This is a genomic window from Citrobacter sp. CFNIH10, from assembly GCF_002934585.1.
Taxonomy (GTDB): domain Bacteria; phylum Pseudomonadota; class Gammaproteobacteria; order Enterobacterales; family Enterobacteriaceae; genus Citrobacter_A; species Citrobacter_A amalonaticus.
Genome location: NZ_CP026216.1, coordinates 4,640,267 through 4,697,937, shown reverse-complemented (window position 1 = coordinate 4,697,937; position 57,671 = coordinate 4,640,267). Strand labels below are relative to the sequence as shown.

Sequence of the window (57,671 nt, the reverse complement as noted above, 5' to 3'; positions counted from 1 at the left end):
AGTCGATCCCGTTAACCGATCCGCTCATCACCCTGCAAAGCCTGGCGAGCGGTCATCTGCCTGTGGCGGTGGCGCTAACAGGTGCGGCGATTATTACCGTGCTTTACGCCCTGGCAGGAAAGCGATTGTTTTGCGGTTGGGTTTGCCCGTTGAACCCGATTACCGATTTTGCGGCCTGGCTACGCAGAAGGTTTGACCTGAATCAGTCCGCAACTATTCCACGTCATATACGGTACGTACTTCTGGTTGTCGTGCTGGTGGGTTCAGCACTGACCGGGACGCTACTGTGGGAATGGATTAACCCTGTTTCACTGCTGGGGCGTAGCCTGGTGATGGGATTCGGTAGCGGCGCACTGCTGATTATCGCTCTGTTTTTATTTGATTTGCTGGTCGTTGAACACGGCTGGTGCGGGCATCTTTGTCCTTTAGGCGCACTGTATGGCGTGCTGGGTAGCCAGGGCGTATTAACCGTTGCGGCGCAAGACCGACAGAAATGTAACCGCTGTATGGACTGTTTTCATGTTTGCCCGGAACCGCATGTATTACGTGCCCCGGTGCTGGATGAGCAAAGCCCGGTGCAGGTCACCAGCCGCGATTGCATGGCCTGCGGTCGCTGCGTGGATGTCTGTTCTGAGGACGTATTTACAATAACTACACGATGGAGTTCGGGAGCGAAATCATGAAAAGCCATGACCTGAAGAAAGCGCTGTGTCAATGGACAGCCCTGCTGGCCCTGGTGGTGAGCGGTGCGGTTTGGGCGGCAAACGGAGTGGATCTTAGCCAGTCTCCGGAAGTGTCGGGGACACAGGAAGGGGCGATTCGCATGCACAAAGAGCAAGAGCGTATGCCGCTGAACTATGTGAATCAGCCGCCGATGATTCCCCATAGCGTCGATGGTTACCAGGTGACCACTAACACCAACCGCTGCCTGCAATGCCACGGCGTTGAAAGCTATCGTACCACCGGCGCGCCGCGTATTAGTCCGACGCACTTTATGGACAGCGACGGCAAAGTGCTGGCCGAAGTGGCGCCGCGTCGTTACTTCTGTCTGCAGTGTCACGTGCCGCAGACTGACGCCCCGCCGATTGTGGGTAACACCTTTACCCCATCGAAAGGTTACGGGAAATAAGAGGTTATTATGGAAAATGCTAACCGTAAACCAGGCCGGATTAAGCGCCTCTGGCAGTGGTGGCGTCGCCCCAGTCGCCTGGCGCTGGGTACGCTGCTGTTAATCGGGTTCGTCGGCGGGATTATTTTCTGGGGTGGATTTAACACCGGGATGGAAAAGGCCAACACCGAAGAGTTCTGCATTAGCTGCCACGAAATGCGCAATACCGTGTATCAGGAATACATGGAAACCGTACACTACAACAACCGTAGCGGTGTGCGTGCGACCTGTCCTGACTGCCACGTACCACACGAGTTTGTGCCGAAAATGATCCGTAAGATCAAGGCCAGTAAAGAACTGTACGCAAAAGCGTTGGGACTGATTGATACCCCGCAAAAGTTCGAAGCGCATCGTCTGACGATGGCACAGAATGAATGGCGACGAATGAAAGATAACAATTCTCAGGAGTGTCGTAACTGTCACAACTTTGACTTCATGGACTTAACGGCCCAGAAGAGTGTCGCCGCAAAAATGCACGATCAGGCGGTGAAAGACGGGCAAACCTGTATTGACTGCCATAAGGGGATTGCGCATAAGCTCCCCGATATGCGCGACGTCAAACCGGGCTTCTGACGGGATGGTAATGAGTGGGTAGTATGCTTGAAGCCAGAAAGCTCCTCTGTGAGCGGGATGAACGAGTCCTGTTTAGCGATTTGTCGTTCCAGGTCAACGCCGGGGAGTGGATACAGGTCACCGGCGGCAACGGCGCAGGGAAAACTACCCTGTTGCGGTTGCTGACAGGACTTTCTCGTCCTGATGCCGGTGAGGTGTGCTGGCAGGAGCAACCGCTACATCGTGTGCGGGACAGCTACCATCAAAATTTGTTGTGGATTGGCCATCAGCCGGGGATCAAAACCCGGCTGACGGCGTTGGAGAACCTGCGTTTTTTCCATCAGGACGGCGATATCGCGAAATGTCTCGCGGCGCTGGCGCAGGCCGGTCTTGCCGGTTACGAAGATATCCCTGTTAACCAGCTTTCTGCCGGACAGCAGCGCCGGGTGGCGTTAGCGCGTCTCTGGCTGACCTGCGCCACGCTCTGGATCCTCGACGAACCCTTTACCGCCATTGATGTGAACGGCGTTGAACGCCTGACGCAGCGGATGGCGCAGCATACCGATGAAGGTGGGATCGTTATCCTCACCACCCACCAGCCAATGAACGTTGCTACAGACCGCATTCGCCGGATTGCGCTGACTCACGAGAGGGCAGGGCAATGATGTGGCGTATCTTCCGTCTCGAACTGCGCGTTGCCTTTCGCCATAGCGCGGAAATTGCCAACCCGCTGTGGTTCTTCCTGATTGTTATTACGTTGTTCCCGCTGAGCATTGGGCCGGAACCGCAGCTGCTGGCGCGCATTGCGCCGGGGATTATTTGGGTTGCTGCACTGCTGGCCTCGCTGCTGGCGCTGGAGCGACTGTTTCGCGATGACCTGCAGGACGGCAGCCTTGAGCAACTGATGCTGCTGCCAATCCCATTACCGATGGTGGTGCTGGCAAAAGTGATGGCCCACTGGATGGTCACCGGTCTGCCGCTGTTGATCCTCTCTCCGCTGGTGGCATTGCTGCTGGGGATGGACCTCTACGGCTGGAAAATTATGGCGCTGACTCTACTGCTGGGGACGCCGACGCTGAGCTTTCTCGGCGCACCGGGGGTGGGGTTAACGGTCGGGTTAAAGCGCGGCGGTGTATTGCTGAGCGTACTGGTACTGCCGTTGACCATTCCCTTGTTGATTTTTGCGACTGCCGCGATGGATGCGGCATCCATGCATCTTCCAGTGGATGGATACATGGCGATTTTGGGCGCGTTACTGGCAGGTAGCGCGACGTTAAGTCCTTTTGCAACGGCGGCGGCGTTACGCATTAGTTTGCAGTAATGAGTTGCCTGATGGCGCTGCGCTTTTCAGGCCGACAAGAGCCGGGTTTTTAGGTCGGATAAGGCATCAGCCGCTATCCGGCATGACGGTAACTTTATTCGTTTGAGTCTGGTGACTGAACTATGTGGAAAACACTTCATCAACTGGCTATGCCCCCACGGCTGTATCAGCTTTGTGGCTATTTTGTGCCGTGGCTGGCCGTCGCCTGCGTCCTGGTTCTGGCGACGGGCTGGATCTGGGGATTCGGTTTTGCGCCGGCGGATTACCAGCAGGGGCAGAGCTACCGCATTATTTATCTGCACGTTCCGGCGGCGATCTGGTCAATGGGGATTTATGCCTCGATGGCGGTAGCCGCGTTTATCGGTCTGGTCTGGCAGATGAAGATGGCGAACCTGGCGCTGGCTGCAATGGCGCCGGTTGGCGCGGTGTTTACGTTTATTGCGCTGGTCACCGGCTCGGCCTGGGGTAAACCGATGTGGGGTACCTGGTGGGTGTGGGATGCGCGGCTGACGTCGGAACTGGTGCTGCTGTTTCTCTACGTCGGCGCAATTGCTCTGTGGCACGCCTTTGATGACCGTAAGATGGCGGGGCGCGCGGCGGGGATCCTGGTGCTGATTGGCGTGGTGAACCTGCCGATCATTCACTATTCGGTGGAGTGGTGGAACACGCTGCATCAGGGCTCGACCCGTATGCAACAAAGCATCGATCCGGCCATGCGCACGCCGCTGCGGCTGGCGATTGTCGGCTATCTGCTGCTGTTTATCACGCTGTCGCTGATGCGGATGCGTAACCTGATTCTGATAATGGAAAAACGTCGCCCGTGGGTGAGTGAACTGATCTTAAAAAGAGGCCGCCAATGACCACTGCATTTGCATCCTGGAGTGATTTTTTTGCGATGGGCGGCTACGCCTTTTACGTCTGGCTGGCTGTGGCGCTGAGCGTCATCCCGCTGGCAGTGCTGGTCATTCATACCGTGACGCAGCATCGCGCAATTTTGCGTGATGTCTCCCGTCAGCGGGCGCGTGAAGCCCGCCTGCGTGCAGCGCAGACACAACGGGAGGCGGCGTGAATATTCGACGTAAGAACCGTTTATGGATTGCCTGCGGCGTGCTTGTCGGGTTAGCGCTGACGATTACGCTGGTGCTGTATGCGCTGCGCGCCAACATCGACCTGTTCTACACGCCAGGCGAGATTCTCTACGGCAAGCGCGAAACACAGCAAATGCCGGAAGTGGGCCAGCGGCTGCGAGTAGGTGGTATGGTTATGCCCGGCAGCGTCAAGCGCGACCCCAACTCGCTGAAGGTGAATTTCAGCATCTATGATGCCGAAGGCGTGGTGGATGTGACCTACGAAGGCATTCTGCCGGACCTGTTCCGTGAAGGACAAGGCGTGGTGGTGCAGGGGGAACTTGGCGAGAAAAACCATATTCAGGCGAAAGAAGTCCTCGCCAAGCACGATGAAAACTACACGCCGCCGGAAGTTGAAAAAGCGATGCAGGATAACCACCGCCGTCCGGAGAGCGTCTATAAGGATAAAACATCATGATGCCTGAAATTGGCAATGCGCTGTTATGCCTGGCACTGGGCGTTGCGTTGTTACTCTCAGTCTATCCGCTGTGGGGCGTGGCGCGAGGCGATGCGCGGATGATGGCGTCGGCAAGACCGTTTTCCTGGCTGTTGTTTATCCTCGTGATGGGCGCCTTTCTGGTGCTGGTCAACGCCTTTGTAGTGAATGATTTCACCGTCGTTTACGTCGCCAGTAACTCCAACACGCAGCTGCCGGTCTGGTACCGCGTCGCCGCCACCTGGGGGGCGCATGAAGGCTCGCTGCTGCTGTGGGTGTTGCTGATGAGCGGCTGGACCTTTGCCGTCGCGCTGTTTTCCCAGCGGATGCCGTTGGATATCGTCGCCCGCGTACTTGCGGTGATGGGGATGGTTAGCGTCGGTTTTCTGCTGTTCATCCTGTTTACCTCCAACCCGTTCACCCGCACGCTGCCGAATTTCCCGATAGAAGGGCGCGATCTCAACCCGTTGTTGCAAGATCCTGGGCTTATCTTCCATCCGCCGCTGCTATATATGGGCTACGTCGGTTTCTCGGTCGCCTTCGCGTTCGCTATCGCGGCGTTGATGAGCGGTCGCCTGGACAGCACTTTCGCCCGTTTTTCCCGTCCATGGACGCTGGCCGCGTGGGTTTTCCTGACGCTGGGGATTGTGCTGGGTTCAGCATGGGCGTATTACGAACTGGGCTGGGGAGGCTGGTGGTTCTGGGATCCGGTGGAAAATGCCTCGTTTATGCCATGGTTAGTGGGAACCGCACTGATGCACTCGCTGGCGGTCACTGAACAGCGCGGCAGTTTCAAGGCGTGGACGCTACTGCTCTCCATCTGCGCGTTTTCGCTCTGTCTGTTGGGGACGTTCCTCGTGCGTTCGGGCGTGCTGGTGTCGGTGCATGCGTTTGCTTCCGACCCGTCTCGCGGGATGTTCATTCTGGCCTTCATGGTGCTGGTCATCGGCGGCTCGCTGCTGCTGTTTGCCACGCGAGGACATAAGGTTCGCTCCCGGGTCAATAACGCCCTCTGGTCGCGTGAATCGCTGCTGCTCGGTAATAACGTGCTGCTGATTGCCGCCATGCTGGTCGTGCTGCTCGGCACGCTGCTGCCGCTGGTGCATAAGCAACTCGGTCTGGGCAGTATCTCTATTGGCGAACCGTTTTTTAATACCATGTTTACCTGGCTGATGGCGCCGTTTGCCCTGCTGTTGGGTGTTGGCCCGCTGGTCCGCTGGGGACGCGATCGACCGCGTAAACTGCAACGACTGCTGGTTATCGCGCTGGTCAGCACCCTCGTACTCTCTCTGCTGCTGCCGTGGCTGTTTGAGAACAAGATTGTCGCCATGACCGTAGTCGGGCTGGCAATGGCCTGCTGGGTGTTTGTGCTGGCGATGGCGGAGCTTGCGCAGCGAATTTCACGTGGCGCGAAAATGACGCTGAGCTACTGGGGAATGGTGGCCGGGCACGTCGGCCTGGCGGTGACAATTGTCGGCATCGCCTTCAGCCAGAACTACAGCGTCGAGCGCGATGTTCGCATGAAAGCCGGTGACAGCGTCGATATTCATGAATATCGCTTCACCTTCCGTGAAGTGAAGGATATCACCGGACCAAACTATCGCGGTGGTGTGGCGATTATCAGCGTGACCCGTGATGGCAAGGCAGAAGCAACGTTGCACGCTGAAAAACGGTTCTACAACAGCACCAGTTCGATGATGACGGAAGCGGCGATTGATGGTGGCATCACCCGCGATCTGTACGCCGCGCTCGGTGAAGAGCTGGATAACGGCGCGTGGGCTGTTCGTCTGTATTACAAACCGTTTATTCGCTGGATCTGGGCGGGTGGGATATTGATGGCGCTGGGAGGGCTGTTATGCCTGTTTGACCCGCGTTATCGCAAACGCGTACAACCGCAAAAATCGGCGTCGGAGGCGGTATGAAGCGCAACGTACTTTTGATTCCCTTTGTGATTTTTCTCGTGATTGCCGCAGCGCTGCTGTGGCAACTGGCGCGTAACGCAGAAGGCGACACGCCGACGAATCTGGAGTCGGCGCTGATTGGTAAACCGGTACCGACTTTCCGGCTTGAGTCGCTGGAGAACCCCGGTAAGCATTATGAGGCAGACGTGCTGACTCAGGGTAAACCGGTCTTACTCAACGTCTGGGCAACGTGGTGTCCGACCTGCCGCGCTGAGCATCAGTACCTGAACCAGCTGTCGGCACAGGGGATTCGCGTAGTGGGGCTGAATTATAAAGACGATCGCCAGAAGGCCATCGTCTGGCTGAAAGAGTTGGGTAATCCTTACGCGCTGAGCCTGTTTGACGGCGACGGTATGCTGGGCCTGGATCTTGGAGTCTATGGCGCGCCGGAAACCTTCCTGATCGACGGTAAAGGCATTATTCGCTATCGGCATGCCGGGGATTTGAACGCCCGCGTCTGGGAGAGTGAAATCAAGCCGCTGTGGGAGAAATACAGTAAGGAGGCCGGGCAATGAGAATTTTGCTGAGTGTGCTGATGCTGCTGTTTTCTGCTAACGCGCTGGCCACCATTGATGTGATGCAGTTTAAGGATGAGACCCAGGAGCAACAATTCCGCCAGTTGACTGAACAACTGCGCTGTCCAAAATGCCAGAACAACAGCATCGCGGATTCCAATTCGATGATTGCGACCGACCTGCGGCAGAAAGTCTATGAGCTGATGCAGGAAGGGAAAAGTCAGAAAGAGATCGTCGACTATATGGTGGCGCGCTACGGTAACTTCGTCACCTATGATCCGCCGCTGACACCACTGACTGTTCTGCTGTGGGTGCTTCCCGTGGCGGCAATTGGCGCAGGTGGCTGGATTATCGTTGCCCGTTCGCGTCGGCGGGTACGCCTGAAACAGGAGGTGTTCCCGGATGAGATATCGTTACCGGAGGGTAAACGAGCCGGGCTGGCGGTTTATCTGCCAGGGATAGTGATTGCCGTCATCGTGGGGGCCGTCAGTTATTACCATACCGGGAGCTATAAGCAGGTGGAAATCTGGCAACTGGCGACGGCACAAAGCCCGGCACTGCTGGAACGTGCGCTGGATCCAAAAGCGCAGCCGCTGGATGAGGAAGAAATGACGCGTCTGGCGCTGGGGCTACGTACTCGTCTGCAAAGTGATGCGACAAACGTAGAAGGCTGGATCATGCTGGGGCGGATCGGAATGGTGCTTGGCAATGCCAGTACCGCTACCGAAGCGTATGCCAACGCCTATCGACTCGATCCGAAGAACAGCGATGCTGCGCTGGGCTATGCCGAGGCGCTGACCCGTTCTTCCGATCCTGATGATAACCGTCGTGGAGGGGAGCTGCTGCGAGAACTGGTGCGTAGCGATCACGCCAATGTGCGGGTTCTGAGCATGTATGCCTTCAACGCCTTTGAGCAGGAGCGTTTTGGCGAGGCGGTTGCCGCCTGGGAGATGATGTTGAAGATGCTGCCAGCGAACGATACGCGTCGTGCGGTGATTGAGCGCAGTATCGCGCAGGCGATGCAGCACTTATCGCCAAAGAGCGAGTAACCACCCGGCCAGATGGCGAGGCACAGGCCCGATAAGCGTAGCGCCATCGGGCATTTGCTGGGCTATTGCATACCGCGGGTTTGTAAAAACAGGATGGTCGCGGCAACGCGTGAGCGTACGTTGAGCTTGCGCAGCAGGTTGCGAATATGCACTTTTACGGTTTGTTCGGAAATATTGAGGACCGAGGCAATCTGCTTGTTAGACAGCCCCTGTGCCAGCTCGTGCAACACATCCAGCTCTCGCTCGGTCAGCATGCTGAACGGATCGTCCTCTTCACCAAACATTTCGCGCTCGCGCAGATAATCGCTGACGCGTTCGCTGAAAACTTTGCCGCCATTGGCGCCTGTGCGAATGGCATCCAGCAGAACTTCCGGATCGCTGTCTTTCAGCAGGTAGCCATCTGCGCCGGCGTCAATCAGGGCGTAGATGTCGTTGGCCGAATCCGAAACGGTGAGAATGATGATCTGCGCCGTGATCCCATCGCGGCGCAGGGCGTTCAACGTATCCAGACCGCTCAGCCCTTTCATATTCAGATCAAGCAGGATTAAATCCAGATCGAGACGGTTTGCCAGATCAATCGCCGTTGCACCATCGCCCGCTTCGGCAACCACCTCAAATGTCGGATCCAGTTCCAGTAATTGACGGATACCACGACGCATAAGAGGGTGGTCATCTACCACCAGCACCTGAAAAGGCGTTGCTTCAGGCATAGTTATCTCCCGAGATTTTATTAGAATCATTATTGTTATTCGATCGCGAATCGTCCAGATTCACCGCATCGATAAGAGGGAGAAATATTACCCCAGATTACGCATGGGTAAGAAGTAAAACCTGAAAGATGAAAGGATATTCAGGAGCATAAAAAAACCAGCCCATCAGGGCTGGTTCTTAAGGAGTATTTTGGTCGGCACGAGAGGATTTGAACCTCCGACCCCCGACACCCCATGACGGTGCGCTACCAGGCTGCGCTACGTGCCGACTCGTGGGAGCTAATACTACCGCTTTCCGTACCGAATGCAAGGGGACATCCAGCTAACTGATTAATAATAAATCAGTTAGCGATAAAACGCTTCTCGTCTGTCAGCACCTGTAATAACAGACTCAACTGTGGCTTCTGATCTTTAATCTTCTCGCCGCGTAAATCGTATGTCTGGTACTTGCCGTTGTTGTTCAGCACCAGCGTCATTTCCGGCGTGGTGATCGCCAGCGTACTGAGATCGGCCGCCGTTACCCAGTAGTGACGACGATTGGCATTGAACAGATCCTGTCCCTGCGAATATTCATTAGCCGGCGTGCTGACGTGGAGCAGACGCTGCATCAATGTGGTCATGACGTCTGTGTGATCGGTCAGGCTGTTGATCCGCTGTGCGGGAGTCCCCGGCCAGTGAATAATGAGCGGAACCTGCAGGTGACCGCGCGACCAGGCGAAGTTTTTCTCTTCATCGCTCAACGCGACGCCGCGACCGGCGGTGATTATCACCACCGTGTTATCCAATTTACCGGACTCACGCAGTGCGCCGAGCACACGGTTGATCTGCTTATCAACATCTCCCGCCGCGCGAGCGTAGCGGCGAACGAAGTTAGACTGGTTGCTGTCGTCAACGTTGGTGCCGTTAAACGAAACCCACGAGAACCAGCGGTTGTCTTCCTGCGCGTAACGCCCCAGCCAGTTGATCCACTGGCTGGCGGTCTGTTCGTCAGACTGCGTCTGTACGCTTGGCATCGAGAAATCAGACAGTAACGCCTGGCGGTAGAGCGGGCTGGTAAAGCCGTCGGAAGAGAACAGTCCCAGCTGATAGCCTTGCTGATTCAGAGCCGAAATCAGCGCAGCCGGCGTTCGGGTGGACAGAATACCGTCCATATAGCTCGGCGACACGCCGTAAAACAGGCCAAAAATACCGTTATCGGTGGTGTTGCCGGAACTCATGTGGCGCGTGAAGGCAATGTTTTGCCCGGCAAATTCGGCAAGTGCCGGCATCTGCTTTTCATAGCGCGAATAGTTCAGGCCATCGACCGTGATCAGCAGGACATTTTGCCCGGTTCCCATATCGCGATAGCGTAATTCGCTTAGTGGGTACTGCACGGACACCGCTTCCGGATTCCCCTGTTCGACCAGACGGCGCTGATACTCCTGCGCATCCAGCAGGCCATGTTTTTCCAGAAACCGGCGCGCGGTCATCGGATAGGAGAGCGGCAGGTTGGCGCGCTGCATGGTGATCGGACGATAGAAATTGGCATCCGCCCAGATATAGACCACATGTGAAGCAATAAATGACACAAAGAAGAAGGCGGCCAGCGGCTTGGCGAAGTGACGACGACGCGTCAGGCTGCGCAGTTTTTGCCAGCTCCAGGTCGCAAACAGCATTTCAATCAACAAGATAACCGGTACGCTGATAAACATCAGCTGCCAGTCGCGCGCCATTTCATTCTGGTCGGGGTTAATCACCAGTTCCCAGACGATGGGATTAAGATGCAGGTGGAAACGGGTAAACACTTCGCTGTCGATCAGCAGAAGCGTCATTCCGGCCGTAGCCAGAATGGCTGACAGGAAACGCATCAGCCTCTGGGACATCACAATGAACGTCAGCGGGAACAGAATCAGCAGATAGGTGGCAAACACCAGAAAGCTGAAATGGCCGACGATACTCAGATAAGAGTAAACGCGACCGGCCAGCGTTGTCGGCCAGTCGGCGACAAACAGGTAACGGCTGCCGAGCACGATAGCCAGCAGAATGTTGAACAGTGCAAACCAGTGCCCCCAACTAACCATCTGGGAGACTTTTTCACGGTAGCGCTGACGATGAGTTACCATAACGTGTCGTTCGTTTCCCCGAAATCGGCTTTTAGTGCGCTTTGTCGTCGTTAACCGAGGACTGCAATGCGCGGGCAAAAGAGTTCGCAATCGCCTGGCGCTGAGCCGGGGCAATGCTGGTATTAATAAGGTTGGTGACCATGTTTCCCAGCACCATCAGGGAAAGATCAGTCGGTGCCTTATGTTTTTCCAGTACGTTGAGCATCTCGGTGAGCAGTTGTTCAACGTGTTCGTCACTATAGCGGGAGATTTGTGGCATAAATCGACATCAGTTTATTCATGAAAGGGCAACATATTACCGTAGCAACAGTTTTTTTTCCGCTTTTTTATCCTCAATAATTCGCGTTACCGTGCGACAGGCAAAACGGCGCTGCATCTTCTGTTGCGTCGCCTCGCCGGTGGTGGTTGAATACCGCCCGGTCTTTAAGGAGAGTTTATCATGAGTCTGGATATCAACCAGATTGCCCTGCACCAGCTTATCAAGCGTGATGAGCAAAACCTTGAGCTGGTCCTGCGCGATTCATTACTGGAACCGACAAACACCGTTGTCGATATGATGGCTGAACTGCATCGGGTCTATAGCGCGAAAAACAAAGCGTATGGTCTGTTCAGCGAAGAGAGCGAACTGGCGCAAGCGCTGCGCTTACAGCGCCAGGGTGAGGAAGATTTTCTCGCCTTTAGCCGTGCGGCGACCGGACGTTTACGTGACGAGCTCGCCAAATACCCGTTTGCTGACGGCGGCATTGTGCTGTTCTGTCATTATCGCTATCTGGCGGTAGAGTATTTACTGGTGGCGGTGCTGAACAACTTAAGCAGCATGCGCGTCAATGAGAATCTGGATATCAACCCGACGCACTATCTGGATATCAACCATGCGGATATCGTCGCGCGTATCGATCTGACCGAGTGGGAAACCAATCCGGAATCCACCCGCTATCTGACCTTCCTGAAGGGGCGGGTAGGGCGAAAAGTGGCTGACTTCTTTATGGATTTCCTCGGAGCCAGCGAAGGTCTCAACGCCAAGGCGCAAAACCGTGGACTGCTGCAGGCGGTCGATGACTTCACCGCTGAAGCGCAACTGGATAAAGCTGAGCGCCAAAACGTGCGCCAGCAGGTGTACAGCTACTGCAACGAGCAGCTTCAGGCCGGTGAAGAAATTGAGCTGGAGTCGCTGTCAAAAGAACTTTCTGGCGTCAGTGAAGTGAGTTTTAGCGAGTTTACGGCAGAGAAGGGCTATGGGCTGGAAGAGAGCTTCCCGGCCGATCGCAGCACGCTGCGCCAACTGACCAAATATGCCGGCAGCGGCGGTGGGTTAACCATTAACTTTGACGCGATGCTACTGGGCGAGCGTATTTTCTGGGATCCGGCAACGGATACGTTGACCATTAAAGGCACGCCGCCGAACCTGCGCGATCAGCTTCAGCGCCGTACGTCTGGCGGTAATTAAAAGCCATAAAAAAACCCCGCCGGAGCGGGGTTTTCTTCAACTTGTTGGCGATTACGCGCGAACGAAGTCGATGTGAGTCAGCTTCGGCTTGAACGCGTGACGCTGTACAGCCTGAGCTTTAACTTTTACTTCTTTACCGTCAACAACGATGGTCAGAACGTCGCTATAGAAACCTTCTTTAGCTTGCATGTTCATGATGGAATCGTGGTCCAGTTCGATAGCAATCGGGGCTTCTTTGCCACCGTAGATGATTGCCGGGAACTTGTTAGCGGCACGCAGGCGGCGGCTCGCACCCTTACCCTGCTCTTTACGTACTTCAGCGTTGATAGTAAACATTTAAATCTCTCTTTAATAATTCCTGCTACAGGCGACCCAGCAACAGGTAAGTGATCTGCTTTGCGTATGCAAAAGCGGGCGAGATTCTATCCTCAAACGCCCGTTACATCAATCAAAAGTACGATTAACCGCGTAATTCATGTGCCCGACGGAAACGCCCCTCGTAATCGAATACCTTTTCCCGCACCTGCCAGTACAGGCCTTTCATCCGCGCCACCACAAAGTCGGGATGGCGTAACAAGGGTTGTTGCGCGAGGATATCCGCCGCGGTGATCCAGCGTAGCGGCACACCTGGCGTGCGGGTATGCGGGCGGATAAACAGTTGTTCAAATGCCGTACGTTGGGCAGGGGTTTGCAGGCGAAAGCGCTCGCTAACGTCCGCGCCATCTTCGTCATAGTAGGTGATTTTCAGCCATTCGCCTTTCTCGTCATGGCCGTGCTGCAACGTCATGCCGCTACAGCGGAGCACCAGCGCGTCTTTCAGTTTCAACGCTGCTTTCAGCATGTCGTCGGGATCGACAAGGATCGTATCGCATTCCCGACAGCGGCGAGCGGCAATGTCGTTTTCGGCGTTGCACTGCGGGCAATTTTTAAAGCGGAAGCGAAAATCGCACTGCTCGCGATGTCCTTCATCATCTTCAAACCAACCCTGACAGCGGCGGCCAAAATGTTCGAGCAGCGTACCGTCAGCGGTGGTTTTGCCCCAGAAGGTATTTGCGAAACCGCAGGCCGGGCAGAAGACCTGGACCGGCACGTTATCACTTTTGCCTTTCGGGCTCCCCACCTCCGGAGAATAGAGATCGTGCGGATTACCGGCGTAATCCAGAATCAAACAGTCCGTTTTTCCCGGTGCGAGACGCAGGCCGCGACCCACAATTTGTTGGTACAGACTGACTGACTCGGTGGGGCGCAGAATGGCAATGAGATCGACGTGCGGGGCATCGAAGCCCGTGGTTAAGACGGAGACGTTGACCAGATAACGAAAACGCTGAGCCTTAAACGCGTCTATCAGCTCATCACGTTCAGGACCCGGCGTGTCGCCGGTAATCAGCGCGGAATCCGCTTTCGGCAGCAGTCCGGCAATCTCTTTGGCATGCTCGACGGTGGCGGCAAAAATCATCACCCCTTTGCGGGTCTGGGCGAATTCAATAATCTGGCTGATGATATGCGGTGTGAGACGCTGCTGCTTTTTCAGCTCACGATTCAGATCGGCTTCGCTAAACAGACCGTTGCTTTGCGCCTGCAGGCGGCTGAAATCGTACTGCACCACCGGCATGTCGAGGCGTTCCGGCGGCGTAAGATAGCCGTGCTTAATCATGTAGCGCAGCGGCAGTTCGTAAATGCAGTCGCGAAACAGCGCCTTGTCGTCGCCGCGCACCATACCGTGGTAGTGAAAATGATAGATCCAGCCTTTGCCCAGACGAAAAGGGGTGGCGGTCAGCCCCAGCAGGCGAATGTGGGGATTGGCGTTGCTCAGATGGGTGAGTATCTGTTGATACTGGCTCTCTTCGTCATCGCCGATACGATGGCATTCATCAACAATCAGCAGCGAAAACTCGCTCTGGAAGGCGTCCAGATTGCGAGCCACGGACTGAACGCTGCCGAACACCACTTTACCGTGGCTCTCTTTACGTTTAAGTCCGGCGGCAAAAATATCGGCTTCCAGCCCCAGTGCGCAGTATTTGGCATGGTTTTGCGCCACCAGCTCTTTCACATGCGCCAGAACCAGCACGCGGCCTCTGGCGACGCGCGCCAGTTCAGCAATCACCAGGCTTTTACCGGCGCCAGTGGGCAGAACAATCACCGCAGGCGTGCGATGGCGACGGAAATGGTTGAGCGTGGCATCCACGGCTTCTTGCTGGTAGGGGCGAAGTGTAAAAATCATGGTCTCACAATACGTAACGAACTCGGGTATAGTATGCCACGAATCGTTTTCCCTTGAGGGATGTTGTTAGCCCGCTATACTGGGCAGATAACGGCTCCACTTTTCGGGCGACGCGCCCGACTCCCGTATTTTTACAGGCAAAATCACACTCATGCGACTTGATAAATTTATCGCTCAGCAACTCGGCGTCAGCCGCGCTATTGCCGGGCGTGAAATCCGCGGTAGCCGTGTTACCGTGGATGGTGAAATCATCCGGAATACTGCGTTCAAACTGCTGCCAGAACACGACGTAGCATATGACGGCAACACGCTGGTTCAGCAAAACGGCCCACGTTACTTTATGCTTAATAAACCCCAGGGCTATGTGTGTTCGACGGATGACCCGGATCATCCGACAATCCTGTATTTCCTGGATGAGCCGGTCGCGCATAAATTACACGCTGCGGGTCGCCTGGATATCGACACCACCGGTCTGGTGCTGATGACCGACGACGGGCAGTGGTCGCACCGCATCACCTCTCCGCGTCACCACTGCGAGAAAACGTATCTGGTCACGCTGGAGTCGCCCGTCGCCGAAGATACCGCCGCGCAGTTTGCAAAAGGCGTGCAGTTACATAATGAAAAAGATCTCACCAAACCGGCTGTGCTTGAGGTTATTACCCCGACGCAGGTGCGTCTGACCATCAGCGAAGGACGCTATCATCAGGTGAAACGGATGTTTGCCGCCGTGGGTAACCACGTGGTCGAACTGCACCGTGAGCGGATAGGCGCCATTACCCTTGATGCTGACCTTGAACCCGGTGAGTATCGCCCTTTGACCGAAGCCGAAATTGCCAGCGTCGGCATGTCATCCAGCTAAATTCAGGAGTTTTTTGTGACCACCCGGCAGCACTCGTCCTTTGCCATTGTTTTTATTCTCGGTCTGCTGGCGATGTTAATGCCGCTGTCGATCGATATGTACCTTCCGGCGCTACCGGTGATCTCCGAGCAGTTTGGCGTGCCGGCGGGCAGCGCGCAGATGACGCTTAGCACCTATATTCTGGGCTTCGCAGTCGGGCAGCTACTGTATGGGCCGATGGCGGATAGCCTTGGGCGAAAACCGGTGATCCTCGGTGGCACGCTGGTGTTCGCTGCCGCCGCCGTAGCCTGTGCGCTGGCGCAGACCATCGATCAGCTGATTGTGATGCGATTCTTCCACGGTCTGGCTGCAGCCGCTGCCAGCGTGGTGATCAATGCGCTGATGCGCGATATGTATCCTAAAGAAGAGTTCTCCCGCATGATGTCGTTCGTCATGCTGGTGACCACGATTGCACCGCTGATGGCACCAATCATCGGCGGCTGGGTGCTAGTGTGGTTGAGCTGGCACTCTATCTTCTGGATCCTGGCGATCGCCGCGGTTCTGGCCTCTGTCATGATCGCAACGCTCATTAAAGAGACGTTACCGGTTGAAAAGCGCCAGCCGTTCCATATCCGCACGACAATAGGTAACTTTGCCTCGCTGTTTCGCCATAAGCGGGTGCTGAGCTATATGCTGGCAAGCGGCTTTAGCTTTGCCGGGATGTTCTCTTTTCTCAGCGCCGGGCCGTTCGTGTATATCGAAATCAACCACGTATCGCCGCAGGATTTTGGCTACTACTTCGCGCTAAACATCGTCTTTTTATTCATTATGACGATTTTTAACAGTCGCTTCGTACGCCGGATCGGCGCGCTGAACATGTTCCGTACCGGATTGTGGATCCAACTGGCGATGGCGGTGTGGATGGTGCTGAGTGCGCTGTTTGGCATCGGTTTCTGGGCGCTGGTGCTGGGGGTGGCAGTCTTTGTCGGTTGCGTGTCGATGATCTCTTCCAATGCGATGGCGGTGATCCTCGATGAGTTCCCACACATGGCGGGAACGGCCTCATCGCTGGCGGGCACTTTCCGCTTTGGCATTGGCGCGCTTGTTGGCGCGTTACTCTCTCTGGCAACGTTTAACTCAGCCTGGCCGATGATTTGGTCTATTGCCTTCTGTGCAAGCTGTTCAATTTTGTTCTATCTCTATGCGAGCCGCCCGAAAAAACGGTGATCAAATACACAATATGGAAGCCGTTCGGCTTCCTTTGTTGATGTATGTCAACGACAATCCTATCATTCCCCCGATATATGTTTATTTTATGTAAAATCAATTTATGTAAAAAGTCACATCATTGTAGTTAAAAAGGTTGAGTTAGATCGCAGAAACGGGTACATATAGCCCGCGCTCCTGTCCCGACTGGAAATCTCTATTTTAATAAAGGCCATACCCAACATACTGGCCACGCGGGAGAAGGATTGCCACGTTATGCATCCGTTTAAGGACGGATTGTCAATGATGTGTTAATATAGATGTAAATAAATTGTGAAGTGATTGTGCTTCCGGGGAAAGAAAGTGACAACATTACAGCTCTCAATCGTTCATCGCTTACCACAGAACTATCGTTGGTCTGCGGGTTTCGCAGGTTCGAAAGTTGAACCGATTCCGCAAAATGGCCAAAGCGTCGAAAACAGTCTGGTGGCGCTTAAACTGCTGAGTCCGGATGGCGATAGCGCCTGGCCGGTGATGCATAAACTCAGTCAGGCGCTCAGTGATATCGAAGTGCCATGTTCCGTACTGGAATGTGAAGGCGAACCGTGTCTGTTTGTGAATCGCCAGGACGAATTTGCCGCGACCTGTCGTCTGAAAAACTTTGGCGTGGCCATTGCCGAACCGTTTTCTAACAACAATCCATTTTGAGCGTCAGCTTAGCGTGAGAAGTTGACGCGTATACGCCTGTTGCGGTGCGCTAAAGACGCGCTCGCATTGCCCCTGCTCAATAACCTCTCCCTGTTTCAGCACAATCACCTGATGGCATAGCGCACGTACCACGTGCAGATCGTGACTTATGAAGATATAGGCCAGGCGATGCTTTTGCTGTAGCGATTTCAACAGCGCGAGAATTTGCGCCTGCACGGTCCGGTCGAGAGATGATGTTGGTTCATCAAGAACAATCAATGACGGCTTCAGGATCAGCGCTCTGGCAATCGCAATCCGCTGGCGCTGACCGCCGGAAAACTCCGCCGGATAGCGGTGGCGCGTGTCGGCATCCAGTCCCACTTCCGCCATCACCGCCATGACCTGCTGCTCGCGCTGTTCGGCTGAGAGCGATGGTTGATGAACGCGCAGTCCCTCTTCAATGATTTGTAACACGCTCAGACGCGGATTCAGCGAGGAGTTGGGATCCTGGAAGACCACCTGAATACGATGACGTACGGGCAACAACTGTCGGCGGTTAAGATGTTGTAACTGTTGGCCGTCAAATTCTATGCTGCCCTGAGAGGTGATAAGCCGCAGGAGCGCCAGCCCGGTGGTACTTTTCCCTGACCCTGACTCACCAACCAGCCCCAGCGTTTCACCCGGTTGCAGACTGAAACTGATGCCTTTCACCACCTCATTGTTTGCCACCACGCGCTTGAGAATCCCTTTGCGAATGGGGAAGGCGACGCGCAAATCCTCGACCTTTAGCAGAGGTGAATGTCCGGCTGGTAGCGGTACGGGGTCGCCTGTCGGCTCGCTGTTGAGCAATTTCTGCGTATAGGGATGCGTGGGCGCGTGGAGAAGGGGAGCGGCCCGGTTTTGCTCAACGCATTGCCCGTTTTGCATCACCGCTATGCTGTCGGCGAGCTTCCTGACAATACTGAGATTATGGGTGATAAACAGCATCCCCATGTTCAGCTCGCGCTGGAGTTCGCGCAACAGTTGCAGGATCTGCGCCTGTACCGAGACATCCAGCGCGGTAGTCGGCTCGTCGGCGATGAGTAATTCGGGTCGCGTTAACAGCGCCATCGCAATCATCACCCTCTGACGCTCGCCGCCGGAAAGCTGGTGCGGATAATCGCCCAGCCGGGTTGCAGCCTGCCGAATACCGACCCGATCGAGGCAGCTTATTATCTCTGCGCGTGCCGCCTCCCGGCGCATACCGCGGTGCAGGGAAAGGACTTCATAGAGCTGTTTTTCGAGGTTATGGAGCGGGTTCAGCGACACCATCGGCTCCTGAAAAATCATGGCGATCTTGTTGCCGCGCACGCCGCGTAGCGTCTGCTCGCTGGCGTGGAGTAATGACTCGCCGTGAAAACGGATATCGCCGCCAACATATACGGCGGGCGGCGTGGGCAACAGGCGCAGAATCGACAGTGCGGTAACACTCTTGCCGGAACCGGATTCTCCTACCAGCGCCAGCGTTTCGCCGGCCTCCACGCGCAACGACACCGCGTTAACTACCGTACGAACCGTTTCCTGCTTACGAAATCCCAGCGTCAGATTGTCAATGGCGAGCAAAGGTTGCGTCATGTTACACCGCCTTGTTGGGATCGAATGCGTCACGGACGGCCTCGCCAATAAAGATCAGAAGCGAGAGGAGAATGGCGACAGACAAAAACGCAGTAATACCCAGCCACGGCGCCTGCAGGTTATTTTTGCCTTGCAGGAGTAACTCGCCGAGCGAAGGAGAACCTAACGGTAAACCAAAGCCAAGAAAATCGAGCGACGTCAGAGTGGTAATGGAACTGCATAAAATGAACGGTAAGAAGGTCAGGGTGGCAACCATCGCGTTGGGCAGCATGTGACGAAAAATGATACTGCGGTCGCTGACGCCGAGCGCCTGGGCGGCCCGGATATAGTCGAAGTTTCGCGTGCGTAAGAACTCCGCACGCACCACGCCGACCAGACTCATCCAGCCAAACAGCACCGTAATCGCCAGCAGCCACCAGAAGTTAGGCTGCACGACGCTGGAGAGCAAAATAATCAGGAACAGCGTCGGCATACCCGACCAGACCTCGATAAACCGTTGGCCCCATAAATCCACTTTGCCACCGTAGTAGCCCTGTAGCGCCCCGGCCAGTACACCCATGACGCTTGAACACAAGGTCAGCATCAGGCCGAAAAGAATGGAGATCCGCGTGCCGTAAAGCACTCGCGCCAGCACGTCGCCGCCGTTGGCATCGGTACCCAGCCAGTTCTGCGCCGAAGGGGGCGAGGGGAAGGGTTTGTCAGTCGCAAAGTTGATGCTGTTCGCCCCAAAGCGCACCGGAGCCCAGAGGACCCACCCGCGGCTTTCCAGTTGTTGCTTCAGCCACGGGTCCTGGTAATCCGCCCTTGTTGCCAGCGGCCCGCCAAAATCGCTCTCACTGTAGTTCTTGACCAGCGGGAAATACCAGCTTCCGTCGTAGCGCACTAACAGCGGTTTATCGTTAGCAATCAATTCAGAACACAGACTCAGACCAAACAGGACGAGAAAAATCCACAGCGACCAGAAGCCACGACGATGATGGCGAAAACGCGCCCAGCGGGCCTGATTGACGGGGCTTAAATGGGCCATTAACGTCCCTCAAAATCAATGCGCGGATCGACCAGCGTATAGCTGATATCACTGAGAATATTCAGCAGCAGGCCGATCAAGGTGAAGATGTACAGCGTGCCAAACATCACCGGGTAGTCGCGTGACACTGTTGCCTCATAACCCAACAGACCCAGACCGTTGAGGGAAAACATCACTTCGATCAGCAGCGAACCGGTAAAAAACATGCTGATGAAGGTGGCCGGAAAACCGGCGATCACCAGCAGCATGGCGTTGCGAAAAACGTGCTTCCACAGAATATTCCCTTCACTGACTCCTTTGGCACGGGCAGTGACGACATACTGCTTACGCACTTCATCGAGAAAGGAATTTTTAGTCAGCATCGTTAATGCGGCAAACCCGCCAATGACTGTCGCCAGAACAGGTAAGGTGATGTGCCACAGATAGTCGGTTACCTTCTGATACCAGGGCAGCGTGTCGAAATTCGCCGAGACCAGACCACGCAGCGGGAAGAGGTCGTAATAGCTGCCGCCGGCAAAGAAGACAATCAGCAGTATGGCGAACAGAAACGCCGGGATAGCGTAGCCGATGATAATAAACGCGCTGCTCCAGACGTCAAACCGGCTGCCGTTATGTACGGCCTTGCGGATCCCCAACGGAATCGACACCAGATAGATGATGAGCGTACTCCACAGCCCCAGGGTGATCGACACCGGCAGGCTCTCTTTGATGAGCGTCAGTACCGAGGCGCTACGAAACAGGCTGTCGCCGAAATCGAAGCGGATATAGTTCCACAGCATGGTGAAATAGCGCTCGTGCAGTGGCTTATCGAAACCGTAGCGTTGGGTGATTTCGGCAATCACTTCTGGATCAAGGCCGCGTCCCCCGCGATAGTTGCTGTCGCTGATATTACCCACCCCGGTTCGGGCATGACTGGCGCGAACGCCTTCGCTCCCGGCGCCGGGCAGCGCGCTCGTTTGACCAAATTCGATGGCGGCAATCGCCTGATCGACCGGGCCGCCGGGGGCAATTTGCACGATAAAAAAGTTGATGGTGATGATTGCCCAGAGCGTCGGGATAACCAGCAACAAACGACGAATCAGGTACGCGCCCATTTATTCACCCTGCCGTCTGGCGGCAGGTAACTTCGCTGCCCGGTTTACGTCATACCACCAGTTATCCAGGCCAATGGTATACATTGGACGAATGCCCGGGCGGGAAAATTTATCCCACCAGGCCAGTCGATCTTCCGCCATGTACCACATCGGCAACATGTAGTAATTCCAGGTCAGCACGCGGTCCAGCGCACGCCCGAGCGGCAGCAGTTTGTTTTTATCACCCTGTGCGGCGATGATTTGGGCGATCAGTTTGTCGACCACCGGACTTTTCACACCTGGAGAATTATAACTTGAGTCGATATACTCGGACGCCCAGGAGATTTGCAGATCGGAACTGGGCCACGGCATCGCCCGCCACAGGGTCGGCATCATGTCGTAGTCCCGGCTGCGCAGGCGATTGGTGAGCTGTGAGTTATCCACCTGACGAATAGTCATCGTAATCCCCAGACGCTGGAGATTATGCTGGAAGGGCAAGACCCACTGGCTGTTACTGGCGGCGGAAATGAGCAGTTCAAAATTCAGCGGTTTGCCAGTGACCGTGTTAATCCGTTGCTGACCTTTCAGTTCCCAGCCCGCGTCTTTCAGTAATTTATCCGCTTTTAACAGGTTTTCCCGATCGTAACCGTCACCTTTGGATACGGGAGGCTGATAAATCTGGCTGAAGACTTCCGGCGGCAGATCCTTTTTCATCGGCGCAAGCAGGACCAGTTCAGCCGCATCGGGGTAGTTTCTGGCCGCATACTCGGTGTTCTGGAAATAGCTGTTTGCCCGGCTCCAGGCGTTGTAGAACAGCGCTTTATTCATCCATTCAAAATCAAACGCCAGCGTAACGGCTTCACGGACGCGTCGATCATTGAAAACGGGGCGCTGAATGTTGAACGTCAGCCAGCGCGTATCCTGCGCCGATTCATTTTTCTGCTCATCTTTGATGATGTACTGATTATCAAAGTTTTTGCCAACATAGCGCGTCGCCCAGTTTTTGGCATCGCTCTCCAGGCGCAAATCAAACGCGCCGGCCTTAAAGGCCTCAAAGGCTACGTTGTCGTCGAGATAATAGTCATAACGAATGACATCGAAGTTCCAACGGCCACGATTGACCGGCAGATTGGCCGCCCAGTAATCCTTCACGCGCGTATAGACAATATATTGCCCCATCTTCCACTGACTAATGCGATAAGGACCACCACCCAGCGGCGGTCTGGACAACGGGTCGCTGAGCTTATGATCTTTCCAGTACGCTTGTGGCATTACGGGTAATGAGAACAGACTGAGCATATCCTCTTTACCCGGCTTCGCGAGCTCCATGCGTACGGTGAGTGGGGCAATGGCTTTAACCGTTGTGCCTTTGTAGACCAGACGAAACTGTGGCACGCCTTCAGTCATAAATTTGTTGAAAGTGAAGGCGACATCTTTGGCTATGACGGGCGAGCCATCATGAAAACGAGCGCGGGGGTTGATCGTGATTTCCACCCACGAATAATCCTCTGCATAGCGTGCGCTCTCGGCGATCAGCGGATAATAGCTGCCGGGCTCGTCATCAGAGGTGGTAAACAGGGTGTCGTAAAGCTGTTCGGTCCGGGCGCCGGGGTTACCTCGCAGGGCGTAGCGGTTGAAGTTGTCGAAGGTGCCGAGCGCGGAAAGGGTAATCTGACCGCCTTTGGGGGCGGCGGGATTGGCGTAATCAAAATGATCAAAGTTGAACGCGTATTTAGGCTCTCCCAGTACCGCGAAGGCATAACTCTCTTTGATCGCCTGCGCCTGGACACTCGCGCTTATCAACATGACAAACAGCAGCAATATGCGAACGATTATCTGCAAAGGGATTCCTTGTCTTGCTTAACTGCCCGCGCAGGTCACTCTGATGCCTGAATAATAGGGCAGGTGGCGTCTGTTGTGAATCCACGCGTTGGGACTTTACCATTTCAGCGCGTGTGGCTGTGAAACCCAATCAACAAATTCGTCGAGCGGCAGCGGGCGGCTAATCCAGTAGCCCTGAAGGAAGCGAACCCCGCGTTCATGCAGCCATTTTGCCTGCTCAGGCGTTTCCACCCCTTCAGCTACCGTCATCATATCGAGGCGTTTAGCGAGCGTCAGCACTGCATCCAGCACCGGCGAAGTGACGGTTTCTGTTCCAATGGCGTTAATAAAACCGCGATCGATTTTCAGATAATCCAGGGTGTAGCGTTCCAGATAAATCAGCGCACTGTGGCCGGTACCGAAGTCGTCTATCGCAATTTCGAAGCCCGCGGCGTGCAGCCACTCAAATAACTGTGACGCTTCATGTTGCTTGAGCATGTCGCGTTCAGTAATTTCCAGCACGATCTGGAAGTGGTTGGGCGGCATCGCGGCGACTAACTGCCGAACGTCATCTTTAAAACTGCTGCTGTGCAGGTGATCAGGCGCAATATTGATACCGTACTTCGCGCCGACCGGGAGGACTTTTTGCAGCGTAGGGGCGTCCCGCGCCACCAGCTTAAACAGATGTTGGGTCAGCGGCACAATCATGTGCTGGGCCTCAGCGTAATGAATAAACGCATCAGGTGGGATTTCTCCTGCCGTTGGGTGTCTCCAGCGCAGCAACACTTCCAGCCCGGTGACCTTCAGCGACTGCGTATCCACGACAGGCTGATAGACGACGTAGAACTGATCGCGTTTGATCCCGGTGAGGATCTCTTTTCCGGGCCGCAAGCGAATGCTCATGACGTAGTAGCAGAGTAAACCCGCAATGATCCCACCCATCCCGCCGAGAAGCAGGGCATACCATAAGTCGGTCCAGGTCCAGTTGGTTGCGTATAGCCTGATCGTCACCGGAACACCGGCAATTTTTGCTTCGCGCTCCGGTGAACCGTCGAGTTCATCAACGGTGAGCAGATGGTCTGAAAAGGTCGACAACACGGTGTTGCCGACGATGATGGCAATCCCGTCAAAGTCTTCCTGGCGGGCGGTATAGAGCAAATACGGCGTAAGGTTGATATTCAGGGAGGTGAAAACGCCGCTATTCATCATCAGGGGATTACGATACCAAATCACCATCGCGGGTTTATTGGGCATCATCGGCGTTCCCGGGATAATCGCCATATCGATATCTTTACCAATATCGAGGCTGGGGACCAGTTCAGTCAGCAGCGTATCCATGCCTCCGGTTGCCGATGAGCAAAATGCTTTCTTATCCTTGACCAGCAAAAAGGCACGAACGTTCAGGCTAAAGGCGGCACGGGAAGTGAGTTCTGCGCTGACTTGTTTACAGGTCTTTAAAGTCAACGGTTGAAGAATGTCGGTAGTACTTTTGAGATCGGCAAAATAGCTAACCAGGTAATGCTGAATGTCAGAAACCAGCGTGTCGTATTTAACTTCCCGCTTATGCCACGCCATCACGAATTGTAAGCTACTGATAACAATAGCAACGACAACCCCGGTAATCAGGCAGGTAAGCACGATTTTTCGACCAGTCGTTAAGGCGTGAGTGAACATGATGCCTGGCTTTATCCTGAGATTGCGATGATGATAAATGTGATGGAATAACAAGACTATAGCCTGGATTGCTTCGGCGAGTCATGCTTTTCCACAGGGAGAAAAAGGGAATCAAAAAAAAAGCACCGCCGAAGCGATGCTTTTCGTCTGTCTCGTCAGGGGCGCCAAGGGATAGCAACCAAACGATTAACTGCGGCTCAGAACCCGACGCGCTTCGTTATAGCGCTTCTTCCAGTATGGCTCGTTCATGCTGGAGATGATGACACCGCTGCTGGTAGAGGCATGAACAAACTGGTTGTTGCCAATGTAAATACCAACATGACGGCCCGTCGAACCTGCGCGGAACAGAACCAGATCGCCAGTACGCAGATTAGTGCGCGAAACGGATTTACCGGTTTCCTGTTGCTCGTAGGTGGAGCGTGGGAGTTCTAAACCAAACTGTTCACGGAATGTACGCTGTACAAAGCTGGAACAATCAATACCTTTTTTGGAGTTGCCGCCGAGACGATAGCGCACGCCTTTCCAGTCAGCGTACTGATCCATAATCCGCGATTTAACATCGAGGTTACGTACCATACTCTCAAATTCATCCTGAGAAGCTTGCAGTGAGGAAGCTTCTTGATTCACACCAAGCGTCTCAGAATGCGTGTTCTTTGCGGTGTTTGTGGTAGTGCTACATGCAGAAAGCAGTACCGCGACTGCTATCGCGGGGATCCCGCGCAAGATATATCTCAAGATCGGTTGAGATTTGACCATTTTGTTTGTTTTCCCTTGAAGTCCTTAACGATAAATATCGTTATAAAAAAATGCCAAACGTGACGAGACTAATTACCTGCGCACAATGAGACAATTCTTTAAGCGCAAAACTGTGGCAGAACGCACAAATTTATTCGCGAAGAGAATAATAACCCAGCGAGGCAAAACGAGTTCGAGGTTACCCGATCGTTTCAGGCTTGGCGAGTGATTTTATCTGAATTTTAATAAGAAAATGTGATACAGAAAGTGAATAAACGGGATTGGTCAATTTAAACGCAAAATGACGGAAAAACAGGCAACTCATTCATTCTCAAAGGTAATGTCATGACAAAATAATGACGATGAGATGAATAATTTATCTTAACACATCATCAGGGCGTAAGAATAAACCCTGATGATGTTAATAATTGTGGGTTATTTGTTTAAGATTTGTGTGTTTTTGCCGGGAAGATAATTGTCGAAAAGCGCGATAAGGCGATCGCTTAACGGGGTCAGGAGACACCAGGGCAGGCCAATTAGAACCACGGTTAATGATCCTACGGCGATATCGGTGAACCAGTGGGCGCCGATCATGACACGTGGGAAAGCAAAAACCACAACAATAATAAGGCCGATAAATCCTGCGGCTTTTCCGAAATAGCGCAACATAAATGCGGCGAAAATAAGCAGCATCATCCCGTGATCGCCAGGGAAACTGTCTTTGGAGGCATCCTTCGTCGAAATATGCAGCAATTCGCTGACGCGATAAATATTAGCAAAACTGAGCGTAGGACTGGCGCGTTTTACAGGCAGCAGCGCCTGACCTGCCTGGTTCAGAACCACGGCGGTAAGCAGCATCACCAGACCGATGATGACAATACGGCGGCGGCCTGCAGGCGTCTCTTTCAGCCAGAAATTCAGCATCAGACAACCCATCGCCAGCAGGGAACAGGCGTCAAACGCCCGATTATTGGTGATGGCGACCAGCCACAGGAAGGCCGGGCTCTCTACCAGTTTCTGGTTAAAGAAGTGGAAAATGCCGGCGTCAACCGGGAACCAGAATCCATGATTCACGGGCATATACCAGCTCATGAATAACGCCAGACCGGCAACATTCAGCAGAAGTATCAGTGGTAACCGGATTTTCATATTTAACATGTTCGCTGTTCAATAAATCGCAGGCAACCTTACGCGTGTTCAGCTAAACGAAGCTTCAACAATGCGCTCTGCAACGTATTCCAGTCTGCCTCGGTGCTGGATATCAGTTCAATACGACTGTCCGGCGGCGCGACATTCTGCGTTTCAATGTGCAGATCTTCGCCCTGGCGATTAATGCGCACGAGGCCTTCCGGAATACGCATGACTCCCTTCACCCGGCCAACCGGCGCCAGTCGTGCCCATTCCAGCAGTCCGATGGTGTCAAAGACCGTATCGGCATCAAAAATCCAGCCGCAGGCCTGATGCCCCTGACCGCTGTTCAGGCTACGACGCCAGCGTTGTTGAGTTGGCAGGCTCAGCGCCGCCAATCCTCGCGGTTCTGGATGGCTGTGCGAATGCGCGGCGCTGGTGGGCAATTCAGCCAGATTCAGACGCGGTAAATCGAGCAACTGTCTGTCAATCTGACCATGCGTGACCTGCACTAACTGACGGTTGCCGCCAAACTGTTGCCACCAGGTTTGCAGCGCACGTTCACTTTCCGCAGTCGCACGATCGGTTTTATTCGCCACAATGATATCTGCTGCCGCTAACTGATCGCGGAAGTTCTCATTGGTAACGCTTTTTTCATCCAGCAATCCGCGAGGATCAAGAATGCACAACGTGGCGCGCAGGTCGATCCAGGGTTCATACACCGGTGCTGTGAGGAGGGAGAGGATCTGTTTCGGATGCCCCAGTCCAGTTGGTTCGATCAGCAGGCGGTCTGGTTTTCCCTGACGCAGCAGGGTATTCAGTCCAACCTGCATGGGCAGGCCGTTCACGCAGCACATACAGCCGCCGGGGATCTCTTTGAGCAACGCGCCGCTATCAGCAAGCAGAGCGCCGTCAATGCCGACCTCACCGAACTCATTGACCAGTACCGCCCATTTTTCGGTGGGGTCTTTGTGCGCTAACAGATGGAGGATAGAAGTGGTTTTTCCGCTGCCGAGGAAACCGGTGATGAGGTTAGTTTTGGTCACGCCTGCTCCAGAATAATGTACCGTAACGGTTTCCATTAATCCTGGCGAAAAAAAGTGAAAAAGAGAAGGGCGGGGCGAACGAAGACGGCCTCTGTTCGCCTTAATGGCAGAAATTGTTAATTTTTTAACGTATCAATCACCGCCTGATGTGCACCGTGTTGCGCGATACGCTGCCAGGCCGTTTCAATCGCCTGGACAAAAACCGGATTGTGCGGGAGGTCGTTGCCAAAAATTTCCGATAAAGAGAGCAGTGCCGACACGCGCTGATCCTCCGTACTGGCCGCGACCCTTGCGCGGATTTTATCATTCAGCGGGTCGCGAACGTCGATGGTCGTGCCGGCATCATCGACGCCGCTGACATAGCGCATCCACCCCGCCACGCCCAGCGCTAAGAGTGGCCATGCGCTTTCGCGTGCCAGATGGAGACGAATGCCCGCCAGCATCCGCTGCGGCAGTTTCTGACTGCCGTCCATCGCGATTTGCCAGGTTTTATGCTTCAGCGCCGGATTCGCAAAGCGTTCAATCAGGCTTTGCGCGTAACCGGTCAAATCCACGTCAGTAATAGTGAGCGTCGGCGCCTGTTCGTCCACCATCAGTCGGTACGCGGCTTCGCGGAATGCGCTGTCCTGCATGCACTCATTAATATGCTGAAATCCGGAAAGATAACCGAGATACGCGAGAAACGAGTGGCTGCCATTAAGCATCCGTAATTTCATCTCTTCCCAGGGACGCACATCGCTGACCATCTGCACGCCAGCCGCTTCCCATGCGGGACGACCGGCGACAAAGTGGTCTTCAACCACCCATTGAATGAACGGTTCACAGCTGATGGCGCAAGGATCGGTCACGCCCAGTTCGCGAGTGATCTCCGCCAGCGACTCTTCCGTCGCGGCCGGAACAATGCGGTCAACCATCGTGGCAGGGAAGCTGACGTGCTCGCGGATCCAGTCCGCCAGCGCGGGGGATCGTTTTTCCGCCATCCCCAGCACGGCGTTCTTCACGACGTGGCCGTTATCAGGAATGTTATCGCAGGAGAGTACAGAAAAAGCTGCCAGGCCGCGTGCCTGCCGACGTGACAGCGCTTCCACCAGAATACCCGGTGCTGAATGGGGTTCATCAGGCGATTGCAGGTCGTGAACAATGCGCGGATTTGTCAGGTCCAGCGCGCCAGTAGCCGGATCGATGCAATACCCTTTTTCGGTGATGGTCAGTGAGACAATCGCCACCTGAGGTTCGCAGAATTTTTCGATTATAGCGGCGAGCGAATCGAGTTTCGCATTCAGACATTCGTTGACGGCACCGACAATAATCGCCTGATTGCCGTCTGCGCCTTTTTCCAGCACGGTGTATAAATGATCCTGCTCGCGGAGTTGACGCATCAGCGTGTCGCCGCTGAACAGGCTGATTTCACAAATTCCCCAATCTCCGCCCTGGGCGTTCAGCACCCGATCGGTCAGTAATGCCTGATGCGCACGATGAAAGGCACCAAAACCGAAATGCACCATGCGGGTTTTCAGTTGCTGGCGGTCATAGCGTGGCGTTTGTACGCCATCCGGCAATATTGCTGAGGCAATTGTAGTCATTTATTACACACCTGATTAACCATAAATTAACAACGCCAGTGTAAAGTTATATGACAACAAATGAAATTGGTAAGCCTGATTTATCCGGGTAATGTGAGCTGGATCAATCAATCACGCCCCTTTTATTGATCACCTCGTAGAAGCCTGTATGGTAGTCGTCATTCAGGTAAGCTAATTTGGTATAACAACTTTGTGAGGTAAAGCAATGGAACAAACCTGGCGTTGGTACGGGCCTAACGATCCGGTATCGCTTGATGATGTGCGTCAGGCTGGTGCAACGGGTGTTGTGACAGCATTGCACCACATTCCGAACGGTGAAGTGTGGCCGGTCGATGAGATTAAAAAACGTCAGGCGATTCTGGCGGAAAAAGGGTTAACCTGGTCGGTGGTCGAAAGTATTCCGGTTCATGAAGAGATCAAGACCCGCTCCGGTCAGTATCAGACATGGATCGCAAATTATCAGCAGAGCATCCGTAATCTGGCAGCCTGCGGCATTGACACCGTCTGCTATAACTTTATGCCGATTCTGGACTGGACGCGTACCGACCTTGAGTACGAATTGCCAGACGGTTCGAAAGCGCTGCGTTTCGATCAAATAGCCTTCGCCGCTTTTGAGTTGCATATCCTCAAGCGTGCGGGTGCGGAAGCGGACTATAGCGAAGAAGAACAGCGTCAGGCGTTGGCCTATTTCAATGCCATGAGCGACGCGGATATCGAAAAACTGACCCGTAATATCATTGCCGGTCTGCCTGGTGCGGAAGAGGGTTATACGCTCGATCAGTTCCGCGCGCGTCTGGCCGAGTATGACGGCATCAGCAAAGACGATCTGCGTGACAATATGGCCGTGTTCCTGCGTGCGATTGTCCCGGTGGCTGAAGAAGTGGGCGTGCGTCTGGCAGTGCATCCTGACGATCCGCCGCGTCCGATTCTCGGGTTACCACGCATTGTCTCCACCATTGAAGATATGCAGTGGCTGAAAGAGACCGTCGACAGCATCTACAACGGTTTCACCATGTGCACAGGCTCTTACGGCGTTCGTGCGGATAACGATCTGGTGAAAATGATTGAAACCTTTGGCGATCGTATCCACTTTACCCATCTGCGCTCGACGTGCCGCGAAGCGAACCCGAAAACCTTCCATGAAGGCGCACATTTGCAGGGTGATGTGAATATGGTCGCGGTGGTGACGGCGATTCTGACCGAAGAGCAGCGCCGCAAGAAGGCGGGGGATTTGCGTCCCATTCCGATGCGCCCCGATCACGGTCATCAAATGCTGGACGATCTGCATAAGAAAACCAACCCGGGTTATTCCGCGATTGGCCGTCTGAAAGGGCTGGCGGAAGTACGCGGTGTTGAACTGGCGCTGAAAATGACCCAGTTCCGCGACCTGCTGTAAAACAGCAAACGACAAAAAAAGGACAGCTCAGGCTGTCCTTTTTTACATCCATTCAAAAATTAATCCGCACGGCCCATATAGCGGCGCTCTTCGATATGAATGCGGATTTTCTCACCGGCGCTCAGGTATTCTGGCACCTGAATAACCAGACCGGTGCTCAGCGTCGCGGGTTTGTTACGCGCACTGGCGGAAGCGCCTTTGATGCCTGGAGCGGTTTCCACGATTTCCAGATCCACCGTCTGCGGCAGTTCGAGCGCCAGCAGTTGACCGTCCCAGGTTAGCACCTGCATATCCGGCATTCCACCTTCCGGGATAAACAGCAGCTCTTCTTCGATCTGATCTTTGGTGAAGGTATAAGGCGTGTAGTCTTCTTTATCCATGAACACGTATTCGTTGCCATCGATATAGGAGAAGTCGACTCCACGGCGGCTCAGGGTCACGGTATCGACAATGTCATCGCCCTTGAAACGCTCTTCCACTTTCAGACCTGTGCGGACATCGGAGAACCGCATTTTGTACAGCGTTGCCGCGCCACGGGCTGTCGGGGACTGAATATCGATATCTTTCACAATCAGCAGTTTGCCGTTGTAATTCAGTACCATACCTTTTTTGATTTCGTTCGCTCTTGGCATCGAAAAGATCCTGTTATAGAGATTAGCTAAATTATCGCGTCAAACTACTCGCGCCGGGTCATTCAGGCAAGTGGAATTCACCTTTTGCTGGTGCAAAAAAGGTGGTACTGTGCGCGCCTGTCCGGTGGTCACAATAAAGAGAGTCAGATTATGGAATGCCGTCCGGATTGTGGGGCGTGTTGTATTGCCCCTTCTATTTCCAGCCCCATCCCCGGCATGCCGCAGGGAAAGCCCGCAAACGTCAGGTGCGTCCAGCTCTCAGATGACAACCTGTGCCGTATCTTTGGCTCCAGCCTCCGCCCCAACGTCTGTCGCAGCCTCAAACCGTCCCAGGAAATGTGCTTAACGAACCGCGACGAGGCGATGACCTGGCTTATTGATCTTGAAGCGCTGACCGCGCCCTAAACATCCTTAATGCGCGACAGGCAGGCCATGGTGGCGACAATCATCACCAGCGCAAACCAGAAAACGGCATGGTAGTTCCAGATTTCAGCGGCAATGCCCGCCAGCGATCCGGCGATAATCCAGCCGACGCGGATGGTATTGGTGTAGAGCGTGGTGGCGGACCCTGCCTGACCAGGCATCAGATCCTGAAAATAGAGCATACCGATGCCGCCGAGAATACCGATATAGATGGCGTTCAGCAATTGTAAACCCAGCAGCACAACAGGGGAGTGCGCGACCAGCATTCCTGCGTAAAAGCAAAAACCGGCAGCGACCGCAATGCACATTAGCAGACGTTTACCCAGACGTTTTGCGAAGTAGCCAGCAATCAACATGGTCGGGATTTCCAGACCGGCCGCTGTCCCCATCATCACACCCGCCAGTTTCTCCGGCAGATGCAGCTCATTAATAATAAACAGCGGCATATTAATAATATACAGGCTGTTGGTACCCCACATTAAGGTACAAATGGCAAACAGCAGCAGGGTATCGCGACGGTTACGACGCGGCGCTTCCAGCGTACCGATCGCCAGTGCGGTCTCTTTGCGCATGGATGGTAAGAAAAACCATACCATTGCCCCGCAAACTACAAACGCCACCGCGGCACTGAGGTACATCACCGTAAAGCTGAAGCCCATTGCCAGCGCGTAAGCCAGCGGCGGGCCGATCACCCACGCGAGGGAAACCTGGGCGCGCAATATGGAGCTGAACATCACCGCTTCACGGCCTGTGCGGTCAGCATGTTCGCGGGCCAGGGCAAACATTTGCGGGTTGGCGGTCGAACCAAAACTGCTGAGAAACACCCCAACAAACAGCAAAATAAAGTAGTTACGATTCCAGGCAAATAACACGCACGCCAGCATGCCCAGCGCACAGCAGAAGACGATCAGCTTTTTGCGATCGCCTTTTTTATCTGAACGTCCCGCCAGAAACTGGCTCACCAGGATGCCGATCACCGCACTGCCGGTAAAAAAGAAGCCGACCATTGCTGGGCGCGCATGGACTTCATCAGTCAGAAAAAGGCTTAGCGTGGGGGTCTGTAGCGCACCGGCGATACCGGTGAGAAAGGCGACAATAAGGAAAGCCGTAGACGTCAGGTCAAACGTTTTTGGCGAGGCGGCAGCGGGGGTATTGTGCATGTTTGGATATCAGTAGTGTGACGAGACGCGGAGTTTACGCCGCTTAGTGAGAAATAAACAGATGACTAAATCAAAATCGCCACGAAAAATCAAAATGGCATTTCACTCTGACAATGCTGTTAGCTGACGCTGCTGAACCTTAAGTGAAATGACGCTGTATTGACTTCAGCAACCTACCGCCAGTGAGGCAAAAATGTGCATTGCTTCTAAATTTTGCGATCAAAAATGCAACTTTACTTGCGTGCTGAAGCAGAAAGCGCAAGACTTCTTGAAACGTTTCAGCGCTGTCGAGTTTCAGTTGAGGGAACCGTATAGCGTCTTTTTTCTCATGCAAGCTGAATCGTTTCAATTCAGCAGGAGAGGAGAACCATGTTTCAGTTATCCGTTCAGGACATTCATCCGGGCGAGCAGGCCGGAGATAAACAGGAAGCCATCCGTCAGGTTGCCGCTGCGTTAGTGCAGGCTGGCAACGTTGCGGACGGCTACGTAGACGGCATGCTTGCTCGCGAGCAGCAGACGTCCACTTTTCTCGGCAACGGGATTGCGATTCCGCATGGCACAACCGACACCCGCGATCAGGTGCTGAAAACCGGCGTTCAGGTTTTTCAGTTCCCACAGGGCGTAACCTGGGGTGACGGTCAGGTGGCATATGTGGCGATTGGCATTGCCGCCAGCTCCGATGAGCACCTTGGTCTGCTGCGTCAGCTGACGCACGTGCTGAGCGATGACTCCGTAGCTGAACAGCTTAAGTCAGCGACCACGGCTGAAGAACTGCGTGCGTTGTTGATGGGCGAAAAGCAGAGTGAGCAGCTGAAGCTCGACAACGACACGCTGATGCTGGATGTCGTCGCGACCGATTTAGTGACGTTGCAGGCGCTGAATGCGGCACGTTTGAAAGAGGCTGGCGTCGTAGATGCGGCGTTTGTCGCGAAAGTGATTAACGAACAGCCGATGAACCTGGGTCAGGGGATCTGGCTCAGCGACAGTGCTGAAGGCAACCTGCGCAGCGCCGTGGCGGTAAGTCGTGCGGTAAAAGCTTTTGACGTACAGGGCGAAAAAGCGGCGCTGCTAGTGACCGTTGCCATGGCTGACGACCAGCCCGTCGCCGTGCTGAAGCGTCTGGGCGATCTGCTGCTGGAGACGAAAGCTGACCGTCTGCTGAACGCCGACGCGGCGACTGTCCTGGCACTGCTGACCAGCGATGACGCACTGACTGATGATGTGCTGAACGCCGAGTTTGTGGTCCGCAATGAGCACGGCCTGCATGCCCGTCCGGGGACCATGCTGGTCAATACGATTAAACAATTCAACAGTGAAATTACCGTGGCAAACCTTGATGGAACCGGCAAACCGGCAAATGGACGTAGTCTGATGAAAGTGGTGGCGCTGGGCGTGAAGAAAGGACATCGCCTGCGCTTTACGGCGCAGGGGGCTGATGCTGAACAGGCGCTGAAAGCGATTGGCGATGCCATCGCTGCCGGTCTTGGGGAGGGCGCGTAATGAGCAGACGTGTTGCGACCATCACGCTAAACCCGGCCTACGATCTGGTGGGGTTCTGTCCTGAAATTGAGCGCGGTGAAGTTAACCTGGTAAAAACGACCGGTCTGCACGCGGCGGGGAAAGGGATCAACGTCGCCAAAGTGCTGAAGGATCTCGGGATCGACGTGACGGTCGGCGGTTTCCTCGGCAAAGATAACCAGGACGGTTTTCAGCAGTTATTCAGCGAACTGGGAATTGCTAACCGTTTTCAGGTGGTGCAGGGGCGTACCCGCATCAACGTCAAGCTGACGGAAAAAGACGGTGAAGTCACCGACTTCAACTTCTCCGGTTTTGAGGTCACGCCTGCCGACTGGGAGCGTTTTGTTAATGATTCCCTGAGCTGGTTGGGTCAGTTTGACATGGTGTGCGTCAGCGGCAGTCTGCCATCCGGCGTGAGTCCGGAAGCCTTCACCGACTGGATGACGCGTCTGCGCAGTCAGTGTCCATGCATTATCTTTGATAGTAGTCGTGAAGCCCTGGTTGCAGGACTAAAAGCCGCGCCGTGGCTGGTGAAACCGAACCGCCGTGAACTGGAAATCTGGGCCGGCCGCAAGCTGCCAGAAATGAAAGATGTGATTGAGGCGGCGCATGCGTTACGTGAACAGGGTATCGCACATGTGGTGATCTCCCTGGGGGCAGAAGGCGCGCTGTGGGTGAACGCCTCGGGAGAATGGCTCGCCAAACCGCCTTCGGTTGACGTGGTCAGCACCGTAGGTGCCGGGGATTCGATGGTTGGCGGCCTGATTTACGGTCTGCTGATGCGTGAATCCAGCGAACATACGCTGCGTCTGGCGACAGCCGTTGCTGCGCTGGCAGTCAGTCAGAGCAATGTTGGTATTACCGATCGTCCTCAGTTGGCCGCAATGATGTCGCGTGTCGACTTACAACCGTTTAACTGACAGCAGGAGAGGCATAATGAAAACGCTGCTGATTATTGACGCTAACCTCGGGCAGGCTCGCGCTTACATGGCGAAAACTCTGCTCGGTGCGGCGGCGCATAAAGCAAATCTGGATATCATCGACAATCCAAATGACGCTGAACTGGCGATCGTACTGGCCGATGCCATCCCTAATGACAACGCGTTGAACGGCAAAAAAGTCTGGCTGGGTGATATTGCCCGGGCGGTGGCGCATCCTGAGCTATTTCTTAGCGAAGCCAAGGGTCACGCGAAGCCTTATAGCGCACCGGTTGCTGTAGCGCCTGTTGCCACAACCAGCGGTCCGAAACGCGTCGTGGCCGTGACGGCATGCCCAACCGGCGTAGCACATACCTTTATGGCGGCGGAAGCGATCGAAACCGAAGCGAAAAAACGCGGCTGGTGGGTGAAAGTCGAAACCCGCGGTTCTGTGGGCGCTGGCAATGCCATTACACCGGAAGAAGTGGCCCAGGCGGATCTGGTGATTGTGGCAGCAGATATTGAAGTGGATCTGGCGAAATTTGCTGGTAAACCCATGTACCGTACCTCTACCGGTCTGGCGCTGAAGAAAACCGCGCAGGAACTGGATAACGCCGTGGCGCAAGCCGTGGTATATGAGCCCGCCGGCAAAGCGCAGGCTGCGGCGAATGAAGGGAAAAAAGAGAGTGCTGGCGCGTATCGTCACCTGCTGACGGGCGTGTCCTACATGCTGCCGATGGTGGTTGCCGGCGGTCTGTGTATCGCGCTTTCCTTCGCCTTTGGTATCGAAGCGTTTAAAGTCGAAGGGACACTGGCGGCCGCGCTGATGCAAATTGGCGGCGGTTCAGCCTTTGCGCTGATGGTGCCGGTTCTGGCGGGCTACATTGCTTTCTCGATTGCTGACCGTCCGGGTCTGACGCCAGGTCTTATCGGCGGTATGCTCGCCGTCAGCACGGGTTCTGGCTTTATTGGCGGGATCATTGCGGGCTTCCTTGCAGGCTATGTGGCGAAGGCCATCAGCACGAAGTTGAAGCTGCCGCAGAGTATGGAAGCGCTGAAACCGATCCTGATTATTCCGCTGATTTCCAGCCTCGTGGTGGGTCTGGCTATGATCTACCTCATCGGTAAACCGGTCGCCGGGATCCTCGAAGGGTTAACGCACTGGCTGCAAACCATGGGGACGGCGAATGCGGTGCTGCTGGGTGCGATCCTCGGTGGGATGATGTGTACCGACATGGGGGGGCCGGTTAACAAGGCGGCATACGCGTTTGGCGTCGGTTTGCTGAGTACACAAACCTACGCGCCAATGGCGGCCATTATGGCGGCAGGCATGGTGCCACCGCTGGCGCTGGGGCTGGCAACCATTGTTGCGCGTCGTAAGTTCGACAAGGCGCAGCAGGAAGGGGGTAAAGCGGCGCTGGTACTGGGTCTGTGCTTTATCACCGAAGGAGCCATTCCTTTCGCCGCGCGCGACCCGATGCGTGTTCTGCCGTGCTGTATCGTTGGCGGCGCGCTGACGGGGGCGATCTCAATGGCGGTTGGGGCGAAACTGATGGCACCGCACGGTGGTCTGTTTGTTCTGCTGATCCCAGGGGCGATTACCCCGGTATTGGGATACCTGATTGCCATTGTCGCCGGTACGCTGGTTGCGGGTCTGGCCTATGCCTTCCTGAAACGTCCGGAAGAAGATGCCGTCGCCAAAGCGGCATAAAGTCATCATTTCACACCAGGGCAGAGAGTTCTCTGCCCTTTTTTTATCTCCGTTTTGTGTCCTTCCTCTCAAATATTTCCTCGCTTGCAAACTGTATCTATAAAAAATTGTGATTCTGTTCATATCTGGCGGTTTTTGCTCTTGCCAGTGCGTTTACTTTCATAAAAACAAGCTTACTATAAACACATGTTTGAATATAAACATGTGCTCTAATAAGTCGTTTGAGCCGTGAATAGTCTTAACAATCTCAAAGTCATGGTATTTTCGTACCAGGAGATGTGCTATGCGCGAAAAGGAATACATCATCACGATTGGTTCCGCCAATATGGACGTTGCAGGATATTCGCATGCTTCCTTGAATTATGCGGACTCAAATCCGGGGAAAATTAAATTTACACCTGGCGGAGTTGGTCGCAATATCGCTCACAATCTTGCATTGCTCGGGAAAAATTCCTGGTTAATGACGGCGGTTGGCAATGATTTCTATGGCCAATCGTTATTGGCGCAGACGAATCAGTCAGGCGTGCATGTGGATAATTGCCTGATTGTTGCCGGTGAGAACACCTCAAGTTATTTATCGCTTCTCGATAATACCGGTGAAATGCTGGTGGCAATCAATGACATGAGCATTACCGAACATATTTCGGCGGCGTTTCTGGCGCAGCATCTCGATTTTATCCGGGGTGCCCGTGTCATTGTGGCGGATTGTAATATTAGTGAACAGACGCTGGCCTGGTTACTGGATAACGTGGGGGATGTACCGGTGTTTGTTGACCCGGTATCGGCGTGGAAATGCGTCAAGATCCGCGAGCGTCTGGCCCAAATTCATACCCTCAAACCTAATCGTCTTGAGGCGGAAACTCTCAGCGGCATTGCGCTTTCAGGGCGCGAAGATGTTGCGAAAGTCGCTGCCTGGTTCCATGCGCGTGGCCTGCACCGTCTGGTACTCAGCATGGGGGGCGATGGGGTCTATTACAGTGAAAAAGACGGTGAGAGAGGCTGGTCGCTACCGATAAAAACCCATGTCGTTAACGTTACCGGAGCGGGAGATGCCATGATGGCGGGACTCGCTTCCTGCTGGGTTGAAGGCATGCCCTTCATTGATTCTATTCGATTTGCACAGGGTTGTTCCTCAATGGCGCTGGCCAGTGAATATACCAATAACCCTGAATTATCTGTTGCGAACGTTAAAACCCTTGTGGAGAACACAGAATGTCTGAATTAACGATTTCCTCTGAATTACTGCATATTTCGCCAGAAGTCCAGGACGCTATTAACAGTAAAAAACCGATTGTTGCGCTTGAATCGACAATTATTTCTCACGGTATGCCTTTTCCACAAAATGCGCAGACGGCAATTGAAGTCGAAGAAACTATTCGTAAGCACGGTGCTGTGCCGGCAACGATTGCCATTATTGGCGGAGTAATGAAAGTCGGCCTGAGTAAAGAAGAAATTGAATTATTAGGTCGCGAAGGACATAGCGTAACTAAAGTCAGTCGTCGTGATTTACCGTTTGTGGTAGCCGCCGGAAAAAATGGCGCGACCACGGTTGCTTCAACCATGATTATTGCCGCCCTTGCGGGTATTCACGTTTTTGCTACCGGGGGTATTGGCGGCGTTCATCGCGGTGCGGAACATACGTTTGATATTTCCGCCGATCTTCAGGAACTGGCTCATACCAATGTAACCGTGGTTTGTGCCGGTGCGAAATCTATTCTCGATTTAGGTTTAACCACGGAATATTTAGAAACGTTCGGTGTGCCGTTAATTGGATATCAGACCACTGCGTTACCGGCATTTTTCTGCCGTACCAGTCCGTTTGAGGTCAGTATCCGTCTCGACAGCGCGAAGGAAATTGCCCGGGCGATGGCAGTGAAATGGCAAACCGGCCTGAACGGAGGTCTGGTGGTCGCCAATCCAATCCCGGAAACCTACGCCATGGCGGAAGAGAAAATCAATGCGGCGATTGACCAGGCCGTCCGGGAAGCGGAAGAGCAGGGCGTTATCGGTAAAGAGAGCACGCCGTTCCTGCTGGCGCGCGTTGCTGAATTAACCGGAGGCGACAGCCTGAAGTCCAACATCAAACTGGTGTTTAACAACGCCGTACTGGCCTGCGAGATTGCGAAGGAATATCAACGCCTCGCCTGATCGAAACGAACGGGCAGCGTGCGGTCGCCCGAAACCACCAAAACCTGGCCTCGCGCCGGGTTTCCTGGCATGAAGGGAAATCATTATGGATATAATGAGAAGTGTTGTGGGTATGGCGGTACTGCTGGTGATCGCATACTTACTGTCAGTGAATAAAAAACACATCAGCTTACGTACCGTGGGCGCAGCGCTGGTGCTGCAAATTGCGATTGGCGGGATCATGCTCTATTTCCCTCCGGGCAAATGGCTGGTTGAACAGGCCGCGCTGGGCGTGCATAAAGTTATGTCTTACAGTGACGCGGGCAGTGCCTTTATTTTTGGCTCTCTGGTTGGGCCAAAAATGGATGTGCTGTTTGATGGTGCCGGTTTTATCTTCGCCTTCCGCGTGCTCCCGGCGATCATTTTTGTCACCGCGCTTATCAGCCTGTTGTACTACATTGGCGTGATGGGACTGCTGATTCGCATCCTGGGCGGGATTTTCCAGAAGGCCCTGAATATCAGTAAGATTGAATCGTTCGTTGCGGTCACGACGATTTTCCTCGGGCAAAACGAGATCCCGGCGATTGTGAAGCCGTTTATTGACCGCCTGAATCGCAATGAACTGTTTACCGCGATCTGTAGCGGGATGGCCTCGATTGCGGGCTCGATGATGATTGGCTACGCCGGTATGGGCGTGCCGATTGATTATCTGCTGGCGGCCTCGCTGATGGCGATTCCTGGCGGGATCCTGTTTGCGCGTATTCTGAGTCCGGCAACGGAAGAGTCAAAAGTCACTTTCGAAAACCTCTCTTTCACCGAGACGCCACCGAAAAGCATTATCGAAGCCGCGGCAAGCGGTGCGATGACCGGGCTGAAAATTGCCGCAGGCGTGGCAACGGTGGTCATGGCGTTTGTCGCGATTATCGCACTGCTTAACGGCATTATCGGCGGAATTAGCGGCTGGTTCGGCTATGGTCATGCGACGCTTGAAGGGATCTTCGGCTGGGTGTTAGCCCCGCTGGCGTGGATCATGGGCGTTGACTGGAGCGATGCCACCCTGGCAGGGAGCCTGATTGGGCAGAAGCTGGCAATCAACGAATTTGTCGCTTACCTCAACCTGTCACCTTATTTGCAGGATGGCGGCACCCTGGATGTGAAAACCATCGCCATCATCTCTTTTGCGCTGTGTGGGTTTGCCAACTTTGGTTCCATTGGCGTAGTGGTCGGGGCGTTCTCGGCTATTTCGCCTCAGCGCGCGCCGGAAATCGCCCAGTTGGGTATGCGGGCGCTGGCGGCAGCCACGCTCTCTAACCTGATGAGTGCGACCATTGCCGGGTTCTTTATTGGACTGGCGTAGCGTGGCTGATAGCTTATCCGGTCAGGGGACCGACCCTGGGCCGGATAAGCCGTTTTCACTGGCTTGTTTTTAACAGATACAGCGCGTTATCAGCGGAAAGGGTGGGGTTGTTGATACTGACGCTGGCGCGTGACAGGGCCGCACAGGCCATTGCGAAATTCGCGCTTTCGCGAAAATCGCTCCCTTCCAGAAAGCAATAGATCAGTCCGGCCATAAAACCGTCATCGGCACCGAAGCTGTCGACCACCGTATGCGCGGGCGGCGTGAGCAAGAATTGCTCACCATCTTTCTCGCTACAAAAGACTGACTCATCTTCCAGACAGACAAAAATCTGTTGAATGCCCTGTTGATGAAGGGCATTCACCGCGCTGAGTCGATCGGCATCGCTGTTGATGGGGTGACCCCATAAGATCTCCAGCTCTTTTTGTGTCGGTTTCAGCGTATGGATGCGCGTAAACCAGGTTTTCACCTTCGTCGCTTTGAACTCGGAAACGGTATCAATAAATACCGGAATGTCATCAGCAACCGTAAAGACCCATTCGATGGCTTCCGGCGTCAGGTTGCAGTCCGCCAGCACCACTCCGGCGTGACGGATTAAATCCCGCGAGCTGTTCAGCAACTGCGGCGTCAGCTGTTGCAGGATATGGGTATCATTAATTGCCAGCACCGTCTCTTCTTGCTGATTGGCGATGGAGAGATAAGTTGAGGTGTTATGCCCGTGCAGGCGAATGCAACTGGAGATATTGACGCCTGCCTGGCGTGTTTGTTCCAGCAACGTCTCGCCGTAAAAATCACTGCCGACAGCGGAAATCAGATGCACATCGCGACCCAGCAGGGCGAGGTTATGGGCAATGTTGCGCCCGACGCCACCTGCAGAACAGTGGATACTGCCCGGGTTAGACGCGGCCTGCGGGTAGTGGATATCCGCCATCCCACGAATATCCATGTTAATCGCCCCTACCACCACGCAATAGGCCTGTTCGGTAAGGATGTAACCTTTTCCTTTGATTGCCCCTTTACGCATCAGGTCCATGATGTGCGCGGCGACGCGTGAACGGCTGATCTGCAAAATATCAGCGATTTCGTTTTGCTGAATCAGCGGGTTGCGGCGCAGAATTTTGAGTATCTGTTTTTCCCTGTCGTTCATGATTACGCAACCGCCTTTTCAGTTTGCTGCGCTTTCAGCCACGCGATCTCTTCTGCCCAGATGTCGGGATTGATGGTTTCCAGCACCAGCGGAATGCCGTCGAAACGGGCGTCCTGCATGATCCAGCGGAACGCGTCATGACCAATGTTGCCTTCGCCCAGACTGTGGTGACGGTCGACCCGGCTGCCAAAGGCACTCTTGGCATCGTTCAGGTGCATACCGCGCAGATACTGGAAACCGACGATGCGCTCGAATTCGGCAAAGGTTTTTTCGCATTCGGCGGCGGAACGCAAGTCGTAACCCGCGGCGAAAGCGTGGCAGGTGTCAATGCAAACGCCGACGCGTGATTTGTCTTCTACACCATCGATGATGGCGGCAAGGTGCTCGAATTTGAATCCGAGGTTGCTGCCCTGACCGGCAGTATTTTCAATCACCGCAGTCACCCCTTCGGTCTGGGCAAGTGTGATGTTGATCGACTCAGCAATCTTTGCCAGACACTCGTCTTCCGAAATTTGCATCAGGTGGCTGCCTGGATGGAAGTTAAGCAGAGATAAGCCGAGTTGTTCACAACGCTGCATTTCATCAAGAAAAGCCGCGCGGGATTTTTCCAGCGCCTCGCCGACCGGGTGGCCCAGGTTGATCAGATAGCTATCGTGCGGCAGGATTTGAGCGGATGTGAAGTGGTATTGCTCACAGGCGGCTTTAAAGTCATCGATGATTTGCGCGGTAAGAGGGGCGGCGCGCCATTGACGCTGATTTTTAGTAAAGAGTGCAAACGCGGTTGCCTCGATTTCAGCGGCGCGAATTGCGGCATTTGCCAGCCCGCCAGCTGCGCTGACGTGTGCTCCGATGTATTTCATTAAAGACTCCTGTTAACCCACCAGATGTGGCCTGGCGGATTTGTGTATCCGGAAATTGAATCTTGCCAATCATAGCGGGTTAACAGGGTCGGGATGTAGTGAATTATGCAATAACGTGCTGGACCAGGACGTTAATCACGCCACCGCCGACAATCAGCCAGATGAACAGCACCAGTGCCATCAACAGCGGTTTCGCCCCGGCTTTCTTCAGCGCGCTGACATGCGTCGTCAGCCCCAGTGCCGCCATTGCCATAGCCAGCAGGACCGTATCCAGTGTGACCAGCATGTTCACCACCGCCTGCGGTAGCAGGTGGAACGAGTTGAAAATGGCGACCACAATGAACAGGATGGCAAACCACGGAATGGTGATTTTGCTTTTTTCCCCACCGTTGGCCGGTGACAGTTGCTTAACGCGAGCGGCCATAAAGATGAGGAACGGAGCCAGCATCATGACGCGAAGCATTTTGGCAATCACCGCTGCGTTTTCGGCGTCCGGGCTAATCGCGTGTCCTGCCGCCACAACCTGAGCAACTTCATGCATGGTGGAGCCAATGAAGATGCCGTAGGTTTCCGGACTAAACCAGTGCGCCAGCAGCGGATACATCGCCGGGTAGAGGAAAATCGCCATCGTCCCGAAGATCACGACCGTTGCGACGGCAACCGTGACTTTGCTGGCTTCGGCTTTCACAACTGGTTCCGTCGCCAGTACCGCCGCCGCGCCGCAAATGCTGCTACCCGCGCCGATCAGCCAACTGGTCTGGCGATCCAGCCCAAAGACTTTTTGCCCCAGAAAGCACGCCAGCATAAAGGTGCTGGACAGCGTCAGGATGTCGATCAGAATGCCGCTGACACCTACGTCAGCAATTTGCGCGAAGGTGAGGCGAAAGCCGTAAAGGATGATCCCCAGGCGCAATAAATGTTGTTTGGCAAACAGAACGCCGCCGTCACAGCTTTTCCAGATCTGGGGATAGACGGTGTTACCGATCACCATCCCCAATAAAATCGCTAAGGTGAGGGCGCTGAATCCGGCACCCGCCACGGCGGGAATGGACCCGCCCCATAAGGCGACTCCGGTAATCACTGCACTCAGGGCAAGCCCCGGAATAAAATGCCACATTGTTCGACGATGATTCGTTAAGGTGAGTTCTGTCATTGCCTTCTCCTCTTTTATGGGCAAAAGGTTACGGCGAACTGGCTTAAAAATAAAATTGATTATATATTTATAATTAATCTTTATAAGTGGTAAGCGACCATGCACATCACCCTGCGGCAACTCGAAGTCTTCACCGAAGTTTTGAAAAGCGGCTCAACAACGCAGGCATCGGTGATGCTGGCGCTGTCGCAATCGGCAGTCAGCGCGGCGCTGACCGATCTGGAAGGTCAACTGGGCGTTCAGCTTTTCGACCGCGTAGGCAAACGGCTGGTGGTGAATGAGCACGGGCGCTTGCTTTACCCGCGGGCGCTGGCGTTGCTGGAGCAGGCGGTGGAGATCGAGCAGTTGTTCCGCGAAGACAACGGCGCGATACGCGTGTATGCCAGCAGCACCATCGGCAACTATATCCTTCCGGGGGTGATTGCCCGTTATCGGCGAGATTTCCCCGCGCTGCCGCTGGAACTTAGCGTCGGCAACAGTCAGGATGTGATTACAGCGGTGCTCGATTTTCGGGTCGACATTGGGCTTATCGAAGGGCCGTGTCACAATACGGAGATCATCTCGGAGCCGTGGCTGGAAGATGAACTGGTGGTCTTCGCCGCACCATCTTCACCCCTGGCGCAGGGACCGGTGACGCTTGAACAGCTCGCAGCCGCCCCCTGGATCCTGCGCGAACGCGGTTCCGGGACGCGCGAAATTGTCGATTATCTGCTGCTGTCGCACCTGCCCAAATTTGAAATGGCGATGGAGCTGGGAAACTCCGAAGCCATCAAGCATGCCGTTCGTCATGGGCTGGGCATTAGCTGTCTGTCACGACGCGTGATTGATGAACAACTCCAGGCGGGAACGCTGAGCGAAGTGGCAGTGCCGCTTCCGCGTCTGGTGCGTACGCTCTGGCGGATCCATCATCGCCAGAAACACCTCTCTAATGCGCTCCAGCGCTTCCTCAATTATTGCGAATAATGCCAGCCGGGGACCGATCGCCTGACGGTGATAAGTCCTGGGGGCAGTAAGTTCCCCATTCTCTGCTATTACTTATAATCCGCGGCCAGTCATGAAGGTCTCTTATAACAGCGCATTTGTGCCGGAAGGCGAGCGTTTCGTCTGCTACAATCGCGCCTCATTTTTTGGATGGATAGCATTTTCACATGGTTTCCGAAACTAAAACCACAGAAGCGCCCGCGTTACGTCGCGAACTGAAGGCGCGTCACCTGACGATGATCGCGATTGGCGGTTCTATCGGTACAGGTCTTTTCGTGGCATCTGGTGCCACCATTTCCGCAGCGGGTCCAGGCGGTGCGCTGTTTTCCTATATTCTGATTGGCCTGATGGTGTACTTCCTGATGACCAGTCTGGGCGAACTGGCGGCGTATATGCCGGTGTCCGGTTCGTTTGCGACCTACGGTCAGAACTATGTTGAAGAAGGCTTCGGCTTCGCGCTGGGCTGGAACTACTGGTACAACTGGGCGGTGACCATCGCTGTTGACCTTGTGGCGGCACAGTTGGTGATGAGCTGGTGGTTCCCTGATACTCCAGGCTGGATCTGGAGTGCGCTGTTCCTCGGCGTCATCTTCCTGCTGAACTACATCTCGGTCAGAGGCTTTGGTGAAGCGGAATACTGGTTCTCACTGATCAAAGTGGCCACTGTGATTATCTTCATCATTGTTGGCGTTATGATGATCGTCGGTATTTTCAAAGGCACTCAGCCGGTGGGCTGGAGCAACTGGACGACGGGCGATGCGCCGTTTGCCGGTGGCTTTGCGGCGATGATTGGCGTGGCGATGATTGTCGGTTTCTCCTTCCAGGGGACGGAACTGATTGGTATTGCCGCCGGTGAATCTGAAGATCCGGAGAAGAACATTCCGCGTGCGGTGCGTCAGGTGTTCTGGCGAATCCTGCTGTTCTATGTCTTCGCGATTCTGATTATCAGCCTGATCATTCCGTACACCGATCCGAGCCTGCTGCGTAACGATGTGAAAGACATCAGCGTCAGCCCGTTCACGCTGGTCTTCCAGCATGCCGGTCTGCTCTCTGCGGCGGCGGTGATGAATGCGGTGATCCTGACGGCGGTGCTGTCGGCGGGTAACTCCGGGATGTACGCCTCAACCCGTATGCTTTACACCCTGGCCTGCGATGGTAAAGCGCCGCGTATTTTTGCGAAACTGTCTCGCGGCGGTGTTCCGCGTAATGCGCTGTATGCCACGACGGTGATTGCCGGTCTGTGCTTCCTGACCTCAATGTTCGGTAACCAGACGGTGTACCTGTGGCTGCTGAATACTTCCGGGATGACGGGCTTTATCGCCTGGCTGGGGATTGCCATCAGCCACTATCGTTTCCGTCGTGGGTATGTTCTGCAAGGGCATGACGTGAAGGATCTGCCGTATCGTTCCGGCTTCTTCCCGCTGGGGCCGATCTTCGCGTTTGTTCTGTGTCTTATCATCACGCTGGGCCAGAACTATGAAGCGTTCCTGAAAGACACCATTGACTGGGGCGGCGTGGCGGCAACCTATATTGGTATCCCGCTGTTCCTGATTATCTGGTTCGGCTATAAGCTGACCCGCGGGACTCACTTCGTACGTTACAGTGAAATGCACTTCCCGGAACGCGTGAAGAAATAGTCGTCACCGCATGAAAAAAGCCTCCGTTGCGGAGGCTTTTTTTTGGGAGGGACTCAGAAGTTGTACGTCAGACCTACCGTATAACGACGACCATCGAGAATGGTGTCATAGGTATCGTAATCAATCTGTTTATCCAGCGCGTTATACACCCCGGCTGTCACCAGCAGGTTTTTGTTCGCGTTGTAACGCAGACCGACATCAACCTGCGTATAGGACGGTGTACCCTGCGACATTGAGGTGCGGCTCAGGTATTCAGACGTTTTACCGCGGAAGTTCAGACGGCTCCAGAAGCCGACGGTCTCCGTTGCCTGCCAGTCCAGCGTGGTGTTAAACATATGCTTTGGCATTTTGTTTAATGGCTTGCCTTCAAACTGGCCGCTCTTCTGTTCTGACTCGGTATAGGTGTAGTTAGCCGTCCAGTTGAGGTCGCGGGTCATCTTCCAACCGAATGTGGATTCCACGCCGCGCATGTTGGCTTTATCGACGTTCACGCGATCGCTGACGAAATCATAGCTTTCGCTGCCAATCGTACAGGCCGGATCGGCGCTGCTGTTGCAGCGACGAACTTCGGTGATCTTGTCTTTGAAATCAGTATTGAACAGGGTGATGCCGGCATTAAGGTTATCGCCGTTATCCCACAGCAGTCCCAGCTCTTCGCTCAGGCTCTTTTCTGGTTTCAGATCCGGGTTGCCGACAATAATGCCATTCAAACGACCGCCACCGGTGACCTGACCCCAGTTTGCGGAGGACTGACGCAGATCGGGGGCGCGGTAGCCTGCGGAGACGCCACCTTTTAAGGTCCATTGATCGCTCAGATGCCAGACGCCATAACCGCGCGGCGTCCAGTTGTCGCCGTAGTTTTCGTCCTTATCCATACGGATCCCGCCGGTCAGGGTAAAACTATCGGTCATCGCCCATTCGTCTTCTGCAAACAGCGCCCAGCTCCAGCGGGTCAGTTTATTCAGACCGTCAGCCGCTTCCAGTTGGTTACCGTTATCGCGCAGTTTTTCATAACGGTACTGACCGCCCAGCGTCATCGTATGGGCGCCGAGGAAAATCTGGTTCTGGTTATTGAAGATCGTGTTGTATGACTTCATCTCACGACCCGGATTGTGGGTCTCTTCCTGCTGGATATAGCTGGTGCTGTTGAAATCATCGTAATAGCCGCTGTGCGTCAGTGAATACGTGGTGTGCTCATAGCGGTTTTCACTTTTCGTGTTTGGCTTACAGGTGCCTTTCCGGCAGGTTTCCTCGGCCATCGATTTGCCTGGTGTACTGTCGCGATCCTGCAATTCACGAGCGATATCAAAATCGATGTCGTTCTTATCATCCGGTGTAAAGTTAAGGGTCAGACCGCCGTTACGCAGGCGCTGCTCATTGTAACCGTTGACAATCTGATCTTCCGCGCGGCGGGACAGCAGTCCGGTGACTTTCGCGCCCAGCAAGCCGTCGATCAGCGGACCAGAAGCATAGGCATTGGTCTGGAACAGATCGCCGGAGTCGCTGTTTTCCTGGAAAGTAGCGTCACCGTGCAGAGAACCGGTCCAGCCTTTAGTGTTAGAGACTTTTTTGGTGATCACGTTAATCACGCCGCCCATCGCATCGGATCCGTACAGCGAGGACATCGGGCCACGGATGACTTCGATACGCTCGATGGACTCCAGCGGCGGCAGCCAGCCCTGCTCGATCCCAGAATTATCGCTGTTCGGACGCGTACCGCGAGTGCTGATGCGTTTACCGTTCACCAGGAACAGCGTGTATTGCGACGCCATCCCTCGGATGCTGATATCACTGCTACTGCCCCCGCCAGTGACGACTACGCCAGGGACATCTTTCAGTGCATCGGTAGCGTCACGGTAAGCTTTGTCTTCAATTTGCTGTTTTGAAATAACCGAAATTGACGCTGGGGCGTTCTGGATTTTCTGCTCAAATCCCGTCGCGGTAACCACAACGGTATCCTGATCGGCAGCATGAACGAGCGATGGGAGGCATGCCGCGCTGACGACGATGGCAATAGCCTTAACGTGAGGTATAGTCATTTTGTCATTCCATTAAACGAATAAAAACCGCGTGCCATGTAAAAGGCCATGACAACTGTATGTGTTTGTCTTTTAAGAACTCTTAGCGGTAAAGAAGCGGGGGAAATTGTACAAAAGAATGAATATTTGTAAACACAAATGATAATTGAAATCATTTGCGTTTGTTTGATTTGTAAGGAAAAACCTTTTAAGTCAATAAGATAGCGGAACGTAAATGTGAGGAAAAAATGAAGAAATCATGGAGATGTGGAGAAGAAGAAGGAGGGCGCATTGCCCTCCTGCGGTTATTTCATCAAATGTTCGGCATGGAAGCGCAGATGATCCTCAATGAATGAGGCAATAAAGTAATAGCTATGATCGTAACCAGGCTGAATACGCAGCGTCATCGGCCATGCGGTCTGGCGTGCGGCTTCAGCTAGAACCGCGGGTTGGAGCTGATCGGCCAGAAACTGATCGCTGTCGCCCTGGTCAATCAGCGTCGGGATGGCGTCTTCCGGCTGGCTGGCGTACATCAACTCACAGCTATCCCATTGCGTCCATGCGGCGCGATCCTCGCCGAGATAGGCGAGAAACGCTTTTTCTCCCCACGGGACGCGGCACGGGTTAACGATGGGGGCGAATGCAGAAACGCTGGTGTATTTGCCTGGATTTTTCAACGCCATGATCAGCGCACCGTGACCGCCCATGGAATGTCCACTGATCGCGCAGCGATCGCTGACGTTAAAATGCGCCTGAATCAGCGACGGGAGTTCGTCCCGCACGTAATCATACATGCGGAAATGAGCAGCCCAGGGTTGCTGCGTCGCATTGAGATAAAAACCGGCCCCCTGACCAAGATCATACCCCTCATCGTTGGCGACCTGTTCACCGCGCGGACTGGTATCCGGCATGACTAAAACGATGCCTAATTCAGCCGCGATACGCTGCGCACCGGCCTTAGTGGTAAAGTTTTCATCATTACAGGTTAACCCGGACAGCCAGTACAGAACCGGCGGAGGGGTCGTATCGCGAGGGGGAGGGAGAAAAATGCTGAACGTCATTGCACAGTTCAGCGTGGTGGAGTCGTGACGCCAGCGTTGCTGCCAGCCTTCAAAACAGCGGTGCTCTTCGAGCATTTCCATGCGTGGCTCCTTGTTATGTTGAACCTGAATGTGTTCGCAAACTCCCCATAATACAGATAATTCATGGCACTGTGAGTAACTTTCACTTCCGCATCGCGCAGACTTGCTTCATCATTGAGCACACGTCGATGTAACCCTTCCCGTCCCCTTTTACGAAACGTGGTTTGAAAGGCAACGGCGATTTCAATAATTATCGTTGTGAATACTGGATTATGTGCGCGGCCTCACGCACAATAATCAGGCTGTCAACAGCCTACAAACTTTGCCCCACGCAGGGCAGAGGCGCCACACCTGCAGGAGAAGAATAAATGTCATCACTCAGTAAAGAAGCGGCCCTGGTTCATGAAGCGCTGGTAGCGCGAGGGCTGGAAACGCCGCTGCGCCCGCCCGTGCATGAGATGGATAACGAAACGCGCAAACGTCTTATCTCAGGCCATATGACCGAGATCATGCAGTTGCTGAACCTCGACCTGAGCGATGACAGCCTGATGGAAACCCCGCATCGCATCGCCAAAATGTATGTCGATGAGATTTTCTCAGGCCTGGATTACGCCAATTTCCCGAAAATCACCGTCATTGAAAACAAAATGAAAGTCGATGAGATGGTCACCGTACGCGACATCACTCTCACCAGCACGTGTGAACACCATTTTGTGACCATTGATGGTAAAGCCACCGTGGCCTATATCCCGAAAGAGTCGGTGATTGGTTTGTCGAAGATCAACCGCATCGTCCAGTTCTTTGCCCAACGTCCGCAGGTACAGGAGCGTCTGACGCAACAGATCCTGACCGCGCTGCAAACTCTGCTGGGAACCAATAACGTGGCCGTATCGATTGATGCGGTACATTATTGCGTGAAAGCACGCGGTATTCGTGATGCCACCAGTGCAACCACCACCACCTCGCTTGGCGGTCTGTTTAAATCGAGCCAGAATACGCGTCAGGAATTTTTGCGCGCGGTCCGTCATCACAACTGATTAAGGCAGGAGCTATGGAGCGTAATGTCACGCTGGATTTTGTCCGTGGCGTCGCCATCCTTGGCATCCTGCTGTTAAATATCAGCGCCTTTGGTTTGCCAAAGGCGGCTTACCTCAATCCCGCCTGGTACGGAAATATCACGGCTTCAGATGCCTGGACATGGGCCATTCTGGATCTGTTCGCGCAGGTAAAATTTCTCACTTTGTTTGCACTGCTGTTTGGCGCGGGCCTGCAAATGCTGCTGCCGCGCGGTAAGCGCTGGATCCAGTCCCGTCTGACTCTACTGGTGCTCCTTGGTTTTATTCATGCCTTGCTGTTTTGGGACGGCGATATTCTGCTGGCCTATGGGCTGGTGGGGCTGATCTGCTGGCGACTGGTGCGCGATGCACCATCGGTGAAAAGCCTGTTTAACACCGGCGTGATGCTCTATCTGGTCGGCATTGCCGTTCTGCTGCTGCTTGGCGCGATCTCCGGCAGTGAAACAAACCGCGCCTGGACGCCGGATGCGTCTGCGTTGCTGTATGAACAATACTGGAAGGTGAATGGCGGCGTGGAAGCCATCAGTAATCGGATCGATGCCTTATCGAACAGCCTGCTGGCGCTGGGCGCGCAGTATGGCTGGCAACTGGCGGGTATGATGTTGCTCGGGGCGGCACTGATGCGCAGTGGCTGGCTGAAAGGGCAGTTTCGTCTTTCGCATTACCGACGCAGCGGTTTTTTACTGATCGCCGTGGGTCTACTTATTAACCTGCCTGCCGTGGTCGCGCAGTGGCAACTGGACTGGAGCTATCGCTGGTGCGCGTTCTTGTTACAGGCCCCGCGTGAACTCAGCGCACCATTTCAGACGCTCGGCTATACCGCGCTGATGTTTGGTTACTGGCCGCAGTTAAGCCGCAGCAAAATCGCTCATGCGATTGCCTGTGTCGGGCGAATGGCGCTGACAAATTATCTGCTACAAACCGTGATTTGCACCACGCTGTTTTATCAATTCAGCTTATTTATGAAATTTGACCGACTGGAACTGCTGCTGTTTGTCATCCCGGTGTGGCTGGCAAACCTGCTTTTCTCCGTGATCTGGTTACGGTTCCTGCCTCAGGGCCCGATGGAGTGGCTCTGGCGGCAATTAACCCTGCGAGCGTCAGGGACATCTTTGTCCCATACATCCAGATAACGATCTGGATCACAATCATTAACAAAATGGATGTAAGCGCTTTCATCGCTGTGACCGCACTCACGTAGTCCGTTTCCCTCCGCTGACAAAATAGCCGCCAGTTATGCAGCGAGTGGCTGCAATTCCAGACAGGGTAGTGAATATGATCACCATTCGTGATGTGGCGCGTCAGGCAGGCGTATCGGTAGCGACGGTTTCCCGCGTGTTAAATAACAGCGCGCTGGTCAGTCCTGATACGCGCGAGGCGGTAATGAAGGCGGTGACGCTGCTGGGCTATCGGCCAAACGCCAATGCCCAGGCGCTGGCCACGCAGGTCAGTGAAACCATCGGCGTGGTGGTGATGGACGTGTCCGATGCGTTTTTTGGCGCGCTGGTGAAAGCGGTGGATTTGGTCGCTCAACAGCATCAAAAATATGTGCTGATCGGCAACAGCTATCATGAAGCCGAAAAAGAGCGTCATGCCATTGAGGTGTTGATCCGCCAGCGCTGTAACGCGCTGATCGTTCACTCAAAAGCGTTAAGCGATCGGGAACTGGGCGAGTTTATGGATCAGATCCCCGGTATGGTGCTGATCAACCGCATTGTCCCTGGCTACGCCCACCGCTGCGTGTGCCTGGACAATATCAGCGGCGCGAAAATGGCGACCCGTATGTTATTGAATAATGGTCATCAGCGGATTGGCTATCTGGCTTCCAGTCACCGCATTGAAGATGACGTCATGCGCCGGGAAGGGTGGAGCAGTGCACTTAAGGAGCAGGGCATTGTGGCGCCTGAAAGCTGGATTGGCATCGGATCGCCGGATATGCAGGGCGGTGAGGCGGCAATGGTTGAGCTGCTGGGGCGCAACCTGCAGCTAAGCGCCGTGTTTGCCTATAACGACAATATGGCCGCGGGCGCGCTGACGGCGCTAAAGGACAACGGCATTTCCATTCCCTTACACCTTTCAATCATTGGTTTCGACGATATTCCCATCGCCCGTTACACCGATCCCCAGTTGACAACGGTGCGCTATCCCATTGCTTCTATGGCAAAACTGGCGACAGAACTCGCATTACAGGGCGCTGCGGGAACGCTGGATTTATCCGCGACCCACTGCTTTATGCCGACCCTCGTGCGGCGTCATTCGGTTGCTGTACGACAGAATGCGGCGGCGATCACTAACTTATGATTTCGCCAGATGTAACCGCTTTCAATATGTGAGTAAATTCACAGTATCTTAACATTGTGATAGCTATGATGGCACCGCTTGTCGCACTGTAACTACGATGTAACTGTGAGTAATCACTTTTATCGAGGTAAAAGCGCTTTAAGCGAAATTAAAGCCTATTTCTGGAGCGTTACCGGGCAAGGAAGAGAGATTTTTTTAAAATGAGCTTCGGCGTTTACATAACACTTCATTAACGTTTTGTCCCGCCGGGCATTTATCTTACGTACTACCCTGCATAATAAAACCGGAGTTACCATGAATAAGAAGGTGTTGACCCTTTCTGCCGTTATGGCAAGCATGTTATTCGGCGCGGCTGCACACGCTGCGGATACTCGCATCGGTGTGACAATCTACAAATATGACGATAACTTTATGTCCGTGGTGCGTAAGGCTATCGAAGCAGATGCGAAAACGGCGCCAGATGTGCAACTGCTGATGAACGACTCGCAGAACGACCAGTCCAAACAAAACGATCAGATCGACGTGCTGCTGGCAAAAGGCGTGAAAGCGCTGGCCATCAACCTGGTTGACCCGGCGGCTGCGGGCACCGTTATCGAAAAAGCGCGCGGTCAGAATGTGCCTGTGGTCTTCTTCAACAAAGAACCTTCCCGTAAAGCGCTGGACAGCTATGACAAGGCTTACTACGTCGGTACTGACTCCAAAGAATCCGGTATTATCCAGGGCGATCTGATTGCCAAACACTGGGCGGCAAACCAGGGCTGGGATCTGAACAAAGACGGTCAGATTCAGTTCGTGCTGCTGAAAGGCGAGCCGGGTCATCCGGATGCTGAAGCGCGTACCACTTACGTTATCAAAGAGCTGAACGACAAAGGCATCAAAACCGAACAGCTGCAGTTAGATACCGCCATGTGGGACACCGCAATGGCGAAGGACAAAATGGATGCGTGGCTTTCCGGTCCGAACGCCAACAAAATTGAAGTGGTTATCGCCAACAACGATGCGATGGCAATGGGCGCCGTTGAAGCGCTGAAAGCACACAACAAAACCAGCGTACCGGTATTTGGCGTCGATGCGCTGCCAGAAGCGCTGGCACTGGTGAAATCCGGCGCACTGGCCGGTACTGTGCTGAACGATGCGAACAACCAGGCAAAAGCGACCTTTGACCTGGCGAAAAACCTTGCCGATGGCAAGGGGGCGGCTGATGGCACTGAGTGGAAAATCGAAAATAAAATCGTCCGCGTTCCTTACGTAGGCGTTGATAAAGATAACCTGGCCGAGTTCACTAAGAAGTAAGTTTGTGGGGCGCGATGTTATCGCGCCCTTTCATCCCGCACTCTGCGAGGCCAACAAGGTATAATTATGGTCAGCACAACTACTCAGCCGTCAGGCGAATTCTTGTTGGAAATGAGCGGCATCAACAAGTCTTTTCCCGGCGTTAAGGCACTTGATAATGTTAATTTAAAAGTCCGCCCACATTCGATTCATGCATTAATGGGAGAGAATGGCGCAGGAAAGTCGACACTATTAAAATGTCTTTTTGGGATCTATCAAAAAGATTCTGGCAGCATATTATTTCAGGGTAAAGAAATCGATTTTCATTCAGCCAAAGAAGCGCTGGAGAATGGTATTTCAATGGTACACCAGGAATTAAACCTGGTATTACAACGTTCTGTTATGGACAACATGTGGCTGGGGCGTTATCCCACCAAAGGCATGTTTGTCGATCAGGATAAAATGTACCGCGATACCAAAGCGATTTTTGACGAGCTGGATATTGATATCGATCCGCGTGCGCGCGTCGGAACATTGTCCGTCTCGCAAATGCAGATGATTGAAATTGCCAAAGCGTTTTCGTATAACGCCAAAATTGTGATTATGGATGAACCGACCTCTTCATTAACCGAAAAAGAGGTCAACCATCTGTTCACCATTATTCGCAAGCTGAAAGAACGCGGTTGCGGTATTGTCTACATCTCCCACAAAATGGAAGAAATTTTCCAGTTGTGTGATGAAATTACCGTGTTGCGCGACGGACAGTGGATTGCGACGCAACCGCTGGAAGGGCTGGATATGGACAAGATCATCGCCATGATGGTCGGCCGTTCCTTGAACCAGCGATTCCCGGATAAATCCAACAATCCGGGGGAAGTGATTCTTGAAGTGCGCAACCTGACCTCGCTGCGTCAGCCGTCTATTCGGGATGTTTCCTTTGATTTGCATAAAGGCGAGATCCTCGGTATCGCAGGACTGGTCGGCGCTAAGCGTACTGACATCGTTGAAACGCTGTTTGGTATCCGTGAGAAATCATCGGGCACCATTACGCTGCACGGCAAAAAGATTAATAACCACAGTGCGAATGAAGCCATTAACCACGGTTTCGCGCTGGTCACCGAAGAGCGTCGTTCTACCGGGATTTATGCTTATCTGGACATTGGTTTTAACTCCTTAATTTCCAATATTCAGAATTACAAAAATAAAGTGGGTCTGTTAGATAACTCACGAATGAAAAGTGATACCCAATGGGTTATTGACTCTATGCGGGTAAAAACGCCAGGTCACAAGACGCAAATTGGTTCGCTTTCGGGCGGTAACCAGCAGAAAGTGGTTATTGGTCGCTGGCTGCTGACGCAACCGGAAATTTTAATGCTCGACGAACCCACCCGTGGGATCGACGTCGGTGCGAAGTTTGAAATTTATCAGTTAATTGCGGAACTGGCGAAAAAAGGTAAGGGGATCATTATTATCTCCTCCGAAATGCCGGAATTGTTAGGGATAACGGATCGTATTCTGGTCATGAGCAACGGCCTCGTTTCTGGAATTGTTGATACAAAAACGACAACGCAAAACGAAATTCTGCGTCTTGCGTCTTTGCACCTTTAAGATCAGGGGCTCCTCATGAGTGCGTTAAATAAGAAAAGTTTTCTTACTTATCTGAAAGAGGGCGGTATTTACGTCGTTCTTTTAGTCTTGCTGGCCATTATTATTTTCCAGGATCCCACGTTCTTAAGTCTGCTTAACTTAAGTAATATTCTGACCCAGTCTTCCGTGCGTATTATCATTGCACTGGGCGTCGCCGGTCTGATTGTCACCCAGGGGACAGACCTGTCAGCGGGTCGTCAGGTGGGTCTGGCGGCGGTGGTGGCGGCAACGTTGCTACAGTCGATGGAGAACGCCAATAAAGTGTTCCCCGAAATGGCGACCATGCCGATTGCGCTGGTTATCCTGATCGTCTGTGCTATTGGCGCGGTCATCGGTCTGGTGAACGGGATTATCATTGCTTACCTGAACGTAACACCGTTTATTACGACGCTCGGCACGATGATTATCGTCTACGGGATCAACTCCCTGTATTACGACTTCGTGGGGGCTTCACCGATTTCGGGCTTTGATAGCGGCTTCTCGACCTTTGCGCAGGGCTTTATCGCACTGGGCAGCTTCCGGCTGTCGTATATCACGTTCTATGCGCTAATCGCCGTGGCGTTTGTCTGGGTGCTGTGGAATAAAACCCGCTTCGGTAAAAACATTTTCGCCATCGGCGGTAACCCGGAAGCAGCTAAGGTATCAGGCGTGAACGTGGCGCTGAACCTGCTGATGATCTATGCGCTGTCCGGTGTGTTCTATGCCTTCGGCGGTCTGCTGGAAGCGGGGCGTATCGGCTCGGCAACCAACAACCTGGGCTTTATGTACGAACTGGATGCGATCGCGGCGTGCGTGGTCGGCGGCGTGTCGTTTAGCGGTGGGGTGGGAACGGTGTTCGGCGTGGTGACCGGTGTGATCATCTTTACCGTCATCAACTACGGTCTGACCTACATCGGCGTTAACCCGTACTGGCAGTACATCATCAAGGGCGGCATCATTATCTTTGCGGTCGCACTGGATTCACTGAAATACGCGCGTAAGAAGTAATCCCTTCAGGGCAGAATCAAACCGGTGCAGATGTGCTCTGCGCCGGTTTTTTATTTGATAAAAACTAACCAGATGCCGACAAGCAGCGCGCCGACCGAAAGACCAAAGTAGACGCCAATATAGCTCCAGTAAGCGCCAGGTTCCGCTGCGCGCTGAATTAAGCGCGGCGTTTGCGAACCTTTGACCGTTTTCTCAACGACGCCAGAGCGTAACCCTTTAATACCTTCCCGCAGGGTCCAGGCGACGATCATCAGTACGCCAATCACGATAAAAAGCGTTTTGTCTTCCATGCTTATTTTCCTTGTCTCTTTTGCAGTTCAAGCAATTGTTCCGGTGTTACGGCCGGATAGCCCTGGGCATCGTCGGGAACCTGATGCAGGGAGGGAATTGGCACTAACGGGCCGAGGAAACGGGGTTCACGTTTAAACAGATACAGATCGGCCAGCGCGCCAAAACGTGCGCCAAACTCGCGTACCCGAACCGTCAGCATATCTTTTGGCGACGGCACGGCGTAGCACTGTGCCTGAATCCCCATATGTAACGCGATAAACAGCGCGCGTTCGCAGTGGAAACGCTGGGTAATGATGATGAAGTCATTGGTGTCAAAGACTTTACGGGTGCGGACAATCGAATCGAGCGTGCGGAATCCGGCGTAATCTAACACAATATCGGCAGGATCGACGCCAGCGGCAATCAGGTCTTTGCGCATCGTCATCGGTTCGTTATAGCTTTGCAAGGCGTTGTCGCCGCTGAGCAGCAGATAGTTAACTTTGCCGCTGTTATAGGCGTTCAGCGCACCCTGAATACGGTAGCGATAATACTGGTTGATCACCCCGGTACGATAATATTTGGCTGTGCCGAGCACCACGCCAACCTGGCGGTAGGGCAGGTCCTGAAGCTCATCGTAAATATAGGGGGCAGTTTTCCAGCTCATCCAGCGATCAAGGCCCAGCACGATCAACAGCAGCAAGCCGATCAGGACCAACAGGCTGTAGAGGGCGCGCTTTAGCATGAAGAAAACTCTGTCACTGGATGAAATTTCAATCAGGCTACTGTACCCGCTGGCGAAGCGCAAGAAACAGCAGTCTGATTGGGGGGATTTTCAGCAATACGTGAAACAAGCGTAGGCCTGATAAACGTTGCGCCATCAGGTGGTTAGACCGGATAGCGATGAAAACGCCTTATCCGGCCTGTGCGCGGACGCCATCAGACAATTAGCCCAAAAGTA

General features: G+C 54.0%; 55 protein-coding genes and 1 tRNA gene (2 of these 56 running past the window's edge). 31 read left to right on the top strand and 25 right to left on the bottom strand.

The features are described from left to right. The 11 genes from napH to C2U53_RS26965 all read left to right on the top strand — a co-directional run. Positions 1–683, top strand: the 3' portion of a protein-coding gene (gene napH / locus C2U53_RS27015; protein ID WP_044258594.1) for a quinol dehydrogenase ferredoxin subunit NapH. Its footprint begins 181 nt before the window's first position; only the last 683 of its 864 coding nucleotides appear in the window; the start codon falls outside the window, past its left edge; it ends in the stop codon at positions 681–683. Beyond that, on the top strand, positions 680–1,129 hold the full coding sequence (napB, locus tag C2U53_RS27010; protein ID WP_042317908.1) for a nitrate reductase cytochrome c-type subunit: 450 nt from the start codon (positions 680–682) through the stop codon (positions 1,127–1,129). The genes napH and napB overlap by 4 nt, the downstream gene beginning before the upstream one ends. Before the next feature lie 9 nt (positions 1,130–1,138). Then, the gene (napC, locus tag C2U53_RS27005; RefSeq protein ID WP_043000082.1) at positions 1,139–1,741 is read left to right on the top strand and encodes a cytochrome c-type protein NapC; all 603 of its coding nucleotides are present in this window, start codon (positions 1,139–1,141) and stop codon (positions 1,739–1,741) included. 23 nt (positions 1,742–1,764) lie between these two features. Beyond that, positions 1,765–2,385, top strand: a complete 621-nt coding sequence (gene ccmA / locus C2U53_RS27000; RefSeq protein WP_104446730.1) for a cytochrome c biogenesis heme-transporting ATPase CcmA — start codon at positions 1,765–1,767, stop codon at positions 2,383–2,385. Next, positions 2,382–3,041 (top strand): heme exporter protein CcmB, encoded by a 660-nt coding sequence (gene ccmB, locus C2U53_RS26995; RefSeq protein ID WP_043000084.1) that lies wholly within the window; start codon positions 2,382–2,384, stop codon positions 3,039–3,041. Before ccmA ends, ccmB begins: the two co-directional genes overlap by 4 nt. Positions 3,042–3,163: 122 nt before the next feature. Next, positions 3,164–3,901 (top strand): heme ABC transporter permease, encoded by a 738-nt coding sequence (locus tag C2U53_RS26990; RefSeq protein WP_104446729.1) that lies wholly within the window; start codon positions 3,164–3,166, stop codon positions 3,899–3,901. Beyond that, positions 3,898–4,110: a heme exporter protein CcmD gene (gene ccmD / locus C2U53_RS26985; RefSeq protein WP_043000086.1), complete on the top strand. Its 213-nt coding sequence runs from the start codon at positions 3,898–3,900 to the stop codon at positions 4,108–4,110. Before C2U53_RS26990 ends, ccmD begins: the two co-directional genes overlap by 4 nt. Next, positions 4,107–4,586: a cytochrome c maturation protein CcmE gene (gene ccmE, locus C2U53_RS26980; protein WP_043000087.1), complete on the top strand. Its 480-nt coding sequence runs from the start codon at positions 4,107–4,109 to the stop codon at positions 4,584–4,586. Before ccmD ends, ccmE begins: the two co-directional genes overlap by 4 nt. Continuing rightward, entirely contained in the window at positions 4,583–6,526 is a 1,944-nt protein-coding gene (locus tag C2U53_RS26975) for a heme lyase CcmF/NrfE family subunit (protein WP_044258599.1), read from the top strand. The genes ccmE and C2U53_RS26975 overlap by 4 nt, the downstream gene beginning before the upstream one ends. Continuing rightward, entirely contained in the window at positions 6,523–7,080 is a 558-nt protein-coding gene (dsbE, locus tag C2U53_RS26970; protein ID WP_043000089.1) for a thiol:disulfide interchange protein DsbE, read from the top strand. Before C2U53_RS26975 ends, dsbE begins: the two co-directional genes overlap by 4 nt. Then, complete coding sequence (locus C2U53_RS26965) at positions 7,077–8,129, top strand: cytochrome c-type biogenesis protein CcmH (RefSeq protein ID WP_054175994.1); 1,053 nt, start codon at positions 7,077–7,079, stop codon at positions 8,127–8,129. Before dsbE ends, C2U53_RS26965 begins: the two co-directional genes overlap by 4 nt. 62 nt (positions 8,130–8,191) lie before the next feature. Here C2U53_RS26965 and narP read toward each other — a convergent pair whose 3' ends face one another. The 4 genes from narP to C2U53_RS26945 form a co-directional block, all read right to left on the bottom strand. Next, positions 8,192–8,839, bottom strand: a complete 648-nt coding sequence (gene narP / locus C2U53_RS26960) for a nitrate/nitrite response regulator protein NarP (RefSeq protein WP_043000091.1) — start codon at positions 8,837–8,839, stop codon at positions 8,192–8,194. Between the two features lie 191 nt (positions 8,840–9,030). After that, positions 9,031–9,107: transfer RNA gene (locus C2U53_RS26955), tRNA-Pro, on the bottom strand. A 73-nt stretch (positions 9,108–9,180) separates the two neighbouring features. Then, a complete protein-coding gene (gene yejM, locus C2U53_RS26950; protein ID WP_061069852.1) occupies positions 9,181–10,941 on the bottom strand; it encodes an LPS biosynthesis-modulating metalloenzyme YejM in 1,761 nt (586 codons plus the stop codon). 31 nt (positions 10,942–10,972) lie between these two features. After that, positions 10,973–11,200, bottom strand: a complete 228-nt coding sequence (locus tag C2U53_RS26945; protein ID WP_042317936.1) for a YejL family protein — start codon at positions 11,198–11,200, stop codon at positions 10,973–10,975. A 180-nt stretch (positions 11,201–11,380) separates the two neighbouring features. Between C2U53_RS26945 and yejK the strand changes: the two genes are divergently transcribed. Beyond that, entirely contained in the window at positions 11,381–12,388 is a 1,008-nt protein-coding gene (gene yejK, locus C2U53_RS26940) for a nucleoid-associated protein YejK (RefSeq protein WP_104446728.1), read from the top strand. 51 nt (positions 12,389–12,439) lie between these two features. Here yejK and rplY read toward each other — a convergent pair whose 3' ends face one another. Together rplY and C2U53_RS26930 are read right to left on the bottom strand one after the other, a co-directional pair. Beyond that, positions 12,440–12,724 (bottom strand): 50S ribosomal protein L25, encoded by a 285-nt coding sequence (gene rplY / locus C2U53_RS26935; protein ID WP_043000095.1) that lies wholly within the window; start codon positions 12,722–12,724, stop codon positions 12,440–12,442. Positions 12,725–12,848: 124 nt separating this feature from the next. Further along, positions 12,849–14,609: a DEAD/DEAH box helicase gene (locus C2U53_RS26930; protein WP_104446727.1), complete on the bottom strand. Its 1,761-nt coding sequence runs from the start codon at positions 14,607–14,609 to the stop codon at positions 12,849–12,851. Between the two features lie 151 nt (positions 14,610–14,760). Here C2U53_RS26930 and rsuA point away from each other — a divergent pair, with 151 nt between their 5' ends. From rsuA to C2U53_RS26905, 3 genes are all read left to right on the top strand, one after another. Next, positions 14,761–15,468, top strand: a complete 708-nt coding sequence (rsuA, locus tag C2U53_RS26920; RefSeq protein ID WP_043000097.1) for a 16S rRNA pseudouridine(516) synthase RsuA — start codon at positions 14,761–14,763, stop codon at positions 15,466–15,468. Positions 15,469–15,483: 15 nt separating this feature from the next. Next, on the top strand, positions 15,484–16,674 hold the full coding sequence (locus tag C2U53_RS26915) for a Bcr/CflA family multidrug efflux MFS transporter (protein WP_043000098.1): 1,191 nt from the start codon (positions 15,484–15,486) through the stop codon (positions 16,672–16,674). Between the two features lie 342 nt (positions 16,675–17,016). Next, positions 17,017–17,361 carry a YejG family protein gene (locus C2U53_RS26905; RefSeq protein WP_043000099.1) on the top strand — a complete coding sequence of 115 codons (345 nt, stop codon included), beginning with the start codon at positions 17,017–17,019 and terminating at the stop codon, positions 17,359–17,361. A gap of 3 nt (positions 17,362–17,364) precedes the next feature. Here the strand turns inward: C2U53_RS26905 and yejF are convergent, their stop codons facing one another. The 9 genes from yejF to C2U53_RS26855 form a co-directional block, all read right to left on the bottom strand. Further along, positions 17,365–18,954, bottom strand: coding sequence for a microcin C ABC transporter ATP-binding protein YejF (yejF, locus tag C2U53_RS26900; protein ID WP_099433314.1), 1,590 nt, complete (start codon positions 18,952–18,954; stop codon positions 17,365–17,367). Between the two features lies 1 nt (position 18,955). Beyond that, a complete protein-coding gene (locus C2U53_RS26895; RefSeq protein ID WP_043000101.1) occupies positions 18,956–19,981 on the bottom strand; it encodes an ABC transporter permease in 1,026 nt (341 codons plus the stop codon). Further along, positions 19,981–21,075: a microcin C ABC transporter permease YejB gene (locus C2U53_RS26890; RefSeq protein ID WP_043000102.1), complete on the bottom strand. Its 1,095-nt coding sequence runs from the start codon at positions 21,073–21,075 to the stop codon at positions 19,981–19,983. The genes C2U53_RS26895 and C2U53_RS26890 overlap by 1 nt, the downstream gene beginning before the upstream one ends. Next, positions 21,076–22,890 carry an extracellular solute-binding protein gene (locus tag C2U53_RS26885; RefSeq protein WP_104446925.1) on the bottom strand — a complete coding sequence of 605 codons (1,815 nt, stop codon included), beginning with the start codon at positions 22,888–22,890 and terminating at the stop codon, positions 21,076–21,078. Between the two features lie 102 nt (positions 22,891–22,992). Beyond that, complete coding sequence (locus C2U53_RS26880) at positions 22,993–24,549, bottom strand: cyclic di-GMP phosphodiesterase (RefSeq protein ID WP_104446726.1); 1,557 nt, start codon at positions 24,547–24,549, stop codon at positions 22,993–22,995. Between the two features lie 186 nt (positions 24,550–24,735). Beyond that, entirely contained in the window at positions 24,736–25,305 is a 570-nt protein-coding gene (mepS, locus tag C2U53_RS26875) for a bifunctional murein DD-endopeptidase/murein LD-carboxypeptidase (protein WP_043000104.1), read from the bottom strand. A 414-nt stretch (positions 25,306–25,719) separates the two neighbouring features. Beyond that, positions 25,720–26,442 (bottom strand): phosphatase PAP2 family protein, encoded by a 723-nt coding sequence (locus tag C2U53_RS26865; protein WP_080721930.1) that lies wholly within the window; start codon positions 26,440–26,442, stop codon positions 25,720–25,722. 29 nt (positions 26,443–26,471) lie between these two features. Then, positions 26,472–27,458 (bottom strand): GTP-binding protein, encoded by a 987-nt coding sequence (locus tag C2U53_RS26860; RefSeq protein ID WP_044268673.1) that lies wholly within the window; start codon positions 27,456–27,458, stop codon positions 26,472–26,474. A 116-nt stretch (positions 27,459–27,574) separates the two neighbouring features. After that, the gene (locus tag C2U53_RS26855) at positions 27,575–29,041 is read right to left on the bottom strand and encodes a mannitol dehydrogenase family protein (RefSeq protein ID WP_104446725.1); all 1,467 of its coding nucleotides are present in this window, start codon (positions 29,039–29,041) and stop codon (positions 27,575–27,577) included. Between the two features lie 205 nt (positions 29,042–29,246). Between C2U53_RS26855 and uxuA the strand changes: the two genes are divergently transcribed. Then, positions 29,247–30,437, top strand: a complete 1,191-nt coding sequence (uxuA, locus tag C2U53_RS26850; protein WP_044258619.1) for a mannonate dehydratase — start codon at positions 29,247–29,249, stop codon at positions 30,435–30,437. A 59-nt stretch (positions 30,438–30,496) separates the two neighbouring features. Here the strand turns inward: uxuA and yeiP are convergent, their stop codons facing one another. Further along, positions 30,497–31,069, bottom strand: coding sequence for an elongation factor P-like protein YeiP (gene yeiP / locus C2U53_RS26845; protein ID WP_012131588.1), 573 nt, complete (start codon positions 31,067–31,069; stop codon positions 30,497–30,499). Positions 31,070–31,219: 150 nt separating this feature from the next. Here yeiP and C2U53_RS26840 point away from each other — a divergent pair, with 150 nt between their 5' ends. Continuing rightward, on the top strand, positions 31,220–31,474 hold the full coding sequence (locus C2U53_RS26840; protein ID WP_043000107.1) for a YkgJ family cysteine cluster protein: 255 nt from the start codon (positions 31,220–31,222) through the stop codon (positions 31,472–31,474). Here C2U53_RS26840 and setB read toward each other — a convergent pair. After that, positions 31,471–32,652 carry a sugar efflux transporter SetB gene (gene setB, locus C2U53_RS26835; RefSeq protein ID WP_044258621.1) on the bottom strand — a complete coding sequence of 394 codons (1,182 nt, stop codon included), beginning with the start codon at positions 32,650–32,652 and terminating at the stop codon, positions 31,471–31,473. The two genes, C2U53_RS26840 and setB, sit on opposite strands and share 4 nt — an antisense overlap. A 369-nt stretch (positions 32,653–33,021) precedes the next feature. Between setB and fruB the strand changes: the two genes are divergently transcribed. From fruB to C2U53_RS26800, 6 genes are all read left to right on the top strand, one after another. Beyond that, positions 33,022–34,152: a fused PTS fructose transporter subunit IIA/HPr protein gene (fruB, locus tag C2U53_RS26825; RefSeq protein WP_104446724.1), complete on the top strand. Its 1,131-nt coding sequence runs from the start codon at positions 33,022–33,024 to the stop codon at positions 34,150–34,152. After that, the gene (gene fruK / locus C2U53_RS26820; RefSeq protein ID WP_043000110.1) at positions 34,152–35,090 is read left to right on the top strand and encodes a 1-phosphofructokinase; all 939 of its coding nucleotides are present in this window, start codon (positions 34,152–34,154) and stop codon (positions 35,088–35,090) included. Before fruB ends, fruK begins: the two co-directional genes overlap by 1 nt. 16 nt (positions 35,091–35,106) lie before the next feature. Then, a complete protein-coding gene (gene fruA / locus C2U53_RS26815) occupies positions 35,107–36,798 on the top strand; it encodes a PTS fructose transporter subunit IIBC (protein WP_044258626.1) in 1,692 nt (563 codons plus the stop codon). Between the two features lie 283 nt (positions 36,799–37,081). Beyond that, the gene (locus C2U53_RS26810) at positions 37,082–38,023 is read left to right on the top strand and encodes a pseudouridine kinase (RefSeq protein ID WP_054176044.1); all 942 of its coding nucleotides are present in this window, start codon (positions 37,082–37,084) and stop codon (positions 38,021–38,023) included. Next, positions 38,011–38,946 (top strand): pseudouridine-5'-phosphate glycosidase, encoded by a 936-nt coding sequence (locus tag C2U53_RS26805; protein ID WP_043000112.1) that lies wholly within the window; start codon positions 38,011–38,013, stop codon positions 38,944–38,946. Before C2U53_RS26810 ends, C2U53_RS26805 begins: the two co-directional genes overlap by 13 nt. A gap of 85 nt (positions 38,947–39,031) precedes the next feature. Continuing rightward, positions 39,032–40,282 carry a NupC/NupG family nucleoside CNT transporter gene (locus tag C2U53_RS26800; protein ID WP_104446723.1) on the top strand — a complete coding sequence of 417 codons (1,251 nt, stop codon included), beginning with the start codon at positions 39,032–39,034 and terminating at the stop codon, positions 40,280–40,282. A gap of 55 nt (positions 40,283–40,337) precedes the next feature. Here C2U53_RS26800 and C2U53_RS26795 read toward each other — a convergent pair whose 3' ends face one another. The 3 genes from C2U53_RS26795 to C2U53_RS26785 all read right to left on the bottom strand — a co-directional run bounded on the left by C2U53_RS26795 (position 40,338) and on the right by C2U53_RS26785 (position 43,442). Next, a complete protein-coding gene (locus tag C2U53_RS26795) occupies positions 40,338–41,429 on the bottom strand; it encodes a sugar kinase (RefSeq protein ID WP_043000114.1) in 1,092 nt (363 codons plus the stop codon). Between the two features lie 2 nt (positions 41,430–41,431). Then, complete coding sequence (gene nfo, locus C2U53_RS26790) at positions 41,432–42,289, bottom strand: deoxyribonuclease IV (RefSeq protein WP_043000115.1); 858 nt, start codon at positions 42,287–42,289, stop codon at positions 41,432–41,434. Positions 42,290–42,392: 103 nt separating this feature from the next. Beyond that, positions 42,393–43,442, bottom strand: a complete 1,050-nt coding sequence (locus C2U53_RS26785; RefSeq protein WP_043000116.1) for a YeiH family protein — start codon at positions 43,440–43,442, stop codon at positions 42,393–42,395. A gap of 99 nt (positions 43,443–43,541) precedes the next feature. On the opposite strand from C2U53_RS26785, the gene yieE reads away from it, so the two are divergent. Further along, complete coding sequence (gene yieE / locus C2U53_RS26780) at positions 43,542–44,405, top strand: DNA-binding transcriptional regulator YeiE (RefSeq protein WP_043000117.1); 864 nt, start codon at positions 43,542–43,544, stop codon at positions 44,403–44,405. A gap of 185 nt (positions 44,406–44,590) precedes the next feature. Beyond that, positions 44,591–46,060, top strand: coding sequence for a lysine-specific permease (gene lysP, locus C2U53_RS26775; RefSeq protein WP_043000118.1), 1,470 nt, complete (start codon positions 44,591–44,593; stop codon positions 46,058–46,060). A gap of 53 nt (positions 46,061–46,113) precedes the next feature. Here the strand turns inward: lysP and C2U53_RS26770 are convergent, their stop codons facing one another. Both C2U53_RS26770 and fghA read right to left on the bottom strand, forming a co-directional pair. Then, positions 46,114–48,099 (bottom strand): ligand-gated channel protein, encoded by a 1,986-nt coding sequence (locus C2U53_RS26770; RefSeq protein ID WP_104446722.1) that lies wholly within the window; start codon positions 48,097–48,099, stop codon positions 46,114–46,116. Positions 48,100–48,383: 284 nt separating this feature from the next. Then, a complete protein-coding gene (gene fghA, locus C2U53_RS26765) occupies positions 48,384–49,220 on the bottom strand; it encodes an S-formylglutathione hydrolase (protein ID WP_061069857.1) in 837 nt (278 codons plus the stop codon). A gap of 308 nt (positions 49,221–49,528) precedes the next feature. Here fghA and folE point away from each other — a divergent pair, with 308 nt between their 5' ends. The 6 genes from folE to mglC all read left to right on the top strand — a co-directional run bounded on the left by folE (position 49,529) and on the right by mglC (position 56,443). Further along, positions 49,529–50,197, top strand: coding sequence for a GTP cyclohydrolase I FolE (gene folE / locus C2U53_RS26755; RefSeq protein WP_043000121.1), 669 nt, complete (start codon positions 49,529–49,531; stop codon positions 50,195–50,197). A 14-nt stretch (positions 50,198–50,211) separates the two neighbouring features. After that, a complete protein-coding gene (gene yeiB / locus C2U53_RS26750; protein WP_099433308.1) occupies positions 50,212–51,369 on the top strand; it encodes a DUF418 domain-containing protein YeiB in 1,158 nt (385 codons plus the stop codon). 142 nt (positions 51,370–51,511) lie between these two features. Beyond that, entirely contained in the window at positions 51,512–52,537 is a 1,026-nt protein-coding gene (gene galS, locus C2U53_RS26740) for an HTH-type transcriptional regulator GalS (protein ID WP_044258641.1), read from the top strand. 294 nt (positions 52,538–52,831) lie between these two features. Further along, positions 52,832–53,830, top strand: a complete 999-nt coding sequence (gene mglB, locus C2U53_RS26735; protein WP_043000124.1) for a galactose/glucose ABC transporter substrate-binding protein MglB — start codon at positions 52,832–52,834, stop codon at positions 53,828–53,830. Positions 53,831–53,896: 66 nt separating this feature from the next. Further along, positions 53,897–55,417 (top strand): galactose/methyl galactoside ABC transporter ATP-binding protein MglA, encoded by a 1,521-nt coding sequence (mglA, locus tag C2U53_RS26730; RefSeq protein ID WP_043000125.1) that lies wholly within the window; start codon positions 53,897–53,899, stop codon positions 55,415–55,417. Positions 55,418–55,432: 15 nt separating this feature from the next. Further along, on the top strand, positions 55,433–56,443 hold the full coding sequence (gene mglC / locus C2U53_RS26725) for a galactose/methyl galactoside ABC transporter permease MglC (RefSeq protein WP_043000126.1): 1,011 nt from the start codon (positions 55,433–55,435) through the stop codon (positions 56,441–56,443). A gap of 50 nt (positions 56,444–56,493) precedes the next feature. Here mglC and C2U53_RS26720 read toward each other — a convergent pair whose 3' ends face one another. From C2U53_RS26720 to cdd, 3 genes are all read right to left on the bottom strand, one after another. After that, positions 56,494–56,733 (bottom strand): DUF2542 family protein, encoded by a 240-nt coding sequence (locus C2U53_RS26720; protein ID WP_044258646.1) that lies wholly within the window; start codon positions 56,731–56,733, stop codon positions 56,494–56,496. A gap of 2 nt (positions 56,734–56,735) precedes the next feature. After that, positions 56,736–57,455, bottom strand: a complete 720-nt coding sequence (gene sanA / locus C2U53_RS26715) for an outer membrane permeability protein SanA (protein WP_043000129.1) — start codon at positions 57,453–57,455, stop codon at positions 56,736–56,738. Positions 57,456–57,657: 202 nt separating this feature from the next. Continuing rightward, on the bottom strand, positions 57,658–57,671 hold the end of the coding sequence (gene cdd, locus C2U53_RS26710) for a cytidine deaminase (RefSeq protein WP_043000130.1). Its footprint extends 871 nt past the window's final position; only the last 14 of its 885 coding nucleotides appear in the window; its start codon lies beyond the right edge, outside the window; its stop codon occupies positions 57,658–57,660.

Coding starts and splice junctions, on each gene's coding strand:
- napB (WP_042317908.1), top strand. CDS start 680: ATGAAAAGCCATGACCTGAAGAAAGCGCTGTGTCAATGGACAGCCCTG.
- napC (WP_043000082.1), top strand. CDS start 1,139: ATGGAAAATGCTAACCGTAAACCAGGCCGGATTAAGCGCCTCTGGCAG.
- ccmA (WP_104446730.1), top strand. CDS start 1,765: ATGCTTGAAGCCAGAAAGCTCCTCTGTGAGCGGGATGAACGAGTCCTG.
- ccmB (WP_043000084.1), top strand. CDS start 2,382: ATGATGTGGCGTATCTTCCGTCTCGAACTGCGCGTTGCCTTTCGCCAT.
- C2U53_RS26990 (WP_104446729.1), top strand. CDS start 3,164: ATGTGGAAAACACTTCATCAACTGGCTATGCCCCCACGGCTGTATCAG.
- ccmD (WP_043000086.1), top strand. CDS start 3,898: ATGACCACTGCATTTGCATCCTGGAGTGATTTTTTTGCGATGGGCGGC.
- C2U53_RS26975 (WP_044258599.1), top strand. CDS start 4,583: ATGATGCCTGAAATTGGCAATGCGCTGTTATGCCTGGCACTGGGCGTT.
- dsbE (WP_043000089.1), top strand. CDS start 6,523: ATGAAGCGCAACGTACTTTTGATTCCCTTTGTGATTTTTCTCGTGATT.
- C2U53_RS26965 (WP_054175994.1), top strand. CDS start 7,077: ATGAGAATTTTGCTGAGTGTGCTGATGCTGCTGTTTTCTGCTAACGCG.
- narP (WP_043000091.1), bottom strand. CDS start 8,839: ATGCCTGAAGCAACGCCTTTTCAGGTGCTGGTGGTAGATGACCACCCT.
- yejM (WP_061069852.1), bottom strand. CDS start 10,941: ATGGTAACTCATCGTCAGCGCTACCGTGAAAAAGTCTCCCAGATGGTT.
- C2U53_RS26945 (WP_042317936.1), bottom strand. CDS start 11,200: ATGCCACAAATCTCCCGCTATAGTGACGAACACGTTGAACAACTGCTC.
- yejK (WP_104446728.1), top strand. CDS start 11,381: ATGAGTCTGGATATCAACCAGATTGCCCTGCACCAGCTTATCAAGCGT.
- rplY (WP_043000095.1), bottom strand. CDS start 12,724: ATGTTTACTATCAACGCTGAAGTACGTAAAGAGCAGGGTAAGGGTGCG.
- C2U53_RS26930 (WP_104446727.1), bottom strand. CDS start 14,609: ATGATTTTTACACTTCGCCCCTACCAGCAAGAAGCCGTGGATGCCACG.
- rsuA (WP_043000097.1), top strand. CDS start 14,761: ATGCGACTTGATAAATTTATCGCTCAGCAACTCGGCGTCAGCCGCGCT.
- yejF (WP_099433314.1), bottom strand. CDS start 18,954: ATGACGCAACCTTTGCTCGCCATTGACAATCTGACGCTGGGATTTCGT.
- C2U53_RS26895 (WP_043000101.1), bottom strand. CDS start 19,981: ATGGCCCATTTAAGCCCCGTCAATCAGGCCCGCTGGGCGCGTTTTCGC.
- C2U53_RS26890 (WP_043000102.1), bottom strand. CDS start 21,075: ATGGGCGCGTACCTGATTCGTCGTTTGTTGCTGGTTATCCCGACGCTC.
- C2U53_RS26880 (WP_104446726.1), bottom strand. CDS start 24,549: ATGTTCACTCACGCCTTAACGACTGGTCGAAAAATCGTGCTTACCTGC.
- mepS (WP_043000104.1), bottom strand. CDS start 25,305: ATGGTCAAATCTCAACCGATCTTGAGATATATCTTGCGCGGGATCCCC.
- C2U53_RS26865 (WP_080721930.1), bottom strand. CDS start 26,442: ATGTTAAATATGAAAATCCGGTTACCACTGATACTTCTGCTGAATGTT.
- C2U53_RS26855 (WP_104446725.1), bottom strand. CDS start 29,041: ATGACTACAATTGCCTCAGCAATATTGCCGGATGGCGTACAAACGCCA.
- uxuA (WP_044258619.1), top strand. CDS start 29,247: ATGGAACAAACCTGGCGTTGGTACGGGCCTAACGATCCGGTATCGCTT.
- yeiP (WP_012131588.1), bottom strand. CDS start 31,069: ATGCCAAGAGCGAACGAAATCAAAAAAGGTATGGTACTGAATTACAAC.
- C2U53_RS26840 (WP_043000107.1), top strand. CDS start 31,220: ATGGAATGCCGTCCGGATTGTGGGGCGTGTTGTATTGCCCCTTCTATT.
- setB (WP_044258621.1), bottom strand. CDS start 32,652: ATGCACAATACCCCCGCTGCCGCCTCGCCAAAAACGTTTGACCTGACG.
- fruB (WP_104446724.1), top strand. CDS start 33,022: ATGTTTCAGTTATCCGTTCAGGACATTCATCCGGGCGAGCAGGCCGGA.
- fruK (WP_043000110.1), top strand. CDS start 34,152: ATGAGCAGACGTGTTGCGACCATCACGCTAAACCCGGCCTACGATCTG.
- fruA (WP_044258626.1), top strand. CDS start 35,107: ATGAAAACGCTGCTGATTATTGACGCTAACCTCGGGCAGGCTCGCGCT.
- C2U53_RS26810 (WP_054176044.1), top strand. CDS start 37,082: ATGCGCGAAAAGGAATACATCATCACGATTGGTTCCGCCAATATGGAC.
- C2U53_RS26805 (WP_043000112.1), top strand. CDS start 38,011: ATGTCTGAATTAACGATTTCCTCTGAATTACTGCATATTTCGCCAGAA.
- C2U53_RS26800 (WP_104446723.1), top strand. CDS start 39,032: ATGGATATAATGAGAAGTGTTGTGGGTATGGCGGTACTGCTGGTGATC.
- C2U53_RS26795 (WP_043000114.1), bottom strand. CDS start 41,429: ATGAACGACAGGGAAAAACAGATACTCAAAATTCTGCGCCGCAACCCG.
- nfo (WP_043000115.1), bottom strand. CDS start 42,289: ATGAAATACATCGGAGCACACGTCAGCGCAGCTGGCGGGCTGGCAAAT.
- C2U53_RS26785 (WP_043000116.1), bottom strand. CDS start 43,442: ATGACAGAACTCACCTTAACGAATCATCGTCGAACAATGTGGCATTTT.
- yieE (WP_043000117.1), top strand. CDS start 43,542: ATGCACATCACCCTGCGGCAACTCGAAGTCTTCACCGAAGTTTTGAAA.
- lysP (WP_043000118.1), top strand. CDS start 44,591: ATGGTTTCCGAAACTAAAACCACAGAAGCGCCCGCGTTACGTCGCGAA.
- C2U53_RS26770 (WP_104446722.1), bottom strand. CDS start 48,099: ATGACTATACCTCACGTTAAGGCTATTGCCATCGTCGTCAGCGCGGCA.
- fghA (WP_061069857.1), bottom strand. CDS start 49,220: ATGGAAATGCTCGAAGAGCACCGCTGTTTTGAAGGCTGGCAGCAACGC.
- folE (WP_043000121.1), top strand. CDS start 49,529: ATGTCATCACTCAGTAAAGAAGCGGCCCTGGTTCATGAAGCGCTGGTA.
- yeiB (WP_099433308.1), top strand. CDS start 50,212: ATGGAGCGTAATGTCACGCTGGATTTTGTCCGTGGCGTCGCCATCCTT.
- galS (WP_044258641.1), top strand. CDS start 51,512: ATGATCACCATTCGTGATGTGGCGCGTCAGGCAGGCGTATCGGTAGCG.
- mglB (WP_043000124.1), top strand. CDS start 52,832: ATGAATAAGAAGGTGTTGACCCTTTCTGCCGTTATGGCAAGCATGTTA.
- mglA (WP_043000125.1), top strand. CDS start 53,897: ATGGTCAGCACAACTACTCAGCCGTCAGGCGAATTCTTGTTGGAAATG.
- mglC (WP_043000126.1), top strand. CDS start 55,433: ATGAGTGCGTTAAATAAGAAAAGTTTTCTTACTTATCTGAAAGAGGGC.
- C2U53_RS26720 (WP_044258646.1), bottom strand. CDS start 56,733: ATGGAAGACAAAACGCTTTTTATCGTGATTGGCGTACTGATGATCGTC.
- sanA (WP_043000129.1), bottom strand. CDS start 57,455: ATGCTAAAGCGCGCCCTCTACAGCCTGTTGGTCCTGATCGGCTTGCTG.